Genomic DNA, 55,584 nt, shown 5'->3' on the forward strand with positions numbered 1-55,584 from the left:
GCTCACCGGAACCCCACGCGCCACCACACGAACCAGCCCGATCCGCCACCTCGCCCTAGCCCCAGCCGCCTGACCAGAGAAAACCAACAGCATCATTCAACGTCCTAATTCCTTCATGGACGTCGGCCTGCGCCATGACGAAGAGGTCTCCGACCAGCAAGATTTCGACTTTGCCGGGACCCTGACTCTCAAGGTAGGGAAGGAGGCCTTCACGGACTTCCTTGATCGGCCCCAGGGGCCACTCACGAGGCGAGCAGGGTCCGGGCCAGTGCGACGGTCGAGAGCCCGGCGACCTCGAGCGCCTCGGTGTTCCGCAGTGACCGGCTCAGCACGAACGCCCCTTCGAGGCTGTTCACCAGCGCGATCGTGAGCTGCCGCGCGGCCGCGGGTTCGAGGCCGTACTTGCCCAGCTTCCCGGTTCCCGCTTCGATCCACGCCGTGAAGACGTCGGCCGTCGCGACCCGCAGTTTTTCGTTGGTACTGGCGACCTCGAGCGCGACGGTCGCGATGGGGCAGGCGTCGGCGTAATCGGTCTCGCGGAGTGTTTCGGCGGCGCTGGCGAAGCACGCCTCGATCCCGTGGATCAGGTCCGGCTCGTCGGCGAAGAAGATGTCGAACAGCGCCAGGTACATCATCCCGGAGGTGCGGATGACCTCTTCGCCGAGTTGCTCCTTGCCGCCGGGGAAGAAGTGGTACAGCGAGCCGAAGGGCGCGTTCGCGGCCTCGACGATCTGCTTCACCCCGGTGCCGGTGTACCCGTTCCGCCGGAGCAGTTCGGCGCCGGCGTTGACGATACGTTCCCTGGTCCCTGTCACCCAGCCATGATAGAGCGTTCTATCAAGTGGCGTTCTCACCCCTGAAACGTGAAAGATACTCACTTCTATTGTGGACGGAGGTGTGATCTTGTCAGGATCGGCGGGGAATCCAACGACGGATCACGAGGTCGCCATGCGCCGTACCGCCCGTTTCGCCATCGCCGCCCTGCTGGCGGTCATCTCTTTAGTGAGTTTCGGGACCTCGGCGAGCGCCGCCGAGACGCCTTCCTTTCGCAAGTACGTCGCACTCGGCGACTCGTACACCGCGGGGCCGTTGATCCCGTGGCAGCAGGCGAGCTGGTGCTTTCGCTCGAACAACAACTACCCGGCGTGGCTCGCCACGAAGCTCGGCCTCTACTACAAGTCCGGCGCGTTCACCGACGTCAGCTGCTCGTCGGCGGACACGACGAACATGACCAGCCCGCAGACGGTGCCTTCGGCGAGTCTCGCGCTCGGATCCGCGCCGCCGCAGTTCGACGCGCTGACCCTGGACACCGATCTGGTGACCATCGGGATCGGCGGCAACGACTACGGCGTCTTCGGCAGCTTGATCTACACCTGCCCGGGCTTGCGCGACGACGATCCGACCGGCTCGCCCTGCAAGGACCACTTCACCATCGACGGCACCGACACGCTGCTCGCGGCGATCGCGAACACCCAGCGGAACCTCGAACGCGTCGTCAAGGGTGTCCGCGAACGTTCGCCCGCCGCCACCATCGTGCTGGTCGGTTATCCGCGCATCGTGCCGTCGTCGGGCTACTGCCCCAGCGTGGTGCCGTTCGCCGGCGGCGACTACGCCTGGGCGGACCAGGTCGAGCGCGCGCTCAACAAGGCGGTGTCGACCGCCGCCCGTAAGCAGGGCGCCCGCTACGTCGACACCTACGGGCCGAGCCGCGGCCATGACGCCTGCGCCGGTGACGCGGCCTGGGTCAGCGGCAAGGACACCAACCTCTTCCGCGCGGTCGCCTACCACCCGTACGCGGCGGGCATGAAGGCCGAGGCCGACCTGATCTTCAAGGCGCTGGGCGGAACCACCGCGGCGACCACGAAGGCTCCGGACGCGCGGAACGCCACGACTCCGGACGAACTCCAGCGCAAGGCCGCCGCGGCGGGGCTTGTCCCGCGGTCCTAGTCGCCCTCCTTCCTTGGTAGAGCATCCGGCGCGACCTGCGGCCGATGTCCGCGCGGTATGCCGCGTCCTAGCGTCGGGAGCCGTGGGGAATCCAAGGAAGAACGGGGAAAAGATGAAACGGCTCATGGCCGTCGGGATGCTCCCGGTGATCGTGAGCGGGCTGCTCGCCGGAGCCACACCGGCTTCGGCGAGCAGCCCGGCTCACTATGCCGACCAGAAGCTGGCGTGGCATGCCTGCGCGGAGGAGGAGCTGATCTCGTTGCCGCCGGGCACCGACATCGGCGGCCTCGAATGCGCGACCTATCGCACGCCTCGCGATTGGGATCGCCCGCACGAGCGGCAGGACCTGACCATCGCGATCAGCAGGCTGAAGTCGACCGGGCCGTCGACGGCCTCGTTGCTCACCAATCCCGGCGGACCGGGTGGCGCCGGCCGGTGGCAGCCGACGATGTTCCGCGGGCAGGCGAAGCTGCGCGAACATCAGGACATCATCGGCATTGACGTCCGGGGGACCGGCAAGAGCACCAACGTCACCTGCCGGGGAGCCGTCGCCGCCATCCGGCAGCTGGACCCGCGCGATCGCGATCCGCGCAACCTGGACCAGATCCTCGCCAACGCCGAGCACGCGGCCAAGAGCTGCCGGAACGCCAACGGCGAACTCGGTCCGCTGATCACCACGTATCAGACGATCAGGGACTTCGACCTGCTCCGGGCGCTGCTCGGCCGGGAGAAGATCAACTGGGTCGGCTACTCGGGCGGCACCTGGCTGGGGGCGCACTACGCGCAGCAGTTCCCTCAGCGGACGGGGCGGTTCGTGCTGGATTCCTCGACGGAGTTCACCACGGACTGGCAGAAGACGTTCGACCGGCAGCCGGTCGGCTTCGAACGACGCTGGCGGCAGGACTTCCTGCCGTGGATGGCACGATACGACGCCAAGTACCACTTCGGCACCAGTGGTGAAGAGGTCCGGCAGACCTACGAGCGAGTGCGTTATGCCTTGTCCCGCCACCCGATCGACGGGAAGGGGCAGATGGAACTCGATACCGCCATCATCTACATGCTCTACAAGAAGGCCGTGTTCCCGGCACTGGCCGACTTGCTGGTCAAGATCCGGGCTGCGGTGGTGAACGGGGCACCGGAACAGGCCAAGGCCGACGCCCGTGCCGCGGCGAAGAACGCGGGTGACTTCTCCGACGCGCAGGACGCCACCTTCTGGAACACAGTCTGTGGTGAAGGGCGCTTCATCGGCACCCGCGAGTCGCTGATCCGCGGGTCCCAGCGGAACCTCGACCGCGGCCTGCTCCTGGCGGGCGGTGGCACGTTGAACGCCTCGGTCTGCCTGTTCTGGGACAAGGAACCCCGCCCGCTGCCGAAGCTGGACGGCAAAGGTGTCCCGCCGGTGCTCATCGTCCATTCCGAGCACGACCCGGCCACGGCGATCGAGGGCGCCAGGCGGGCACACGCGAAGTTCGCGAACTCGCGGATGCTGACCGTGACCGGTGAAGGCGACCACGGGCTCTACGCGGACGGGAACCCCGCGGTGGACGAGATCGTGAACGCCTACCTGGTCGACGGGATCGTCCCCGCCGACCAGAGCGTCCCCGGGATGCCGCTGCCCGTGCCCTAGAAAGCGGCGAGGGTGTGCCAGGCCAGACCGGCGTCCTCCGCGTCGTCGCGAAGGACCACACCCTCGATCAGGCCGTACGGACGGTCGGCGGCGTAGAAGACCTCGTTGTCGTTCTTCAGTCCGAACGGCGACAGGTCCACCAGGAAGTGGTGCTTGTTCGGCAGGGAAAGCCGGACTTCGGCGACCTCTTCGCGCTCCTTGAGCACAGCCTCTCCCATCGCGTACAGCGTCTGCTGCAGGGAGAGGCTGTGCTTGTCCGCGAAGGTCTCCAGCAGGATCCGCCGGACCTCGGCGTGGCTCGCGGCCCAGTCGATCCCCTCGCCCTGGTAACGCCAGCGCGCGGTCACCGCGGTCGCGAGGATCCGGTCGTTCGTCTCGGCCAGTGTCGTGTACTTGTCGCGCGGGAAACCGTGGAACTCCGAGCCGGTCGACTTGAGTACCACGAGATCGTCCAAACCGGACACAACCCACGCCTGACCGTCCTGAATGGTCACCGCGGTGGTGCGCTTTTCGCTACCGGCCTGGGAGAACGCGTGATCGTGGCCGGAGATGCGGTTCCAGCCGTGCTCGTCGATCAGAATCCTGGCGCCCGAGATGTGTTCGAACGAGTCGACGAAATGCCGCCCGAGGCGCAGGGCGAAGTCCTCGATCTCGCCGACCGGGGCCTCCTTGGCGAAGGCGTAGACGGTGTTCTTCTGGGTGTCGGTCGCGACGACGTCGGCGTTGTCGCCGGTCAGATGGGTGGCCGCGAGGTCGCCGCGCAGCGACGTCGAAACGGTGAGGTCCTTGAGGTGGTGGACACTGCCCTCGCGCCGGACGGTGACGAGCCGGACTTCGGCCTTGCCGTACTGGTTGGGGCCCAGGGTGATGGCCACGGGCGATCAGCTCCCTCGATAGGTGGAATACGCGAACGGGCTCAGCAGCAACGGCACGTGGTGGTGCTCGGTCCCGTCGGCGACGCGGAAGGTCAGGGTGATTTCGGGGAAGAACGCGTCCGGGCCGAGGTGGGCGCCGGTGTCGAAGACCAGCCGGTACACCCCGGGTTCGAGGGTCTCCGGGCCGAGGTCGCGGATCCGGCCGTCGGCGTCGGTCCGCCCGTCGGCGACGGGTTCGCCCGCGCCGGTTTCGAGCCGGACCCCGACGCCCGCCGCCGGTCGTCCCGCGGCGGTGTCGAGGATGTGCGTGGTCACGAGGCTCATGCCGTCACCGCCTTCTCCAGCCGCAACGCGGCGATCTTGGCCAGCTCTTGTCCGGCCACTTCGAGTTCCTTCTCGGGGTCGTTCGACTGCCGCGACCGGAGGTTCTCCAGCAGTTCGGCGCCGCTCCGGCCGCTCGCGCACACCAGGAAGACGTGCCCGAACGTCGCTTCGTACTCGGCGTTGGCCGCGGCGAACTCGCGCGCCGCGTCACCGTCCACACCGGACTGCTCCGACCGCGACCAGCCTGCTTCGGTGCTCTTGCCGTCCGCTTTCTCCCCGATCCGGGGATGGGCGGCCATCGCCTGCCGGATCTCCTCCGGGCGCAATGGGGTGAGCGCCTCGGCCATGGCGAGCAGGGCGGTGAGGTCGGCGTAGGGGCGCCTGGCCAGCAGGGTTTCCACCCAACGCGGGACGTCGAGGCAGGCGGTCAGCACTGGCCGGACGTCCTGTGCGGGCGCCTGGTTGAACTCTCGGATGGTCAGCGGCACGGGAACCGACGGTACGGCGACGGATCCACCGTCGTCAACATTTTGTTGAAATCGCCCTTCAGTCTTGGTCGCGGTTGAGGTAGTTGTAGACCGTGAACCTCGTGACCCCCAGTGCCTCGGCGACGGTCGACACCGATTTGCGGAGGCCGAACGCGCCGCGTTCCTTGAGCAGCCGCACCGCACGCTGCTTGGCGGCGCGGTCGAGGGTGTCGAGCTTGCCGCCGAGTTCGCGTTCGACGTCGCCGATGAGGCGGGCCAGTGCACTGTGCAGCTCGACGGCGGGCTCACTCGTGTCGTCGCCGACCTGGCGGAGCTGCAGCGTCACGCGGGTCGCGCCGCCGTCCAGTGCCGCCCTGGCGATGGCGGGGAGCGCGTCGAGCAGGGTGTCGGCGTCACCGCGGACGAGGGTGCCGAGCGGACCGAAGTCGGTGGAGAGCCCCGCGTCCTCCGCCTTGTCGCGTGCTTTGACGGCATGCTCGGGTGGCGGGCCCTCGCCGTGGAACGGCTCGCTGGTGAACTCGGCTTCTAACTGCACCAAGCGAAGGTAGCGCCGCCCGGGCTCATTGACGAGCACAGTGGCCAGAGTTAATGTCGGAGTGTGAAACCTCGATTCCACTCAGTGGAAGTTGGAGGCTTTAATGGACTTGGTGATCAAGGCCGCCAGGGCGATCACCGTCGCCGGTGAGGTCCCCGCGACGGTCGGCGTCGAAGGCGGCCGCATCGTCGCGGTGGAACCCGCCGGAGCCGCGCTCGACGGCGATCGGGTGCTCGAACTCGGTGAGGACGTCGTCCTGCTGCCGGGTCTCGTGGACACCCACGTCCACGTCAACGATCCCGGCCGCACCGAATGGGAGGGCTTCGCTTCGGCGACGCGCGCGGCCGCGGCGGGCGGGGTCACCACGATCGTCGACATGCCGCTGAACAGCCTGCCGCCGACGGTCGACGTCGCGTCGCTGGAGGTGAAGCGCAAGACCGCCGAGGGCCGCGTGCACGTCGACGTCGGATTCTGGGGCGGCGCGATCCCGGGCAATCTCGCGGAGCTGCGCGGGCTGCACGAGGCCGGGGTGTTCGGCTTCAAGTCCTTCCTGCTGCATTCCGGCGTCGACGAGTTCCCGCCACTGGACGCGCGCGGGCTCGAAGAGGCGATGACCGAACTGCGGACCTTCGACGGCATGATCATCGTGCACGCGGAGGACTCCGAGGCGATCGATCACGCGCCCGACCCGCACGGCGAGAAATACGACGACTTCCTGCGGTCGCGTCCGCGTGGCGCGGAGAACGTGGCGATCGCCCAGGTCATCGAACTCGCCAGGAAAACCGGTGTACGCGCGCACATCCTGCATCTGTCCTCTTCGGACGCGCTGCCGATGGTCGAGAGCGCGCGGCGGGAAGGTGTCCGGCTGACCGCCGAGACCTGTCCGCACTACCTGAGTTTCACCGCGGAGGAGATCGGCGACGGCGCCACGCAGTTCAAGTGCTGCCCGCCGATCCGTGAGGCGGGCAACCGTGAACTGCTGTGGCGCGGGCTCGCGGACGGCGTCATCGACTGTGTGGTGACCGACCATTCGCCGTGCACACCCGAGCTGAAACGCTTCGACAGTGGTGATTTCGGGCTCGCCTGGGGTGGGATCGCCGGACTGCAGCTCGGGCTGCCCGCGGTCTGGACGCAGGCGCGGCAGCGTGGCTTCGGGCTCACCGACGTCGTCCGCTGGATGGCCGAACATTCGGCCAAGCAGGCGGGAATGCGCCGAAAGGGTCATCTCGCGCCCGGCTACGACGCCGACTTCAGCGTGTTCGCGCCCGACGAGGCGTTCGTCGTCGACGTCGCGAAACTGAAGCACCGCAATCCGGTCAGCGCCTATCACGGGCGTCCGCTCGCCGGTGTCGTCCGGAGCACGTGGTTGCGTGGCGAGGAGATCACCGGTGACGACCCGGCAGGCGTCCTGCTGACCCGGGGTGACTGCTGAGATGGGAGAGACCGTGAACGACCGTCCTGAGTGGACAGCACTGCCCGACCTGGCCTCGCGCAAGTTCGGCGGGACCGTGATGTGGGCGACGGACGAGTTGTTCGCCGAGAAGGAGAACCTGGTCAACCCCTGGACGCCCGCGCACCGGGCGGAGACCTTCGGGCCCAAGGGGCAGGTCTACGACGGCTGGGAGACCCGGCGGCATCGTGAGCCCGGTGACGACCAGGCCATCGTCCGGCTCGGGCTGGCGGGCGGGATCACCGGCGTCATCGTCGACACCGCTTTCTTCAAAGGGAACTACCCGCCCTTCGTCTCGGTCGAGGCGTGCGCGGCCGAGGGATACCCCAGCGCGGCCGAACTGTCCGAAATGGACTGGGACGTCCTGGTGAAACGCGGCGCGGCCGCGGGGCACACGGAGAACTTCTTCGAGATCGGCGGGAGCAAGCGCTACACCCACGTCCGGCTGACCATGCATCCCGACGGCGGGGTGGCCCGCCTGCGGGTGCACGGCACGCCGATCCCGGATCCGCGCCTGCTGGATCCGGGTGCGCTCGACCTCGCGGCGCTGGAGAACGGCGCGGTGGTCACCGGATGCAGCAACATGTTCTATTCCTCGCCGAACAACCTGTTCTCACCGGGGCTGGCGGCGCATCAGGCCGAGGGCTGGGAGACGGCGCGGCGCCGGGACGACGGGAACGACTGGGTCACCGTCCGGCTCGCCGGCGCGGGAATCGTCCGGTTCGCCGAGCTGGACAACAGCAACCTCAAGGGCAACGCGCCGGGCTGGGCGGCGTTGAGCGGGCGGGACGGCGACGGCGAGTGGGCCGAGCTGCTGCCGAAGACGCGCCTGCAGCCGGACACCCGGCACCGGTTCGCGCTCGCCGAGGGACCTGAGGTGACCGAGGTGCGGCTCGACATCTATCCCGATGGCGGCATGGCGCGCCTGCGCCTCTTCGGTGCCCTGACCGATCGAGGCCGTGCCGACGTCGCTTCGCGCTTCGAGGCCTCGCGCTCCTGATGCGAAACGCGGGGTCAGGGGCGCGCGCCCGGCCGGTTCAGGTACGCGGAGAACGCCGAGAGGACGATACCCACCGAGAAGATCGCGGTGAGCCACCACGCGCCGCCGATGGACAGGTTCCACACCAGGGCACCCGCCATGAGCAGTGCCATGACGATGTTCCTGAGCTGCAGCGGCGTCGGTTTGGCCATGGGGCCACCTTCTCACGCGGCCGGATTTTTTCGAGCGGCGGGCAACCCCGTGGGTGTGACATGCGTAAGCGACATGTCAACTTCACCCACTCCCTGGGGAGATCGAAGTGCAGACCCGAACCCGAAGAATCCTGTGGCGGGGCCTCGTGCTGTTCGCCGCGTGTCTGGCCGGGAGCGCCGTGTTCGCCGCTCCCGCGCAGGCGACGTCGCCCGAATCCGTGGCGCGCTCGCAGAACAAACCGGTGGAGATGCTCTCGGAACGCACCGAGAACTCGTCCACCTTCGCCAATCCCGACGGCTCCCGCACCACCCAGGTGCACGGCGGTCCGGTCCACGTCCGCCGCGGCGGTGACTGGGTCCCGGTCGACCTCACCCTGGCGAAGAGTGCCGACGGCCTGATCCGGTCGAAGGCGCATCCCCGTGATCTCGTGCTGACCGGTGCGACCGGCAAGAGCGGGGATCTCGCCTCTGTACAGAGCAGGGACGGGAAGGTCGCCCTGCAGTATCCGAGCGCGCTGCCCGAGCCGGTCCTGACCGGTGAGGTCGCCACCTATCCGGAGGTCCAGCCCGGCGTCGACCTGCAGGTCAAGGCCACCCGGACCGGCTTCGAGCAGTTCTTCGTCGTCAAGCGGCGGCCCGACCGCGCGCTGAAGTTCGCCCTGCCGCTGCGAGCCACCGGCCTCACCACACGCACCGACACCGACGGCAACACGCAACTGGTCACCGCGTCCGGCACGGTGGTCGGCAGCGTGCCGGCCGCCGAGATGTGGGACTCGCGAATCGACCAGCGCAGCGGCGACCCCGCCGCGAAGGTGAAGGTCGGGAAGGTGGTGGCCGCCAAGGAACGCGGCACCCTCGGCCTCGACGTGACACCGGACGCGGGATATTTCGAAGACCCGGCGCGGGCCTACCCGGTCATCGTCGACCCCGGTGTCTCGGTGTGGACGAACTTCGACACCTTCACGCAATCGAACATCGCGACCACCGACCAGTCGGGTGCCACCGAGCTCCGCATCGGCACCTTCGACGGCGGAGCCACGAAGGCCCGGTCGTATCTCCACTTCGACGTGTCGCGATTCCGCGGCGCCGAGATCGAATCGGCCACGTTGGCGTTGTGGGGCAACCATTCCTTCTCGTGCTCGCCGCGGAACTGGGAGATCTGGGACACCGCGCCGGTCGGCACGGGCACCCGCTGGGCGAACCAGCCGCAGCCCCTCACCCGGTGGGCGACGACGAACGCGACCCGCGGTTACAGCTCGGCCTGCGCGGCGGACTGGGTCCGGACCCCGATCGGGAACCTGGTCGGCGCCTGGGCGGGCGCGGGGACCGCGACCGGTTCGATGGTGCTGAAGGCGGAGGACGAGTCGGATTCGTTCGGCTGGAAGAAGTTCTCGTCCAGTGAGGGTGGTAAGTCGCCGTACATCGAGGTGACCTACCGGAACCAGCGGCCGAACCCGGCCGCCGGCCACGACATCTCGGACCGGGTCGACTCCGGCGGTGTCACCTACACGAAGTCCCTCACCCCGACGCTGCGTTTCACGCCGACGGACCCTGACGGTGGCAACGTCACCGCCGTCTTCTACATCTACGAAGGCGAAACGATGATCGCGGACTACTGGGCGTGGGACGTCCCCTCCGGTACCGCCGCGACCTGGACGGTGCCGCCGGGATTGTTGCAGGAGAACCACAGCTATCGGTTCCGCGCCACCACGTTCGATCCTGGCGGAGAGTTCGGCGACGACGCCTGGGTCTCGCTGCAAGCGGTGTCGAGCGGGCTCTACGCCGACGTCGCCGCGTGTGGCTGGAACAACGGGACCAAGGTGCAGCAGTGGCCGTCGAACGGCGCGGACTGCCAGAAGTTCTTCCCGTGGGGCACCGGTGACGGCTTCTACCAGTTCCGTGCCAAGCATTCCGGGCAGGTACTGGACAACACCGGCTGCAGTACGGCCAGCGGGAACCCGGTGACCACTTACGACCGCGTCGCGGGCGCTTGTCAGAAGTGGACGATCGAACCGCAGGGCGTCGGCACCGGGGTGTATCGGTACGCCGTCCAGAACGCGGGCAAGCTGCTGGACCAGGGCTGCACCGGGACCCAAGGGGCACCGCTGTTCATCTGGGACCGGATCCCCGGACGCGGCTGCCAGAACTGGCGGATGCCGGTTTCCCCGGCGAACGGCGTCACGGTGCAGTGGCTGCCGTTCACGGTGAACACAGCGGCCGAGTAGGGCGACGCTAGGGGGCGGACTGGCGTCGTGAGCTGATCACGCCGGTGTTGAAACCGGCGAGATGGAGCCCACCGGCGAACCGGGCGTGCTCGATCTTGACGCAGCGGTTCATCACGACGTCCAGTCCGGCCCCCTTGGCCTGATCGGCGACAGGTTCGTGCCACAGGCCCAGCTGCAGCCAGAGCGTGCGCGCCCCGGCCTTGACGACCTCCTCGGCGACGCCGGGGAGGTCGTCGTGTTTGCGGAACACGCTGACCAGGTCGACCCCGCCGGGTACGTCGGCCAGTGACGGGTACACCGGCTGTCCGAGAAGCTCGTCCAGCCGCGGGTTCACGAAGTTGACCTGGTACTTGCTGGACGAGAGCAGGTACGTCGCGACGAAGAAGCTCGGCCGGGCCGGATTGTTCGAGGCGCCGACGATGGTCACCGATTTCGTCCGCGAAAGGATGCGGCGGCGCTCGACCGCGCCGACGTCGTAACTCATCCCGCCACCGCCTTGCCGAGTGCCTGATCGAGATCCCACAGGATGTCGTCGACGTCTTCCAGCCCGATCGACAGGCGGATCAGGTCCGGGCCGACACCCGCCGCGCGCAGCTGCTCTTCCGAAAGCTGCTGATGGGTGGTGGACGCCGGATGGATGACCAGCGTCCGCGCGTCGCCGACGTTCGCCAGATGCGACAGCAGCTCCACGGAGTTCACGAACGTCTCGCCCGCCCCACGACCGCCGTCGACGCCGAACGAGAACACCGCGCCCGGCCCGGCGGGGAGGTACTTCTTCGCGCGGTCGTGATGCGGATGATCGGGCAGTCCCGCGTAGTTGACCCAGGCCACCCGCGGATCCGCCGCGAGGTACTCGGCGACGGCTCGCGCGTTGGCGACGTGGGCGTCCATCCGCTGCGGCAGGGTCTCGACCCCTTGCAGCAGCAGGAAGGCCGAATGCGGGGAGAGGACGGCGCCGATATCGCGCAACTGCTCGGCACGGAGCCGGGTGCAGAAGGCGTACTCGCCGAAGTTCTCCCAGTACTTGAGGCCGCCGTAGCTCTCGACGGTCTCGGTCATCCGCGGGAACTTTCCGTTACCCCAGTCGAATTTCCCGGATTCGACGACGACCCCGCCCAGCGTGGTCCCGTGCCCGCCGAGGAACTTCGTCGCCGAATGCAGCACGATGTCCGCGCCGTGTTCGATGGGGCGGCACAGGTACGGCGTCGCGAGGGTGGCGTCGACGACCAGCGGGATGTCGTGTGAGTGCGCGAGTTCCGCCAGCGCGGCGATGTCGGCGATCCCGCCGCCCGGATTGCCGATGATCTCGGTGAAGACCAGTTTCGTCCGGTCGGTGATCGCGGCCGCGTAGTCCTCGATGCGGTCTCCGCTGACGAAGGTGGTCTCGATGCCGAAGCGGCGCAGCGTCCCGGTGAGCTGCGTGACCGTCCCGCCGTAGAGCCCACCGGCGGAGACGATGTGGTCGCCCGCCTCGGCGAGCGCGGAGAAGGTCAAGAACTCCGCTGCCTGACCACTGCTGGTGGCGACACCGCCGATCGCGCCTTCGAGGCTGGCCAAGCGTTCCTCGAAGGCCGCGACCGTCGGGTTGCCGATGCGGCTGTAGATGTTGCCGTACTTCTGCAGCGCGAACAGGTTCGCCGCGTCGGCCGCGTCTTCGAACACGAAGCTCGTGGTCTGGTAGATGGGCACGGCGCGGGCGCCGGTCGCCGGATCGGGCGTCCCGCCCGCGTGCAGGGCGCGGGTGCGGAAGCCCCAGGTGCGTTCACTCATCGCACCCGACGCTACCTCGCGTCCCACCCCGTGACCATCGTTCCCAGCACGTGACACCTAGCCGCTACTTGCGGTCCAGGGTGATCACGCTGCCCGGCCGGTGCCCGTTCCGGCGCGGGGTCACCGGCCGCGGTTCGGCGCGGGACACCGCGACCCCGGCCGGCCGCTGCCTGTCGGCGGGCAGCACCTCACGCGAGTTCGTCCGGTCGGCCAGCCGCAGGGACTGCGCCGAGGTCAGCCATTCCTCGGCGGGCTCCGCTATTTCGAGCAGCAGCGCCTCGAACTCCGACCGGGTGGTCTCGAGGATGTGCGGTGCCGCCAGCCAGCGCAGCACCTGGCGCCCGGTGACGGCCATCCGCTGGCGCGGCGAGGACACCAGCCGCTGGTCGAAGTAGCGGATCAGCACCTCGTCCACGGTATCCCAGGCGTTGGCCGCGCCGAAGAGATCCAGCACGTCCTCGGAGCCGAGGATCTTGAACGCCTCCGTCAGCAGCTGCATGACCTCGACCCGCAGCACGTTCAGGTGACCGTACGAGGTGAACTTCAGGTTGTTCCGCAGGTCGAGCCCGCTTCGCCGGACCACCGCGACACTACCGAAGCTCGGGTCGTACGCGCGTTCCCGTACGACGTCGGAGATCCGCTTGTCCCGCCAGAACAACGCGACCTGGTTGCCGAACTGCGTGAACAGCTGGTGGAAATCGGTGTTCGGCCGCGAGTTCGCCGAGCCGAGTCCCTTGCCGTAGCCGAGCACGCGCCGGTACGCGCTGATGCGGTCCCGCCGGGTGTAGCGCAGCACGTCACGCCGGTCGAACCGGTACAGGCCGAACGCGCCGGGCCCGTCCGAAAGCCGGATGGCGCCGCCCTGGAACAGCTCCTGCAGCTTCTGCACCACGCGGAACACGCCGATCCGTTCGTGCTGGTACAGGTAGTACAGATCGCCGACCGCGATGACCCGTTCCGAGGCGACCGTCTCGTCGTAGGCGTCGACACCCGGCGGCATCGCCGTCGCCCCGAGGTCCGCGGCCGAACCGTCGCCGAGACCGACGAGCTGCGCGATCCCGCCGTCCGCGGGCCCCGGTTTGCCACGTTGTTCGGCCTCGACCGCGGTGAGCATGTCGTCCAGCTGTTTGAGGACCGCGTCGCCGAGTTTCGGATCGCTGCCCAGTTCGTTGGCGAGCTTCCCGGCGACTTGCCCGCGCAGGGCCGCGACCCGGTCGAAGAGTTCCCGGTATTCCTTTTCCGTGCCCATCGTCTTCCTCCCGTACGGGTCCGGCTACTGCCCGGTCCGCTTGCGCGTGGTCCGGGGTTTCGGCGGTTCCTCCGCCTCGGGTGGTGTCGGAGGCGTCGGCTCCGGCATGAGCTGCGGAGTGGGCGGCGCCGGTGGATTCGGATCGGACGGCGACGGCAAGCCGTCCCGTCCGATCGGCCCGGCGATCCGGACGACCTCCTGCAGGTGATCGTCGAGTTCGTCGATGGCCCGCTGGACGCGCGAGCTGAAGAAGCCCGGAGGCAGCGACGCGCGGAAGTTGCCCGGCACGTCCCCGTTCGGACCGCCGGTGTTCTGCCGGGGAAGGTTCGTCACGATCCGCTGCAGCCGCCTCGCGATCTGGATGAACGACGTGCCGACGCCTTCCTTGCCCGCCGACTCGATCAGCTTGCCGCCCTCGAAGGTGGCGAACTCCCGGACCCAGCGCAGCAGCCCGCCGAGCGACATGGTCCCGCCGTCCGGATCGGGGACGCGGAGTACTTCGAGGTCCTCCTGCTGGATGAACACCGACCGCAGCATCGCGACGACTTCGTCGACCTGGGACGCCGTCGCGGCCAGCAGCTGGGAGAGCGCGACCACCGCGGGGCCGAAGAACGGCTGACCGCCGGCAGGCTGCGAGAACGGGTCGATCTTGTCGCGTGCGTCCTGCCAGCCCCGGAACAACGAGACCACCCAATCCACCAGTGTGATGAAGGAGGTCTGGATCCGTTCCTCCTCGATCGTGTTGACCTTGCCCGAGACCAGGCCGAACTCGTCCCGCAGCCGGGCGAGGTGTCCTTCCGTCCGGTCTCCGCCGCCGACGGCGAGACCACCGTTCCCGAGCAACAGCAGGAAGAGCTGATCGACCCGCGCCACGCGGATCAGCCGGCTCTCCAGCTCCTGCCGGATCTGTTCGAGGTCGTGCCGGACCAGCGCCCGGAAGCTCTCGGCGTTCTCCGGATCCGCGTCCGTCCTCAGTGGACGGAGCGAGCCGAGCAGCGCCAGCGCGTCCTTGACCGCGCTCCGTGCCCTCGCCGCGAGGGAGGCCTGCCCGCCGGTGACGTCGCCGAGATCGGCTTGGATCGCGTAGCCGCGCGGCGTCCACTGGGCCTCGGTGTGCCCTTGGACCTCTTTCAGCTCGAAACTGCCGGTCAGCGCCGCCACGAACCCCTTCGTGTCACCCTCGCGCCACTTCCAGCCGAGCATGTCGCTGATCGTCTGTTCGGCGAGTGCGCCGGGTGCCGCCGCCTGAGGTGGGTACTGCCCGGTCGACAGCGGATACGCGCTGTCGATGTCCTGTGCGCGCGGCAAGGTCGCGCCGCGGTCGTCGTTGATCGTCATCGGGTCGCCCCACATCCCTTGAATTCGGCCAGTTCCACTGCTTCACGCCAGCACCGCACCATCACGTCCTCCGCCGAGGACAAGGCGGCGGCGCAGTGGTCCACCCCGGTGTGGAAGCTCTTCGCCCAGCCCCGCCATTCCTGTTCCCGTCCGTGCACCGCGCGCAGCAGCCCGGAAACCGCGTGATGCGAACGGCACTGCCCGTCCACCCGCCGCCGCAGCTTCAGCAGCGACGACGCCGTGGTGTGCAACGCCTCGGCGCTCACGGGCCCCCGCGTCGCGCGCGTCGCGGCTTCGACCTCGCCGGTGCCATCGAGGACGACTTCGGCGAGGTGATCCGCCGCGGCGAGCCCGACGCCGACGGGCCTGTCCTCGGCGACGCTGATCTCCAGCGCCCGCCAGCACGCCGCCACCAGGTTCACTTCCTTGCCCAGCTGGGAGAATTCGGTGCGGAGGGTCATCTCGACCTCCTGCCGAGCTCTTCCATGAAGAAGCCGAAAAGCCGCTTCGGCGGGGCCATCCGCTCTTCGAGCGCGAACCGGACCGCGCCGATCAGGAACCGTTCCGGCACCACACCCGGGGACACGCCGTCGGACAGTCTTTCCGCGGCTTCCTCGATCATCGCCTGTTCCTTGGCCTCGAACCGCAGCACCTTCGCCAGGGGACGATGACCCAACGAGGGGTACGAGGTGAAGCACATCGCGTCCACCACCACCGGGATCGCCTTGTCCGCGGTCTTCAGCAACGACGGCGGCGCGTTGACCAGCTTCGCCCTCGGGTACAGCTTCCGCCACATCGCCGCGTAGGTCTCCGCGTGCCGGGTGAAACCCATGCGGCGCAACAACTCCACCGATATCTTGGCGCGGAGGTACGGCACCGGGTGCACCGCGCGCGGTGAGAACCCCGTCGTTTCGAGTTCGGTACGCCCGATGACGTCGAACAGCGAACCGACCACCGCCGGGCCGCCCAGCAGCAGCGCGGACAGATCGGCGAAGGTCTCCCGGTTCCACCTGACCCAGATACCGGTCACCTCTCGCGGCACCCCCGCCTCGACGAGCCTCGCCGCCACCTGCAACGGGATCGCCCTGGCGAGGCCGAGGTCGTTCTGCAGGTTGTGGCTCACCTCGTGCAGGACCGCGCCGAGCGTCCACGGGTTCACCAGCCGGTGGTACGGAAGCTGGATCAGGGGGAACGGATTGAGCCGGTTTCCCAGGCGCCGCAACGGGATCCCGCGGCGCGAGGTGGCCGGCCCGGATCCGGTGCGCAGGTAGCAGAACGGCGGCGGGGTCGGGATCGACCGCCAGCGCCCGACGCCGAGGTAGGCGTACTGGTAGCAGTCGAGCGCCACCCTGTCGCAGGCCACCAGCCACGGGGCGAACGCGCCCTGCCGCTGGTTGAACAGGTCGAGGTAGAAGTCCCAGACCCCTTCGGTGGCCTTGACCCAGCGTTGTGCCCGTGACTTCGCCCGCAACAGCCGGGTGAGTTCGGTCTGTCCCGGTCGTGCGGCCGCCTCTTCGGCCGCCCGGCGAGCCGAGCGGGTGGCGGTGAACAACGGACCACGCAAGGTCGCCATCGTCCGGTTGACCGCCGTGAGGTGGGCCCGGCTCGGGCCGGTCGCCGGGTCGCCGAACTCCGACCAGCGGAACGGCCGCAGCGCGTCCAGATGCCGTTCCACGTTGGTGGCCTGGGAAAGGACCCAAGCCGTCAGCTCGCCGTCTCCGGATGGCCTCGCCCGCCGGGATCCGGTGGACGAGGCCGATTCACCGGAAGCCGCGGGCGGTGCCTCAACGGCGGCGCGCACGGCCGCGCGCCTTGCCACGCCTGGCGGCGCCCGCCCGGGACCGCGACTGTGTCCGGCGCCCGCCACGGGCGGCCGGACGGTGGCGGCGCTGCTGGGGACGACCGCGGCGGCGCTGCTGGTTCCGGCGGTTCGCGGGTGCGTTCTGCACACTGTTCACGGTGTGGCCGACCAGCCTGCGCGTGACGTAGCGGGCGTTGATCGGGCGACCGTCGGCGTACCGGCGGCCGACGTCGCGCGCGGTGCGCCCGATGATCTTCGGGATATGCCGGACGGCGCGCCGGGTCGCCGGGTTCCGCCACAGCTTGCGGCCGAGGTTGACCGCGCCCCGGATCAGCTGCGGACCGTGCTTGATGATCTTCGGAGCCGCCCACTTCGCCGCCTGGAACGCCAGCGGGGCGAGCGCGCCGAGAAAGGCCTCCGCCTCGTCCTCGGTCTCCGCGTTCTCGGCCTGGAAAGCCAGCTGCGCCATCATCTCGGCGTCGCTGTAGTGCCGCCGCGCAGGATGAGCGAAGTCCTCGTCTTCGGACTCCAGTTCGAACTCGTCCTCCAGCTCGCGCACGACGGCCTCGGACTCGAATTCGTCTTCGTCCTCGTACTCGCCGTAGACCTCGTCCTCCAGCTCGTCTTCGAGCTCCTGGGCCAGCCCGCCGAGCTCGTCTTCGAACTCGTCCTCGTCTTCGAAGTCGCCCGCCAGTTCGTCCTCGAGTTCGTTTTCGAACTCGGCTTCGAGTTCACGGCTCAGCTCGTCTTCCAGCTCGCCGTCCACTGCCGCATAGCCACGGCTCATAACCGTTCTCCTCTGCTCCGGTGAAAATCCGCGATCTCCGGCGCGGTGCGTCGGTGAGCACGGACACGACACTGCCCGCGCACCAGGGGGCACCGGTAGTCACACGTTCCTGTGTGACATGAATGAACTAGTTCGTCCTTGTCACACAAACCGACGATGCGCTTTTCCTGTCGGAGGGGTTTGCTAGAGAGGGAGGTAAACCAAGAGGGGGGAGGCCGGTCTATGTCCACGAGCCCGGCGGTGGGATTTCCTGCGGTACCGATACGCGATCTCGCCCGGCAGCGGATGAAGGTCGTTTCGGACGACGAAACCGTGCGAAGCCTGGCGAGATCACTCGTCCGGCGGGTCACGGAACTGTGTGACGGCGACGCCGCGATGCGGAGACCGTTGCTCGATCTCACCGAGCACGGCGTCAGATGCCTGCTCGTACCGGTGACACCGGAGGCGCACGACCTGCTCAGCCCGCGCGAGCACGAAGTGGCGCGCATGGTGAGCCGGGGTTACACGAACAAACAGATCGCCGGCGTACTGGAAATCAGCCTGAACACGGTTTCCGCGCATATGCGGCGGATCTTCACCAAATTGGGGGTCGGTTCCCGCGCGGCGATGGTGGCCGCGTTGACCAAGGAGAACCTCGCCGCCGTCTGAATGGGGTGGGTGGCGGGAGAAGCCGTTCTAGTGGCGGGTAAGGGCCGTTGTGGCCTGCGCCCTTTGGTCACGGTGAAGTACATGATGGCCCCCTTGCTTGCGCCTACGTACAGGAAGGGGTCCTTCACGCGCCGCGGGTGTGGCTGGTGGTGCCATTGATGCTTGTGGTGACGGTTCGGCGGGCCGTCGAGCGTGTCTATGAAGGAATTGGGGCGGTGAGTGTCCCAATTCCTTCATAGACACAAGGGGATCACTCTTGGCCCTGACCCGAATCGCCACTCACGCCTTCACACGCGAAATGCGACCGCTCAGCCGAGCGCCGCGCGAAGGCGTCGCTCCCGCTCGTCCGGAGTCTGCCGGGGGCAGCTGGTGCACCTCGGGTTCCCCGCCTCGTAGATCAGGCAGCAGGAAGCACGGCGCACCACGGTGTTCCGTCCGACCAGGGAGAAGCGCGGCTCCGGCATCCCTAACCCGATCGCGGCCACGAGCGGCGCCGCCAGCTCGACCGCCCGTGCGGTGTCGCCGGTCCACAGCAGGCGGTTGCCGATCGAATCCGTCGCGATCGCGCCCAGCGCGCGCGGATTCGCCCCCGTGACCGTCGAGATGGTGCCGATCGCCGTGCCCAGCGTTCCGGCGAACGCCTCGCCGAGTTCGGCCAGACCGCCGGAAAGGACCCGTGACGAACGGGCACCGGTGAACCGGCCGTCCGGGACGAGGTCGATGGTCACGGCGTCGAGCGAAGGATCCAGCGGCTCGCCGCGCACGAGAGACTCGACGGAAGGAGCGACGAGAACCGAAGACAGCGAGTACCACCAGATCGTGCCGAGGACCTCGGGCCGCGTGCAGCCGTAGAGCTTCGCGGCGCCGCCGATGCGGGCGCTGACCCAGGCGGTGTCGGTGAGCAGGGTCGCTGGTGCTTCCATCAGCGCACCGGCCGGTACAACGTGACGCTGAACGACGTCGTGACGTCCACCGGATCGGTGATCGCGTCGAGCCGTTCGCGGCGGCCGTCGCGGTGGAGATGGTGCGCGCTCGGCCCCATCTCGACGACCTGGCGGAGCTGGGCGGGCGACAACGTCACCCGCTGGGTGACTTCGCGTCGGTCCACCCTGCCGAAACGGTCACCGAGCGTTTCTTCCAGCCGCGCGTCCTTGCCGCCGTCGACGGAGATCACCAGGTCGCCCAGCTCCCGCAGGTGCCCGGGGTTCGGCGTGGCGACGACCAACAGCCCCTCCGAGGTCAAGACGCGGTGGAACTGCTCCGCGTTGCGGGGCGCGAAGACGTTGAGGATCAGTGACGCGCTCGAGGCGGCCACCGGCCACGGCTCCCACAGATTCCACACGGCGGCGCCCGCGCGCGCGTGTGCGCGAGCGGCCCGGCGCAGCGCGACGGCGGAGACGTCCAGCGCCAGTCCGTACGCGGCGGGGACGGCGTCGAGCACGTGCGCGAGGTAGTAGCCCGTGCCCGCCCCGGCGTCGATGATCAGCCCGCTCTCGACGTGCTCCGCGGCGACCTTCTCGAGGGCCTCGGCGAGGGGGAGATAGGCGCCCGAAGAGAGGAGGTCGACGCGGGCCGCGACCATCGGCGCCGTATCCGCCGTGCCTGCCGGGACGCGCGCGTGCAGAAGGTTGACGTAACCCTGCTTCGCTACGTCGAACGAGTGACCGCGCCCACAACGCACCGTGCGATCGGTTACCCCGACCGGGTCACCGCAGACCGAGCACAGCAGTGACCGGACGATCTCTGGTGGCAGTGGGTCATTGCCGGGGTCACGGGTGCTCATGGGGATATTCGACCACGACGTTTCGTAACCGGACAGAACGCACCAGGTCTCCGGAAACCTGGACGTAACAACGCCGCACCGACAGTTCACGCGGGTGAAACCTGAATCGCCGCCCGAGGAAACACCGCGGACCAAAAATTCCTGCGCAGTACACCCCAGGCACGGGAGGAAGATTGTGCTGAACGCAGGAGATACGGCATGGGTATTGATCAGCGCCGCGCTGGTCATGCTCATGACACCAGGACTCGCGTTCTTCTATGGCGGTATGGTCCGCGCGAAGAGCGTCCTGAACATGCTGATGATGAACTTCATCGCGCTGGCCGTCGTCGGTGTCCTCTGGACGCTGTACGGCTTCACGATGGCGTTCGGCAACGACGTGGGCGGCGGTCTGCTCGGTAACTTCGATTTCGCCGGGCTCTCGACCATCTCCGGCAAGCTCGCCGGGTTCGCCACGGCCGCGACCGGCACCACGCCCGAAGTGGCCTGGCCCGGTGCCGACGCGCTGCCGTTGTTCGCCTTCGTGATGTTCCAGCTGATGTTCGCGATCATCACGCCCGCGCTGATCTCCGGCGCCATCGCCGACCGCGCCAAGTTCTGGGGCTGGACGCTGTTCGTCGCGGTGTGGGTCACCATCGTGTACTTCCCGGTCGCGCACTGGGTGTTCTCGTTCAACGGCTTCATCAGCGCCGACTCGGTCGGCGGCTGGATCGCCAACCAGCTCAAGGCACTGGACTTCGCGGGCGGTACCGCGGTCCACATCAACGCCGGTGCGGCGGGCCTCGCGCTCGCGCTCGTCCTCGGCAAGCGCCGCGGCTGGCCGAAGAACACCGGCCGCCCGCACAACGTTCCGTTCGTGCTGCTGGGTGCCGCCCTGCTGTGGTTCGGCTGGTACGGCTTCAACGCCGGTTCGGCGCTGGCCGCCAACGACCTCGCCGCCGTCGCGTTCACCAACACCACCGTCGCGACCGCGGCCGCGGTGCTCGGCTGGCTGATCATCGAGCAGATCAAGGTCGGCAAGCCGACCACTCTCGGCGCCGCGTCCGGTGCCGTCGCGGGTCTCGTCGCGATCACCCCGGCGGCCGGGTTCGTCAGCCCGCTGGGCGCCATCGCGATCGGCGTCATCGCCGGTGCCCTGTGCGCCCTCGCGATCAGCCTCAAGTTCCGCTTCGGTTTCGACGACTCCCTCGACGTCGTCGGCGTCCACCTCGTCGGTGGTCTCGTCGGTACGCTGCTCATCGGTTTCTTCGGCACCACCAGCGTCAACTCGCTCGGCGTCGACGGCCTCTTCTACGGCGGCGGGCTCGGCCAGCTGGGCAAGCAGGCCGCGGCGGCCGGAGCGGTCCTCGTGTACTCGTTCGTGCTCACCTTCATCATCGGCTGGGTGATCAAGAAGCTCGGCGGGTTCCGCGTCAGCGCGGAGGACGAGGTCAGTGGTATCGATGAGGCGCAGCACGCGGAAAGCGCGTACGACTTCACCGGTTCGGGCGGCGGCCTCGGCCAGCAGAGCTCCATCCCGGTCAAGTCGTCCACCGGCACCGCGGCCACGAAACTCGAGGAGAGCAAGGCATGAAGCTGATCACCGCGATCGTCAAGCCGTTCACGCTCGACGACGTCCGTTCCGCGCTGGAGCAGCTGGGTGTGCTCGGCATGACGGTCAGCGAGGTCCAGGGCTACGGCAGGCAGAAGGGCCACACCGAGGTCTACCGGGGCGCGGAGTACTCCGTGGACTTCGTGGCGAAGCTGAAAGTGGAGGTCGTCACCGACGACGCAGGTGTGGAGAAGGTCCTCGACGCGATCACCACCGCCGCCCACACCGGCAAGATCGGCGACGGCAAGATCTGGGTGACGCCGGTCGAGACGGTCATCCGGGTACGGACGGGTGAACGCGGCTCGGACGCGCTATAGGCGTCACGGATGGCCGACGGGGGTGAACTGGTCAAGGCCACCGAGCGATTGCTCGAGGGCAGGCACGGGAGGCTAGGGGCGGCCGCGTTGCGGGCGGCCCTGGTCGACCTCTACGAATTCTGGTTGGGCAAGGGCGCCGCGGCGGCCGGCGTCGACACCGCTGATCCCGGTGTCGCGCTGGCCGCTGTCGGCGGCCTCGGGCGCAGTGAGCTGGTGCCCTTCTCCGACCTCGACCTCCTGTTGCTGCACAACGGCAACGGTGCGGTCGGCAAGATCGCCGACGCGATCTGGTACCCGTTGTGGGACGCCAAGATCGGCCTCGACCACTCGGTCCGCACCCCGGGTGAGGCGCTGAAGGTGGCGTCCGAGGACCTGCGGACCGCGATGGGACTGCTCGACATCCGGCATATCGCCGGGGACGCCGAGATCACCGCCAGGCTGGCGGTCGCGGCAAGGGATCAGTGGCGGCGGACGGCGAGGAAACGGGTCGGCGAACTGTCGGACTCGGTGCATCAGCGCTGGGCCCGCAGTGGCGAGATCGCGCAGTCCGCCGAACCCGATCTCAAGCACGGCCGAGGCGGGCTTCGCGACTTCGCCGTCCTGGAGGCGATGGCCGCGGCGCAGCTGACCGCGAGGCCTGGCGAGGAACTGCTCGCGGCCAAGGGGCTGCTGCTCGACGTCCGGACGGAGTTACGCCGGGAACTGCGCCGGGAGCGGGACATCCTCAGCGCGCCGGAAGCCGAGACGGTGGCGGGCGAACTCGGGTTCGGTGACCGGTTCACCTTGGCGCGCAAGCTTTCCGGCGTGGGGCGGACGATCGCCTACGCGGTCGACGTGGCGCTTCGGTCCACTGTGGAACCGCCGAAGGCGCGGTTCGGGCGGCGACCGTCGCGGACACCGCTCGACGAAGGCGTGGTCCTGCACGGAAACGAGGTCGCGCTGGCGCGGGACGCGGTGCCCGCCAAGGATCCGGCGCTGCTGCTGCGGGTCGCCGCGGCGTCGGCCCGGATCCGCAAACCCATCGCGCACGGCACCCTGCGCGCGCTCGCCGAGACGGCGCCGGAACTGCGCGCGCCGTGGCCCGCCGACGCTCTCAAGGCGCTGGTGGAGATGCTCGGCGCGGGCGAAGGCCTGATCGACGCCGTCGAGGCGCTCGACCGGACGGGACTGTGGGCGCGGCTGATCCCCGAATGGGGTTCGGTGCGGGATCTCCCGCCGAGGTCGCCGGTGCACGCGTGGACCGTCGACCGGCATCTCGTGCGGGCCGCGGTGGAGGCGTCGAAACTGACGACCACCGTTTCGCGACCGGACCTGCTGCTGATCGGCGCGCTGCTGCACGACATCGGCAAGGGCCGCGACGCGGACCACTCCGAACTCGGCGCGAAGATCAGCGCACAGGTGGCGGCCCGGCTCGGGCTCTCGGATGCGGATGCCGCGCTGGTCTCGGCGATGGTGCGGCATCACCTGCTGCTGCCGCATACCGCGACGCGGCGGGACATCAGCGATCCGGCCACGATCCAGCGGGTGACGAAGACGCTCGACGAAAATCTCGTCCTGCTGGAGTTGCTGCACGCGTTGACGACGGCCGATTCGCTGGCCACCGGACCGGGCGTGTGGACCGACTGGAAGGCCCGGTTGCTCGCCGAACTCGTGTCCGGTTGCGAAGAGGCGTTGCACGGCAAGGGTTTCGTGCCGCCGGAGCCGATGGGCGCCGAACAGCGGGAACTCGTCGCCGAGGCCGTCGCTTCCGGCCGCGGCGAGGTGCGGATCACCGCCGCGGGCAAGGTCGTGACCGTGGTGCTCGCGGTCCCGGCCCGTGCGGAACTGCTGGCCCCCGCCGCCGGAGTGCTCGCGCTGAACTCCCTGGAGGTGCACGCGGCGGTGCTGCGCGGGCACGACGGGGGACGCGCGGGCGTGTTCACGGCGTCGCCGAAGTTCGGCTCGCTGCCCGACGTCACGTTGCTGCGTGAGCAGTTCGCGCGGGCGGTGGCCGGGACGCTGCCGCTCACCCAGCGGCTCGCGGCGAAGGAACGGGACTACGGCGGTGGTGAGACGCCGTCGGCCGGAGCGAAGGTGATCTGGTTCGACGACGAGACCAGCGGGCAGGACACGGTCGTGGTCGAACTACGGGCCGCGAACCGGATCGGGCTGCTGTACCGGGTCGCGGGCGCGCTGCGGCGGTGCGAGGCCGAGGTGCGCTGGGCGAAGGTGGCCACGCTCGGTGGCGCGGTCGTCGACTCGTTCGCCGTCGCACCGCGGACCGGCCGGGTCGAGCAGGCCTGGCGGTCGAAGATCGAGGCGGCGTTGGTGTCGGCCGCTTCCTGACCCAGAAGCGCGTGAAGGCCCCCTTCCCTCGGTTCAACCGAGGGAAGGGGGCCTTCACGCGCACTGCTCGTTTTGGGGCGGCGAGCATCGCCCCCGGGGTGTCGCGGGGATGGCGGACGGTAGCGGTGGCAGGATGTTCGCGGTCGGGACCCGAAGGATCCGGAGGGGCGGTGAGCGCGTGCTGGGGCACGAGCAGAACGCACCCGGACCACAGCGGCTTACGCTGCCGCCGACGGTCGTCGCCTCTCATCTCCGTGGCTGCGCGGACGACCTGGCCGCTTCCTTGACCGCGTCGGGCCCCGCCGCGACCGTGCCCGAACTGCTCCAGGTGGTCGAGCACCTCGTCGCCGGGCAGCAGGCCTTGGCCGTCGCGCTCGAAGGCATGGCGGTCCGGGTCGAAGGAGGCGGAGAGGGCGCGTTGGCCGCCGCTCCCCTGGTGGACGTCGAGGTGGTCGCGGAAGTACTCCGAGCGGCCGCCACCGCTGTCGGCTGTTCGGCCGACGCGCTCGCCGAATCACGTCCGTCATTCGAATGTGTGAGCGAATCAGTCGCCCCTGACACCCGTTTGTAGCTGTCCCGCCGCTTCGGCGCGTGGATACGCTGACCAGGCGGAGGTGGACCATGCGGGCGGTGTGGAAAGGCACGATCGGCTTCGGGACCTACGCCATTCCGGTGAAGGCGTACAGCGCGACCGAAGAGCACAACATCCCGCTCCACCAGGTGCACGAGCCGGACGGCGGCCGGGTGCGGGTGAAGTGGGTCTGCGAGGTCGACGGCGCCGAGGTCCCGCCGGCCGAAATCGTCAAAGGCCATCCCGTCCCCGGTGGTGACGTGGTTCTGCTGACCGGCGGCGACTTCGCCTCGCTGATCGCGCCGACCACCCAGTCGATGGACGTCGTCGGGTTCACGCCCGCCGAGCAGGTCGACCCGACGTACTTCGCGCGCAGCTACTACCTCGAACCGGAGCCGGCGGGTACCAAGCCGTACGTGCTGCTGAGCGAGGCGTTGCAGCAGTCCGGCCGGATCGCGATCGTGAAGGTGACCCTGCGGCAGCGCGAGACGCTGGGCGCGCTGCGCGTGCGGGACCAGGTGATCGTGCTCGAGACGATGCTGTGGCCGGACGAGGTCCGGCGGCCCGACTTCCCGTTCCTGCACGAGGACGTCGACCTGCGGCGCGGGGAACTGCGGAACGCGGTCTCGCTCATCGAGGACCTCACGCAGGACTTCGAGCCCGGCCGGTACACCGACCGCTACCGGGAGGCGCTGGAAGCGCTCATCCAAGCCAAACTCGACGGCGACGACGTGCTCCAGCCGACCGCCGCCGAGCAGGCGGAAGGCGTGACGCGGCTGCTGGCGGCGCTGCAGCGAAGCGCGGTCGAAGCCGACCGTGATCCGGTCGGGAAAGCCAAGGAAGCGTCGGGCAAGGCGCATGAAGCGCGGACGCGCGCGAAGAAGGCTTCGGCCAAGACCAAATCCCGCGCCAAGACCAGTTGAGTAGTTCTACCCAGAAACAGTTGGGGGTCTTCACGCTGCCGTGACCCCATGGTGACCGGGCATGGTTATGCCATCGCGCGGCGAGAGCGCGGGGATGCGAATCGCCTGGTACTGGGGGTCCGGCGAGCCGATTTCCCGCGAACCTCGCCAAGTGTGCTTACGGTCGGCTCGCGGGGAGGCGAGCCTTCCGTAGGGGCTCCGATACCGGCTTGCGAGGGGCGGCCGGTCTCGGAGCCCTTCTCCTTGCCGGACGCCTGCTTCAGAGTCGTTTGGCGGCGCGGAACGCCTTGGCGTACGTGCCTTCGCCGTCGATCAGTGACACACCACCGGCGTCACCGAACGTCGGCCCGTTGGCGACCTTGCGGCTGGACAGCACCCGCCGTCTCCCGTCGCCGTCGATGCCGAGGTAGATCCCGGTGTGCGAGACCTGCGGCCCGAGGTTCGGCTCCAGATTGAAGAAGAGGATGTCGCCGGGCTGCAGCGCCGAGTAGTCCGTGGCCTGTTTCTTGGTGTCCGCGATCACTTGCGTCCCGGGACCGAGTTCGGACATGGCCCAGGCGCGTCGCGGTAGTCCCGGCCCCTTCGTGTTGCTGCCGAGCATCGGGTAGCCCCCGCGGTAGCCGTAGACCATCCGCACGAAACCGGAGCAGTCGAGCGAACCGAACCGTGCCGGTTCCGCTTTCTCGTGCTTGTCGGGGAAATCCCAGTCGACGCCGAGGTAGTCGTAGAAGTCCGACTTCTCAAGCCGTCCTTCGGCGCTGTCGGGGCCGAAGCTGGCGTCGCCCCCTATCCGGAGCTTCTTGGCCGTCTGAGGCGCCGAGCCGTCGGTGTACTGGAGCGCGATGGAGAGGAGGTCCGGAGAGGTGTCGCCGACGGCCTTGGGCAGCCAGTCGCGGAACCACGGTTCCTTCTCCGCTCCCTCTTTCCAGGCCTGTGGCGCGAACCGGATCCAGGCCGACGAGGTGACCGTGACCGTGGTGAACCTCGGCTCGGTGAAGGTCCGGCTCCGGCCGGTCAGCATGACCGTGCGCGAACCGTCGGTGAACGACGCCAGCTGGGTGCCGGCGGAATCGCGGACGATGGTCCGGCCGGGGGCGGCGAGCCGCTCGTACGAATACTCGCCGGTCGCCGCGGCACCCGGTGTGACCAAGGACGCCGACATGGCGGTGATGTCCTGCTTTTCTTGCGTCGCGACGTAGACCGCGGCTGTTCCGGACACGCCGATCACCGCGGCCAGTACGCCGGTCCGGATCGTCTTGCGCATCGTCGGCCTCACAGCTCGGGGACCAGCCCGACCAGCACTCCGCTGATCAGGATCGCGTAACAGCCCAGGCTCACGCCTCCGGTGGCGAGGACGGTCGCCGCCGGCGGTTGCCGGACCAGCTGGTAGGCCACCAGGCCGGGCACCACGAAACCCAGGGTCTGGTGCACGAACAACAGCGGGAAATCGGCTTGGAGGAAGAGCAGCAAGGTCGTCTGCAGCACGACCCCGAGCAGGACGACCGCGGCGAACAACCTCTTGCCGTACAGGATCACGATGCGCTGCAACACTTTCGTGCCCGCGTAGGTCAGCGCGGTCATCAGCACGATGATCGCCGCCCGCCGGAAGTCCTCGACGATGGTCAAGGCGATCCAGCCGGGGGTGATCATGCCGCCGGGTGACAGGTTCGTGGTCAGGTAGCAGACCAGTGACAACAGCAACCCGATGGCGAGACCGATGGTGGCGACCTCGGGGGAGAGGGACGTGGTGAGCATCAGGAGGCGACCGCTTCCAGTTTGGCGAGTTCGTCGATGAGGAGTTCGCCCTGTCCGTGGATGTTGCCGATGGCGACCAGCGACGCCTGCCGGTCGATACCGCCGACGATCTTGCGCAGCAGCTCCTCGGGTGGCCGTGAGCCACCGAGGTCGAGGACGCGGTCCTGCCACTCGCTCGGGATCGCGTTCCGCGCGCTGCGTGTCGGGTCGCCGATCAGCACCACCCGTTCCGGGGCGATCCGCGGGATCAACGCGCCCATCTGGCCGTTGCGCTCGACCCGGTCGGGACGGCAGTTGATGATCACGTGCAGCGGATCGGCGATCGCGCCCTGCGCGCGGAGCTGGTCGATGTTCATCAGCGTCGATTCGGGGTCGTTCGCGGCGAAGACGTTCGCGAAGCGGAGCCTTCGCCGTCCCGCGCGGTAGTGGTGGACCTGGAGGACGCCGGGGTCGGGCGGTGCGGCCCACATGCCTTCGAGCGCGAGCCGCCGGTTGACCTTGAGCAGGTCGGCGACGGCCAGCGCGATGGCGACGTTCTCCTTGAACGTGATCCAGCTGAACCCGCGCATCTCCTCGTCGGTGACCGTTTCGGGGTCGACGGCGATCAGACGGCAGTCCCGCTTGTCCGCCTCTTCCTGGAGGATCGCGAGCCGGTCCTTCTCCGCGGTGAGGCAGATTCCGCCGATCGGCATCGAGCGGCTCAGCGAGCGAGCCACGTCGTCGAGCGTCGGGCCCATCTCGGCGAGGTGGTCCTCGCGGACGTTGCAGAGCACGCCGATGGTGGACTGGATCAGCTTGCTCTGGTTGATCTCCTGGAGGTCCGGCATCACGGCCATGCACTCGATCACCAGCGCGTCCGGCCGGTACGCGGCGGCCCGGCGCACGATGCCGATCTGCTCGACGACGTTGGCGATGCCGAACTTGCGGTAGACCGGCTCTTCGCTGCCGTCGGGGTGGATGAACCGGGCCGCGGTGCCGGTGGTCTTCGCGGTCGTCACCAGCCCGCCGCCGCGGAGCGCGCCCGCGCAGAGACGGGTGATCGACGACTTCCCGCGGATGCCGTTGACCAGCACCCGCGTCGGGATGCTGTGCAGGTTCCGGTAGTGGTTGCGTTGCTCGGCGATCCCGGCGGCCAGCATCGCCGCCGACGCGGTGAGCAACACGAGGTAGAGAAACGTCACTTCGGGCTCCGGCCCCGTTCGGCCAGGTGTGGTTGCCGGTTTTCGCCCGGCCCCCGCTGCCGCCGTGGCGCCCGTGGCTGTTCCGGCCGGGGTTCGTCGCGGGCGACCCGGGGGAGGTCGCGGCGCGGTCGCGCCGGACGACGGGGCGCGACCCGGGGTTCCGGCCGCCGTTCGGCCTTGGGCACGTCCTTCACTCGCTGGAGCAACGCGGTCTCGTCGGTCGCCGCGCCCGCCGGACGGCGGACCTCGCCAAGGCGTGCCTTGCCCTCGGTCAGCGCCTGGCGGCAGATCTCGACGCACGAAGCGATACTGCCGATCTCGTCCTGGCGTTGCGGGTAGACCACGGCCCCCATCCCGACGCCCTTGGCGATCGGCACGGCGGATTCCGCCACGCGGCGCAGCGGCCGGATGACGACCAGCAGATGCCAGGCGAACAACATCAGCGCGACGACGGCGGTGAGGAGCGCGGCCACACGGGCACCCGCTCGCACGGTGTTGTCCGCGACGCCGAGCGAACCGATCGGCTGCTCGGCGACGACGACCCACTTCAGCTCGGCCGCGCTGCCCTCGTCGGCGAGGCGCTCCGCCGCGACCAGGGTCGTCGCCGTGGTTTCACGGGCGTCTTCACCGGTTTGCGCGGTGGTGACGTTTTTGACCAGGACAGGGTCGGTGAGCTCGGCGAAGGCGAAGTAGCCCTCGGTGTCGGCGATGGTGCGCTTGCCCTCGTCGACCACGCGGACCCGGCCGCCCGCCGAGCTGAGCATCGAAGCCATCCGCGGCACGTCGTATTCGCCGACCAGTACTTGTGCCGAGTCCGGCAGATGTGTGAAGGCGTAGACCACGGGCACGCGGCCGCTGGTGTTGTGCTGGCGCAGGCCCGCGCCGTCGGGCAGCTTGCCCGGATCGCGCAGTGGCTCGCGCCCGGCCAGCTGGAGCACCCCGCCGTCGGCGTCGGTGAGATAGACGCTGCGGAACCGGCTTTCGTTCACGGCGAGCTGGTCGAGCATGCCGTTCAGCTGGTCCGGTTGTTTGCCCTCGCTGAGCCTCGCGACGGCCCGCAGGTCGCCGAGGCCCTGGGAGAGGCTTCGGCGCAGAGTGTCGGCCGAGTGCGTGACGCGGCCGTTGTACTCGCTCAGCACGGTGGGTGAGACGGCGGCGTTCTGGCGACCGAGGGTCGCGGCGACGGTGACCGACCAGCCGAGCAGTGCCAAGGAAACGAGCGCTACGACGGCCTGTGCGGAGATGAACGGCTTGACCTTGGCGCCGATCTTGCGCCGCCGGAGCTTCGACCGGAATCGCTCGACGGCACGGGTCAGCCGGTTCACCTCGTGGACGCGGGATTGGCGGACCGGCCGGTCGAGCACCCCCGCCGCGACGGCGAGCGCGTCGGCGCGCAGGCGCAGGATCGGCGCGACGACCGTGCGCCGCAGCAGCACGAAACCGCCGATGGCGAGAACCAGCAGCGCGGCCGCCGGGATCAGGCCCGGCCAGCGCGCGGGTACCGGTTCGACCGGGTAGCGGCTGATGGTGACGGCGGTCAGCCCGAGACTGCCCTCGGCGCCGTCGGAGGTGACAGGGGCGAAGGACACGACCGGCGCGATCCGCCGGTCCGGTTTGGCGGCCTCGGCCGTGGCGTCACCGGTGAACGCGCCCGACTCACCGGCCGCCCCGGCGGCGGTGGCGCGGGTGAGGAGCTCCTGTGCCGTCCGGTCGTTCTCGGGTACTTCGGCGCCGTAGGAATAAAGCAGCGCGCCGTCCGGGGTGACCAGCCGGATCTGCTGTTCGGCGTCCTTGTCGAGCTCCGGCTGGACTCCGCGCAGCGCGGTCGAGACGACGAGGAGTTCGCCGGCGCGGGCACCGGTGAGCGGGAGCGCCGTGAGGACTAGCGGGGAGTCGCCGGGCCGGGCGATCGGGCGGACCGTGAGATTCGAGACGGCGACGTCGCGGAGGTTCTCGACGGCCACCGGTTCGCCGTGCGTTGCCAGGACCTTCCGGGCGGCGGGGTCGAAGACGACGATGCCGCGCCAGTCCGGGTAGGTCTCACCGAGGCGGTTGAGGACGGCGTCGTCGTCGGCGTTGTCGAACAGCCCGGAGCCGGTGCTGACCTGCAGATCGCCGGCGGCGGCGGTGGCGGAGGTGGCCAGCGCCTGCGCGAGGGCGACGGTCGCGCGCCGCTGGCCGTCGGTGACCTCGTCCGGGACGAGATCACCGGATTCCCCGCCGATCGCCGAAAGCGGACCGGAAGTGGACAGATAAAGGGCGGTGAAGGCGGTGATCAGCAACAGCAGGACGAAACCCGTCGCGGACGCCACTCCCACGCCACGCGGAAAGCCCGCCTCGGGGATCTGATCGCGAAGACGCGCCACCGGGTCGAGCTGGTTCTTCTGCCGATTCACGTGGCCCCCAGGCCTTTCAGTTCGACGATCGGGGGTGATCGCGGCCCGGGTCGGCCACTAGCGGAACCCGCACCCAATCGGGTTACACGCGGATATCAAATTTGCCCCCAGTGACGTTACAACTCACCTCAAAGGGGCCAAAACGCGGATAAGGCTACCTATTCGGGTGAGCCAGTAGGCTTCAGGTGGTGATCAGCCGAAAACGGATGTTGCTGAGTGTGACCGGTATCGCCGTCGCACTGGCCTTGGTGTTGACCTTCGTGCTGATCCTCGGCGAGAACGAGTCACCCAAGCCCGTTCCGGCGCCGGACGGGAGTCTGCGTTCCGTGATCGCCGGGTTCACCTCGGCGCTCTCCGCCGAGCAGGATTACCGTTCGCCGAAAGCCGACGAACGTCGGGAAGCGGCCGCCGGTTTCACCACCCTGCTGGACGCCGGGCGCACGACGCCGTCCGATCTCGAGAAGCTCGGGTTTTCGGTGCGGGACGGGGTGGACGCGGACACCGGGCGGCCGTACACGATCGCGACGAACGAGCCCGGCACCGAGCGGGCATGGGGGATGTACCTGATCGATCGGTCCGCGCCGCCGTCACTGGTCATCGAGGTTCCGCATCCGGCGTCGGACCTGAAGACGGAGTTGTTCGGCCTCGACTACTTCCAGCGGGTGCCGGGCGCGGTCCTGCTGATCGCGGGCGCGCACCGGAAGGCCGACGACGGCCACGCCGACGTCGCGCATGAAGTGGACTCGGTGTTCCACGTCGTGGCCGCGACCCTCGCCGGACGCGGGATGACGCAGGTACAGCTGCACGGCTTCGACGACCAGAACATGCCGGACGACGACATCGTGCTGTCGCCGGGCATGTCGGCGGCCGGGGATCCCATCCGGCGCGCCGCGGACCGGCTCGCCGGCGGCGGGTTCACCGTTTGCCGGGCGTGGACGTCCTCGTGCGGCGCGTTGGAAGGGATGAAGAACGTCCAGGGCAAGGCCGCGGCCGAGGAGGGTACGGCCTTCTTGCACGTGGAGATGAGCCGTACCGTCCGCGAGTCCGGCACCGCTCGTGCCGACGTGATCCGGGCCCTCACCGAAGCCGATCTCCGCAAGCCCTGAGCCGCGGGCGGCCGCAACCGCGTCAAACGCCGACCCCGGACACCGACTACCCTGGAAAGCCGCCGGTCCGTACCGGCTCGCCACAACGACCCAGCTGGAGCGTGCACACCCGTGTTCGACACCCTCTCCGATCGGCTCACGTCCGCCCTGCAGACCCTGTCGCGCAAGGGCAGGCTCTCCGACGCCGACATCGACGCCACCGCGCGTGAGATCCGGATCGCGCTGCTCGAAGCGGATGTCGCGCTGTCGGTGGTCAAGGACTTCATCGCCCGCATCAAGGACCGCGCCAAGGGCGCCGAGGTGCACAGCGCGCTGAACCCGGCGCAGCAGGTCATCAAGGTCGTCAACGAGGAACTCGTCACCATCCTCGGCGGCGAGACCAGGCGCCTTTCGTTCGCGAAGAACCCGCCGACGGTCATCATGCTCGCGGGTCTGCAGGGTGCCGGTAAGACCACCCTCGCCGGCAAGCTCGCGCTGTGGCTCAAGAAGCAGGGACACGCGCCACTGCTGGTGGCCTGTGACCTCCAGCGCCCCAACGCGGTCACGCAGCTGCAGGTCGTCGGCGAGCGGGCCGGGGTCACCACGTTCGCGCCCGAGCCCGGCAACGGGGTCGGCGACCCGGTCGACGTCGCCCGCCGCGCCATCGAAGAGGCCAAGCGCGCCCAGCACGACGTCGTCGTTGTCGACACCGCCGGTCGTCTCGGTGTCGACGAAGAGCTGATGAAGCAGGCCGCGGACATCCGCGACGCCGTGTCGCCGGACGAGACGCTGTTCGTCGTCGACGCGATGATCGGTCAGGACGCGGTCACCACGGCCGAAGCGTTCCGCGACGGCGTCGGGTTCAGCGGCGTCGTGCTCACCAAACTCGACGGTGACGCCCGCGGTGGTGCCGCGCTGTCGGTCCGCCAGGTCACCGGTCAGCCGATCCTGTTCGCCTCGAACGGTGAGAAGCTCGAGGACTTCGACCTCTTCCACCCGGACCGGATGGCCAGCCGGATCCTCGGCATGGGCGACGTGCTCAGTCTCATCGAGCAGGCCGAGCAGCACTTCGACCAGGAGAAGGCCGAGCAGACCGCGGCCAAGCTCGGCAGCGGCCAGCTCACCCTGGAGGACTTCCTCGAGCAGATGCTCGCGGTCCGCAAGATGGGCCCGATCGGCAACCTGCTCGGCATGCTGCCCGGTGCGGGGCAGATGAAGGACCAGCTCGCGCAGGTCGACGACAAGCACCTCGACAAACTGCAGGCGATCATCCGCGGCATGACCCCCGCCGAACGAGACGACCCGAAGATGATCAACGCTTCGCGCCGTCTCCGGATCGCGAAGGGCTCCGGCGTCGCCGTCCGCGACGTCAACGAACTGGTCAACCGGTTCTTCGAGGCGCGCAAGATGATGGCGCAGATGGCGGGCCGCTTCGGCTTCGGCGGCGGAGGCGGCAGCAAGAACCGCAAGGGCAAGAAGGGGAAGAAGGGCAAGGGGCGCGGTCCGACGCAGCCCAAGGTCCGCGGTGGCTTCCCCGGTGGCATGCCGATGCTGCCCCCGGGTGGCATGCCCGGCGGCCCCGGTGGCGGGATGCCCGACCTTTCCCAGCTCGGCGGGATGAACGACGTACCGGGCTTCGACCCCAAGAAGTTCAAGTTCCCGAAGGACAAATAGGCGTGGAGGCGCTGCACCTGGCGGGCGTCGTCCTGCCGGACGGCGACCACCGCGAGCTGTGGATCACCGGCGGCCGGCTCACGAGTGAACCGGTCGCCGGAGCGGAAACCGTTGTCCGGGAAGGCTTTCTCGTGCCCGGGCTGGTCGACGCGCATTGCCATCCCGGTATCGGGGTCGGCGGCGCGACCACCCTCGAAGAGGCCACCGAGCAGGCGATAACCGATCGCGACGCCGGAACCCTGCTGATCCGCGACTGTGGCCTGCCGATCGACGTCCGGCCGTTGCAGGAACGCGCGGACCTGCCGCGGATCATCCGCGCCGGACGGCATCTGGCCCTGCGCAAGCGCTACATCCCCGGTCTCGGCATCGAACTCGAAGACCCTTCCGAACTGCCGAATGCGGTCGCCGAGCAGGCCCGCGACGGCGATGGCTGGGTCAAGCTCGTCGGCGACTGGATCGACCGCGGTGTCGGCGATCTCGCCCCGCTCTGGCCCGACGACGTCCTCGCCGAGGCCATCGCCGTCGCGCACGCCGAGGGCGCCAAGGTGACGGCGCACGTATTCGGCCAGGCCGCGTTGCCCGGCTTGATCGACGCGGGCATCGACTGTCTGGAGCACGGCACCGAGCTTTCGGCGGACCAGCTGGATGTCCTCGCCGAACGCGGTATCGCGCTCGTGCCGACGCTGATCAACATCGAGAACTTCCCCGGAATCGCCGACATGGCGGGCAAATACCCGGTGTACGCCGACCACATGCGGGCACTGCACGCCGGCGTCGGACAGATGGTCTCGACGGCGATCGAGGCCGGAGTCCCGGTGTACGCGGGAAGCGACGCGGGCGGCATGGTCGAACACGGCAGGCTCGTCGACGAGATCGAGGCACTCCACAAGGCGGGCATGTCCGCCGGACAGGCGCTGGCTTCGGCTTCGTGGGCGGCCCGCGAATGGCTTGGCGTGCCAGGGATCGTCGACGGCGCTTCGGCCGATCTGCTGGTCTATCCGTCCGATCCGCGTGAGGATCTCGCGGTACTGCGGCATCCGAGCCACATCGTCCTGCGTGGCAAGATCTACGCGTAGCTGAAGGGGACTTTCCCCGCATCTCACGAGGTGAAGGACGCTCTACCCCCATCGAATGCGGGGAAAGCGTCCTTCAGCTCCCTGACCCGACTCCACCCGTGACCGGAGCGGCACTTAGCGTGGAGGCGTGGTGGACGACGACGGTCAGGCTCGCGAGCGTCTGGTACTCGGAGCGCACTGGGGATTCGTAGCGTTCTTCGCGGGCATCGCCGGATACCACCTCGTCACCCTCGTCATGAGCTTCCTGATGTCGGGCCGCTTCGGCGGCTACGACCCGCTCGAACTCCGCGACGTCGGCCCGCTGCTGATCCTCGCGTTCCTGCCCACCCTCGTGCTCGGTATCGGCCCCGTGGTCGGTTCCCGGCTCTGGGGACAGGGACTCCGCGCGGACTTCGGACTCAAACCCACTTGGCGTGACGTCCGGATCGGGCTCGCCTGCGGAGCGGCCGCGCTCGCCGCCGGCTACCTCCTCAACTTGCTCCTGCTCGCCGTCTACGGGACCGACAGCACCGACAGGACCATTTCCGACGTCTCACCCAGCCCGATCACCGAACTGTCCGGCACCACCGGAGGCGACACCGTCTGGCTGGTGGTGGCCGCGGCCATCGTCGTCTTCGCCGCCCCGGTCACCGAAGAGCTGCTCTTCCGCGGCACGCTGTGGAACGCGATGGGCTTCCACCGGTTGCCCTCATGGGTGATCCTGTTGGTCACCGCTCTGGTGTTCGCCCAGTTGCACGGGGAGGCCGCCCGCACGATCGCGCTGTTCGGCCAGGGCATCGCCATCGGCCTCGCCCGCTATCTTTCGGGCCGGGTGAGCGCGGCCGTCATCGCGCACGCGGCCAACAACCTCCCGCCGGCGGTATTGCTCTTCAGCGGAGGAGTGATCGCCCCTCCGGGCGGCTAGAGTCTGTGAGTAACCGAACGATCACCGGAGGATCGGCGTGACCGTATCTCAGCCAAGGGAGCCGATCCCCGAGGCCGCGCCGCCGGACGAGCTCCCAGAAGAAGTCACTGCCGGAGGTGAGGTGGCCGCGCCCGACACGCCACCGCCGCATCGTTGGGGGTTCGGGGCCTTTCTCCTGGTGGAGGCCGTCCTGCTCGCTTCGGCGGCGTTCATCAGCGTCCTGCTCGGCGACGTCCAGCCCGGCCAGCCGCTGCCGATGCGCATGGTGCTGCTGGGCACCATGCTGCCGACGATGATCGCCGCCGGGGTCGCGCTGCTGATCACCCGCCTCCGCGGCAACGGCCCGTTCATCGATCTGCGGATCGGCTGGAGCTGGGCCGACGTCAAGATCGGGCTCAAACTCGGCGTACTCGGGCTCGGGTTCACCTCGCTCGCCGCCTACGTCTGGACGCAGGTCGTCGGCGACGCGAACGCGACCTCGGCGATCAGCGCGCTCGTCGAAGACCGGCGGATGTCGGTGTCGGCGGCCGTCGTCATGTTCATCTACCTGTGGCTGGTCGGGCCGATCTGCGAGGAGATCATCTACCGCGGTCTGCTCTGGGGCGCCGTCGAACGACTGCAGTGGCGTACCGAGCGCTGGGGGAGGATCGCGGCGTTCCTGGTCTCGACGGCCGTATTCGCGGCGAGCCATCTCGAACCGCTGCGCACCACGTTGCTGCTGGTGATCGCGATCCCGATCGGGCTGGCGAGGGTGTTCACCGGACGGCTGCTCGGCAGCGTGGTCGCCCACCAGGTCAACAACTTCCTCCCGGCCGTGACGATCCTGCTCGCCTCACTCGGGATAGCCGCGTTCTGACCGCCGGTCGGCGTCTGGCAGAATGTACGCTTGCCTGCTTTGGCCGGACCCTCTCACCGCGCCCGAGCTTCGGACCTTCGGGTGCGCGCGGCCGTTCCCCACTCGGCTGACGTGCGCCTTCCACCTGCATCAGAGAGAACTGAGGAGTACCCACACCCGTGGCCGTCAAGATCAAGCTGCAGCGTCTCGGCAAGATCCGTGCGCCGTACTACCGCATCATCGTCGCCGACGCGCGCACTCGCCGTGATGGCAAGGCCATCGAGACGATCGGCAAGTACCACCCGAAGGAAGAGCCGAGCTTCATCGAGGTGGACACCGAGCGTGCCCAGCACTGGCTGTCCGTCGGCGCCCAGCCGACCGAGCCGGTCCAGCGCATCCTCGAGATCACCGGTGACTGGCAGAAGTTCAAGGGCCTCCCGGGCGCCGAAGGCACCCTGAAGGTCGCCGAGCCGAAGCCGTCGAAGCAGGACCTCTTCAACGCCGCGCTCGCCGCCGCCGGTGACGCTCCCTCCACCGAGGCCACCACGCCGAAGAAGAAGTCCGCCCCGAAGAAGGCCGAAGCCGACAAGGCGGAGGCCGCCGAGGGTGACAAGGCCGAGGCGTGAGCTTCCTCGCTGACTCCCTCGAACACCTGGTGCGCGGGATCGTCGACAACCCGGACGAGGTCCGGGTCGAGCTGCTGACCACGCGTCGTGGCCGCACGCTCGAGGTGCATGTGCACCCCGACGATCTCGGCAAGGTGATCGGCCGGGGCGGTCGCACGGCGACCGCCTTGCGCACCGTCATGGGCGGCATCGGTGGCCGCGGCGTCCGCGTGGACGTCGTCGACACCGATCGCTGACCGGGGAACCAACGGGATGGACGTCGTAGTCGGCCGGATCGCCAAGGCGCACGGAATCCGCGGTGAACTCGCGGTGGACGTGCGCACGGACTCGCCGGAACAGCGGTTCGCGGTCGGTTCGGTCGTCACGACGAAGCTGCGTGACGGCAGCAGCAGAGACCTCACCATCGCAGCCGCCCGCGAACACAGCGGGCGGCTGCTGGTGCGTTTCGAAGAGGTGCTGACCAGGGATGTCGCGGAGACCCTCCGCGGCGCCCTGCTGATCGCCGACACCTCGACGCTGCCGCCGACCGAAGACCCCGACGAGTTCTACGACCACGAACTCGAAGGCCTGCGGGCCGAACTCATCGACGGCACGGTCATCGGCAAGGTGCTCGAAGTCGTGCACTCGCCGGCCGGGGAACTGCTGTCGCTCGAACACGACGGACGTGAGGTGCTCGTGCCGTTCGTGAAGGCGATCGTCCCGGCGGTCGACGTCGCGGGCGGCCGTGTGGTCCTCGACCCGCCGGAAGGCCTGCTGGACGCCTGATGCGCCTCGACGTCGTCACGATCTTCCCCGAATACCTCGATCCGCTCCGCGCCGCGCTGCTCGGGCGCGCGATCGACCGCGGCCTCATCGAGGTCGGCGTCCACGACCTGCGGGACTGGACGCACGACGTCCACCGCGCTGTCGACGACGCGCCGTACGGCGGCGGGCCCGGCATGGTGATGAAACCGCAGATCTGGGGCCCCGCCCTGGACGACGTCTGTGGCGAGAACACCCGCCTCGTGGTCCCCACCCCCGCCGGACGGCCGTTCACCCAGGCCATGGCGCATCAGTACGCCGCGGAAGAACACCTGGTGTTCGCGTGCGGCCGTTACGAGGGCATCGACCAGCGGGTGATCGACGACGCCGCACGGCGGATGCCCGTCGACGAGGTCTCGATCGGCGACTACGTACTGGTCGGCGGCGAGGCCGCGGTACTGGTGATGGTCGAGGCCGTCGTCAGGCTGCTGCCCGGAGTGCTCGGGAACGCCCGCTCCGCCGAGGAGGACTCGTTCTCCGACGGCCTCCTCGAAGGCCCCAGCTACACGCGGCCGGAGGTCTGGCGGGACCTCGCCGTACCGGACGTCCTGCGCTCGGGCAACCACGCGCTGATCGACCGCTGGCGCCGCGACCAGGCATTGGAACGCACCGTCCGCCGCAGGCCCGAACTGATCGGCCTCCTGCCGGAAGGTAGTCTCGACAAGCACGATCTCGGGGTCCTCGAACGGTTGGACGAGGACACCGGCCAGGCCGGGTCAACCACCTGAGACCTGGTCTGCAATACTTGACAGGTTGGCGTGAGCAGACGCGCGAATTTGTACGACGGCCAGTGTCCGTTGTAAAAGACGCGAGGTCGGCCGGAACGCCATCAGCCCCCGGGTAGGTCGCAGTGCCCGACACTGCGCGCCCAAGCTGCACGTAAGCCATACGAAGACGAGGACGGACCACCGATGAACACCCTGGACGCGCTGGACGCGCAGTCACTGCGTTCCGACATCCCGGACTTCCGACCGGGCGACACGCTCAAGGTTCACGTCCGCGTCATCGAGGGCAACCGCGAGCGTAACCAGATCTTCCAGGGCGTCGTGCTGCGTCGCCAGGGCGGCGGCATCCGCGAGACCTTCACGGTCCGCAAGGTGTCGTTCGGTATCGGCGTGGAGCGCACCTTCCCGGTGCACTCGCCGAACATCGCCGAGGTCGAGGTCTTCAAGCGCGGCGACGTCCGCCGGGCGAAGCTCTACTACCTCCGCGAGCTGCGCGGCAAGGCCGCCAAGATCAAGGAACGCCGCGAAAACCGCGAGACGACCTCCGCCAAGTAGGTAGCCGCACGGTTACCGGTAGCCTGGCGTCGTGGTCGAACCCGTGTCCCAGAACACCTCCGAAGACGAGCCCGATCGCCCCGAAGAGGAGCGCCCCACCCGGGCCTCCCGCCGGGGCCGATCCGGGGCCAAGAAATTCGGCAAGGTCAACAAGAAGCGGTCGTTCTGGAAAGAACTGCCGATCCTGATCGTCGTCGCACTCGTGCTGACGATCTTGATCCAGCAGTTCCTCGCCAAGGTCTACATGATCCCGTCGGGATCCATGGAGACCACCCTGCACGGCTGCTCGGGATGCACGGGCGACCGGATCCTGGTCGACCGGATCACCTACGACTTCACCGATCCCGGCCCGGGTGACGTGGTGGTCTTCAAGGGACCGCCGGCGTGGGCGGGCGAGATCGAGACGCCGGAGTCCAGCAACATCTTCGTCAGCGGTTTCCGCGCGCTGGGATCCCTGATCGGCTTCGCACCGCCGGACGAACGTGACTTCGTCAAGCGGATCATCGCGGTCGGCGGTCAGACGGTGCAGTGCTGCGACAACAACCGCGTCGTCGTGGACGGCAAGGCGTTGGACGAGCCGTACATCCACTGGGAAGAGGGCATGCCCCCCACCCAGAAGACGTTCGACCCGGTCAAGGTGCCCGCCGGCTACGTCTGGGTGATGGGCGACAACCGCAACAACTCGAGCGACTCCCGGTTCCAGGGCGGCGGTGGCGTGAACGGCGCCGTCCCGGTCGACAACATCATCGGCAAGGCGCGCGTCATCGTGCTCCCGCCCGGCCGCTGGGGTGGCGTTTCGGACCACAACCCGCAGGCGACCGCTCAGCCGGTGGCACTCGGTGCGCCGGCGTGGCAGCAGGGGCTTCCCCTGGGTGTCGGTATCGCCGCGGCGTGGCCCGTCGTCTTCCTCGGCAGGCGGATGTCGTCCGGAGTGCGCAAGGCGGTCGACCGGAGGCGGTAAGGCCTTGAGAGTTCCTGTACCGCTCACACCGGCCGAGCCGCTTCGGCCGCCGAGAGCAGTGGTGCGTGGCGACCTCTTCTGGGGGTTGCAGAGTGCGCTGGACCGGCGCGGGCTCGGACCCGTCGCCGGAGTCGACGAGGCAGGGCGCGGTGCTTGCGCCGGCCCGCTCGTCGTGGCCGCGTGCGTCCTGCGTTCCGGAGACGCCGCCCGGCTGCCCGAGCTCACCGATTCGAAGGTGCTCACGGCCAAGGCCCGCGACCGGGTCTATGACAGGGTCGTCCAGCGCGCGCTCGACTATTCGGTCATCGTCATCCCGGCGGCCGAGGTCGACCTCTTCGGCATCCACGTCATGAACCTCGAAGGCATGCGGCGCGCCGTTTCGGCGTTGCGAAGCACGCCGGGCTACGTCTTGACCGACGGATTCCGCGTCTCCGGGCTTCCCGCCCCGAGCGTGCCCGTGATCAAGGGCGACAAGGCCGTCGCGTGCGTGGCGGCGGCCTCCGTACTGGCCAAGGTCACGCGGGACCGGATCATGGGCGATCTGCACGACGTCCACCCGCACTACGGCTTCGACGTGCACAAGGGCTACAGCACCACGGAGCACAGCGCGGCGCTGAACACGCACGGCCCGAGCCCGGTCCATCGCTGGTCGTACGCCAATGTGGCCACCGCGGCCGCCGCGCACCGGGTGCGGCCGCCTCACCCGGTCGTGCTGACCGTCGCGGCGCTGGAAAACCCAAGCGTGCCGATACGTGCCCTCAGCCCCTACGTGGGTAACAATGAACGCTCCGCCGCTGGAGTAGCAGCAGAATCGCGAGGAGGGGCGCGGATTTCATGAGCGCAGAGGATCTCGAGAAGTACGAGACCGAGATGGAGCTCTCGCTTTACCGCGAGTATCGCGACATCGTCGGCCAGTTCTCGTACGTGGTGGAGACCGAGCGGCGGTTCTATCTGGCCAACGCCGTCGACGTGCAGGTGCGCGACGGTGGCGGTGAGGTGTACTTCGAGGTCCGCATGTCCGACGCGTGGGTCTGGGACATGTACCGGCCCGCCAGATTCGTCAAGCACGTCCGGGTCATCACGTTCAAGGACGTCAACGTCGAAGAACTCGACAAGCCGGATCTCCGCCTGCCGGAGGACGGTCCGTTCTCCGGCTGAGCCGCCGGAAGTCTTCTCCCTACTACGTGAAGGCCCCCTTCACTGCGCTGAACGCAGTGAAGGGGGCCTTCACGTAGTTCGAGCACGGTCGAGGCGAGGCCCCTAGCACGAGGTTCCGACGGTTTGTGGTCGCCGGAGCCCGGTCGCGGTCGAATCATCCACAACACCCCGGTTATCCACAGGCGGGCGAATCGAGCCTGGTCGGCGCCCGATCACCCTGGCAGCGTTGATCGCACACGCACCGTGACGATCGCTGAGGGGGATCGAGATGATGGGCACGACCGAAAAGCCGTCCACCGGCGCACCGCATATCGAGCTGGGACGGTGGGGAGAAGACCTCGCGGTCCAACATCTGGAGAAGGCGGGCTATGTCGTCCTGAGCCGCAACTGGCGCTGTCGCGACGGGGAGCTGGACGTCGTCGCGACCGACAAGAAGCGGCTCGTCTTCTGCGAGGTGAAGACCCGGACCGGTCTCGGCTTCGGCACGCCGGCCGAGGCGGTGACCCCGCACAAGGCGGATCGCATCCGTCGTCTCGCGCATCAGTGGCAGCGCGCGTTCATGCTCCGCTGGTGCCCGGTCCGCTACGACATCATCGCGATCGTCGCCCGGCCCGGAGCCCGGCCGCAGGTGCGGCATATCAAGGCGGCGTTCTGAGTGGCACTGGCGAAAGCGTGGTCCGTCGCGCTGCTCGGCGTCGACGGCAAGATGATCGAGATCGAGGCCGATATCGGCGGTGGCTCGCCGAAGGTGACGATGGTCGGTCTGCCCGACACGGGATTGAAGGAGGCCAAGGACAGGGTCCGTTCGGCCGTCCGCAATTCGCGGCAGACCTGGCCCGACGAGCGCGTGATCCTCGGTCTCTCGCCGGCGAACCTGCCGAAGGTGGGCTCCGGCTACGACCTGGGCATCGCGGCGGCGGTCCTGGCCGCGACGGGGTCGGTTCCGGCCACGAAGCTGCTCCACACCGTGCTGCTCGGCGAACTGGCCCTCGACGGCCGGGTACGGGCCGTCCGAGGGGTGCTGCCGGGATTGCTGGCGGCACGCAACGCCGGATACCGGCGGGCTGTCGTGCCCGCGGAGTCGTTGTTCGAAGCCGCTCTCGTGGACGGTCTCGAGGTCGGCGGGGTGGCCCAGCTGAGCGACCTCGTGGACTGGCTCAAGGGTGAAGGCGAACTCGCCCGGCCGGAGCCGTCCGTGGTCCAGGAGGAGGCGAACGTCCCTGACCTCGCCGACGTCGTGGGACAGCCGGAAGCCCGGTGGGCGCTGGAGGTGGCCGCGGCGGGCGGGCATCACCTGCTCATGACCGGACCTCCCGGGGTGGGCAAGACGATGCTCGCGAAACGGCTCCCCGGCCTCCTCCCGCGCCTGACCGCGGAAGAGTCGTTGCAGGTCACCGCGATCCATTCGATCGACGGTTCACTGTCCCGGTCCGCGCCGCTGGTGACCGTGCCGCCGTTCGTCGCTCCACATCATTCGATCAGCGTGCCCGCCCTGATCGGCGGCGGCAGCGGCCTGGCCGTGCCCGGCGCCATCAGCCGGGCGCACCGGGGCATTTTGTTCCTCGACGAAGTCTGTGAATTCGGACCGGAACGGCTGGAGTCGCTGCGCACGGTGCTCGAAGAGGGCGAAGTGCGGATCGCGAGGGTCAAAGGCGCGGTCTGTTACCCGGCCCGCTTCCAACTGATTCTCGCGACGAACCCTTGTCCTTGCGCCCCAACGAAAGACGCCGATTGCACGTGTTCGGCGGCCGCGCGAAGACGGTACCTGGGCCGCTTGTCCGGACCGTTACTCGATCGGGTGGATCTGCGGGTCCGGCTGCGGCCGCTTTCCGCGCTCAGCGCCCACTTGAGCGAGCTGCCCGAAGCGTCGGCGGCCGTCCGGGAACGGGTGCTGGAGGCTCGTGAACGAGCCGTGAAACGCTGGGCGGAGCACGGCTGGCCGACGAACGCGGAGGTGCCCGGTCCGGCTTTGCGGCGCGAATTCGCACTGCCCGCGCAGGTCACGGCGTTGCTGGACCGGGCGCTGGAGCGAGGCGCGATCACCGCGCGCGGCGCGGATCGATGCCTTCGTATCGCATGGACGCTTGCCGATCTGAAGGGTGCCGAAAGACCAGAGAGCGACGAGATCGCGGCGGCCCTGAACTTCCGGGAGAGGTCATCCTGATGGGTGAATTCGAGGCTGAACGGATCGCCCGGTCGTATCTGTTGCGCGTGGCCGAGCCGCCAGCGCCCGCTTTGACCGACTTCGTCGGCGAACACGGGCCGGTCGTCGCCGCGGAACGGGTGCGCCGAGCCGATTGCCCGCCGAAGGTGCGCGACGAGACGGCCGCGCGGCGGGCGCATGACTACGCCGAGCGGGATCTGGAGCGTGCGGCGGAAAGCGAGACCCGGCTCGTCATCCCGGAAGACGGTGAATGGCCTGCTTGGCCGTTGCTTTCGCTGGCCGTCGCCCGAGGCAGGGGTGTCTCCGGAGCGGCATCTCCGCTGGCGCTGTGGGTACGCGGGCCTGCCAGGCTCGACGAGGCGGTGGACCAGGCGATCGCGATCGTCGGCGCCCGCGCTGCGACCGAGTACGGCGAGCACAACGCGGCCGAGGTGGGCTATCACCTCGCGAGCCGGGGGATCCCGGTGTTCTCGGGTGCGGCGTACGGCATCGACGGCGCGGCCCACCGGGGTGCGCTGAGCGCGTCGGGCACCACGGTCGCCCTGCTCGGCTGCGGGATCGACGCCGGGTACCCGGCCCAGCACGCGACCTTGTTGCGCACCATCGGGAAGACCGGCGCGGTGGTCAGCGAGTATCCGCCCGGAACTCCGCCCGCGAGGCATCGCTTCCTCGTCCGGAACAGGCTCATCGCGGCGCTCACCGAAGGGACCGTCGTGATCGAGGCGGGCAGGCGCAGCGGTGCGCGGAACACCGCGGGCACGGCCGGAGCGCTGGGCAAGGTCGTGATGGCGATGCCGGGACCGGTTTCATCGGGGATGTCCGCCGGCTGCCACGCGCTGATCCGCGAAGGCGAGGCCACGCTGGTGACCTCGGTGGACGAGATCCTCGAGACCGCCGGACGGCTCGGCCAGCAGGGCGAGGAGCCGCGGAAACCGAGCCGCCGCACCGACCGGCTCGGCCCGGAGGCACTGCGCGTGCACGACGCGCTGTCCGAACGATCGGCGAAACCGGAGGAACGGATCGCGGCCGAGACCGGCATTCCGGTGGAGCGGATCCGCGCGTTGCTGCCCGAGCTGGAACTCGACGGCTTCGCGGAAAGAGGTGACTCAGGGTGGCGAAGACGGACAGCCAAGACCTGACTGGCCTACACCTGAGACGCCATCCCGGCACGATCCGACCACGGACACCGCAACAGGGTGCGGCGATACTTGACCATCCGCCGTACATCGCGCAGCGTGATCGGCATGCCGTCGACCGAAGGTCCCCACGGCACGGGAAAACGCGCCCGCAGGCCCGATCTGCGCGCCGCCCGTGCCGCGCTGCCGGAACCTGTCCGGAAGCTGATCGACGACTACGAGCGGCACCTTTCCCTGGAACGCGGGCTGTCCGCGCATACGGTGCGCGCCTATGTCGGCGACGTGGTGTCGCTGATGGGCTTCGTGGCCGGGACCGGCGGCCGGTTCTCCGACCTCGACATCGCGACGCTGCGCGGCTGGCTCGCCCGGCAACGCGAGGAAGGGGCCAGCCGGACGACGCTGGCCAGGCGAGCGGCGGCGGCCCGCACCTTCACCGCGTGGGCGCACCGCGGCGGGGCGCTCGCGACCGATCCCGGCGGGCGGCTCGTGGCGCCTCGCGCGCATCGCAAGCTACCCGGGGTCCTCCGGGCGGAGCAGGCGAGTGAGGTCATGCGGGCCTCAGCCGCCGGTGCCGAACAGCGGGACCCGGTGGCATTGCGGGACAGTGCCATCGTGGAACTGCTCTACGCGACCGGTGTGCGGGTCTCCGAACTGTGTGGGCTGGACTTGGGCGATGTCGATTTCTCGCGCCGGGTCGTGCTCGTACTGGGCAAAGGCGGCAAGGAACGCGTCGTGCCGTTCGGCGTCCCGGCCGAAGCCGCGTTGCGTACGTGGCTGGACGAGGGCAGGGGAAAACTCGCCGTCGAAGCGAAGGGCCGGGTGGAAGCCGCGCTCTTCCTGGGAGCGCGAGGCGGCAGGCTCGATCCTCGGGCGGCCCGCCGGGTGGTCCACGACGCCGTCGGCTCGGTGCCGGGCGCGAGCGACATGGGACCGCACGGCCTGAGGCATTCGGCGGCCACCCATCTGCTCGAAGGCGGCGCCGATCTTCGGAGCGTTCAGGAACTGCTTGGTCACGCTACGCTGGCTACGACGCAGCTCTACACTCATGTGACCGTCGATCGGCTGAAGGCGATCCACGACCGCGCGCACCCCCGGGCCCGATGATGCCGGGGAAGACTCGGCAGGTGACCCGACGGCCCGAACCGACGGCGCACGCGCATCCGCACGAGCACGGAGACCATCCTGAGTCGCATGCTGAGAACGGCGGTCCGATGACCGCCGACCCACATGTCACCGAAGCCGCCGGGAAACACCGCCCCGGCGGGGACGGTCCTGCCGTCGCGCCCGAAGCGCGGACGAGTTACGAGGTGGACGCCGGGATCCAGGCGTTGTGGCGTGAGTTCACCGAGTCCCCGGACCAGGTCGTGCGCGACAGGCTCGTCCTGCACTACGCCCCGCTCGTCAAGTACGTCGCAGGCCGCGTCGGCACGGGCCTGCCGACCCACGTCGACGTCGGCGACCTGATCCAGTCCGGGATCTTCGGCCTCGTCGACGCCATCGAGAAGTTCGAACCCGCCAGGGGCCTGCGCTTCGAGACCTACGCGATGCAGCGCATCCGCGGCGCGATCCTCGACGACCTCCGCTCCCAGGACTGGGTCCCGAGGGCGGTGCGCAGCAAGGCACGTGAGGCCGAACGCGCGCTGGAACGCCTCGGCGCCCGGCTCAACCGCACGCCGACCGACGCCGAACTGGCGGCCGAGCTCGAAATCAGCGTCGACGACCTGCGCGAGTTCTACGGCCAGCTGCAGCTCACCAGCGTCATCGCGCTGGAGGACCTCGTCGCCGCGGGCAAGGACAGCGGTTCGCTGGTCGACACCCTGCCCGACGACGGCGCCGTCGACCCGGTGGCCGTCCTGGTCGACCAGGACAACCGCCGCCAGCTGGCACAGGCGATCGCCCAGCTCACCGAACGCGACCGGATCGTGGTCGGCCTCTACTACTTCGAGAGCCTGACGCTCGCCGAGATCGGCAAGGTCCTCGGCGTCACCGAGTCGCGGGTCAGCCAGTTGCACACCCGCGCCGTCATGCGGCTGCGCGCGAAGCTGGTCGAGCAGGCCTGAAAAGCTAGCCTCCCTCCCACGGTTTGAGGCGGATCTCGGACGGTTCACCGATCAGCGCGAGCGGATCGACGTATACGTCCCCTTTTCGGACACCGAAGTGCAGGCATGCCGTGTCCGGGCAGCCCGGATGCCCGGGCGCGAGCGTCCCGAGTACCTGACCCCGGTACACCTGGTCACCCGCGGTGACCACCGGCGCGAGGGGTTGGTAGGTGGTGTGCAGACCGCCTTCGTGATCGATCGAAACCACCCCGCGGCCGGCCACCTGCCCGGCGAACATCACCACTCCTTCGGCGGCGGCGAGCACGTTCGTTCCCGGTGCGGCGACGAGGTCGACACCGCGGTGCCCGGGGCCGTACGGCGTCGCCGGTGGCTCGAAGTACCTGGTGACGCTGGGTGTCGGCGAGAGCGGCCAAGAAAGGCGTCCCTGCGGGAAAAAGGCGGCCCGCGCCGTTCCCGGCACGGCGAACGAGGACACGAGCGCGAGCATGGTCGCGAGGATCGCGACGCGGGGCAGGCGCCTCGGCCGTCCGGGACGGCGATGCCTGCCGCCGGTGCGGTCGATCGCGAAGGAATGCCTGGTGACAGGGCGGGAACAGCTTGTCATGGTCATGCGTTCCAGCCTGGGCGCCCGGCGTGGCGCGTGGGGCGCGCCGGTGGAATCTGTGGATAACCGAGGCGGTTGTGGACAACCGCTCTCATCAGGGGCTGCCGGTGCGGTAGGCGGCGGCGACAGGGAGTAGACTCTTTTGCGCGGTCCGCGGCAGCGGACTGACTTCGCGTGCACGTGCGCGCTCCCGATGGCCGATCTCCTCACGGAGGGTCAGGACAACCGGGGGCACACGGTCCGGCGGTCCCTGGGGTCACTTCGCCTCCGGGTCCGGACCCGAGCATCTGCACCAGGGCGATCGGCCACCCGGCCGAGAGCGACGAACCGAGCAAGCGCGTTCCGGCGGAGCCGGGCGCGCACGACACAGAAGAGGTTGATTCCGGCAATGGCCGTCGTCACCATGAAGCAGCTGCTCGACAGCGGCGTGCACTTCGGGCACCAGACCCGTCGGTGGAACCCGAAGATGAAGCGCTACATCTTCACCGAGCGCAATGGCATCTACATCATCGACCTGCAGCAGACGCTGACCTACATCGACCGTGCGTTCGAGTTCATCAAGGAAACCGTCGCGCACGGCGGCACCATCATGTTCGTCGGCACGAAGAAGCAGGCTCAGGAAGCCATCGCCTCCGAGGCCGCGCGCGTGGGGATGCCCTACGTGAACCAGCGTTGGCTCGGCGGCATGCTGACCAACTTCCAGACGGTGCACAAGCGTCTTCTCCGCCTGAAGGAGCTCGAGTCGCAGGAGCAGACCGGTGGTTTCGCCGGGCTGACCAAGCGCGAAATCCTCACGCTCACCCGTGAGAAGGACAAGCTCGAGAAGACCCTCGGCGGTATCCGCGACATGGCCAAGGTGCCGAGCATCGTGTGGATCGTCGACACGAAGAAGGAGCACATCGCCGTCGGCGAGGCTCGCAAGCTGAACATCCCGGTCGTCGCGATCCTGGACACCAACTGCGACCCGGACGAGGTCGACTACCCGATCCCGGGTAACGACGACGCGATCCGTTCGGCCGCGCTGCTGACCAAGGTCGTGGCCGAGGCCGCCGCCGCCGGTCTGATGGCCCGCTCCAGCCGCAACGGTTCCTCCGCCGACGCCAAGCCCGACGCGGGCGTCGCCACGGACGAGCCGCTGGCCGAGTGGGAGAAGGAGCTGCTCGCCGGCTCCGAGACCGCCGCCGCGGACGCCAAGGAAGCCGCCGCCGCGACCGAGAGCGCCACCGAGGCGCCCGCCGAGGCCCCGGCCGAGCAGGCCACCGCCTCCTCCTGATCCACCTCGCTCGTGGGGCCGCCTCCGGGTGGCCCCACGGGTACCTCTCCCGAAGACTTTCTCGTACCTGAAATGGACGGACAACGCACGATGGCGAATTACACCGCCGCAGATGTGAAGCGCCTCCGCGAACTGACCGGCGCCGGCATGATGAACTGCAAGAAGGCGCTGGAGGAGACCGACGGCGACTTCGACAAGGCCGTCGAGTTCCTGCGCATCAAGGGCGCCAAGGACGTCGGCAAGCGCGCTGAGCGCGCCACCGCCGAGGGCCTTGTCGCCGGCGACGGCGGCGTGCTGATCGAGCTCGACTCCGAGACCGACTTCGTCGCGAAGAACGAGGACTTCCAGGCCCTCGCCGCGAAGATCGTCGAGGTCGCGAAGGCCGAGAAGACCAGCGACGTCGAGAAGCTGAAGGCCGCCTCGCTCGACGGCAAGACCGTCGACGAGACCGTCCAGGAGATGGCCGCCCGCATCGGCGAGAAGCTCGAGCTGCGCCGCGTCGCCGCCTTCGAGGGCACCACCACCACCTACCTGCACCGTCGCGGTGCGGACCTCCCGCCCGCCGTCGGCGTGCTCATCGAGTACACCGGTGAGGGCGAGGCCGCCGCCGAGGCCGCTCGTGGCGCCGCCATGCAGGTCGCCGCGCTCAAGGCCAAGTACCTCACCCGCGAAGAGGTTCCGGCCGAGATCATCGACAACGAGCGCCGCGTCGCCGAGGCGACCGCCCGCGAAGAGGGCAAGCCGGAGCAGGCCATGCCCAAGATCATCGAGGGCAAGGTCAACGCGTACTACAAGGACAACGTCCTGCTCGAGCAGCCGTCGGTCAAGGACAACAAGAAGACCGTCAAGGCCCTGCTCGACGAGGCCGGCGTGACCGTGAGCCGGTTCGCCCGGTTCGAGGTCGGCCAGGCCTGATCCAGGCACGGAACACAAGAGTCACCACTGTGCCCCGTCTCCGTCCATCGGGGACGGGGCACAGTCGGGTCCAGAGCATTAGGGAGGGCGACATGGGTGTCCGGGTCGAAGGCGGATACCGGCGGGTGCTGCTGAAGCTGGGCGGCGAGATGTTCGGCGGCGGTTCCATCGGGGTTGATCCGGATGTGGTGCACTCGGTCGCTCAGCAGATCGCCGACGTCGCCAGGACAGGCGTGCAGATCGCCGTCGTGATCGGCGGTGGCAACTACTTCCGCGGCGCGGAACTGTCGCAACGCGGCATGGACCGCGACCGCGCGGACTACATGGCGATGCTCGGCACCGTCATGAACTGCCTGGCACTGCAGGACTTCCTGGAGAAGGAGGGCCTGCCGACGCGGGTGCAGACCGCCATCACCATGGGCCAGGTCGCCGAGCCGTACATCCCGCGCCGCGCCGAGCGTCACCTGGAGAAGGGGCGCGTCGTCATCTTCGGTGCCGGGGTCGGCATGCCGTACTTCTCCACCGACACCGCCGCGGCGCAGCGCGCGCTCGAACTCGGCTGCGAAGCCGTCTTGATGGCGAAGGCCGTCGACGGCGTCTACACCGCGGACCCGAAGAGCGACCCGACCGCGGAGATGTTCCACGAGATCAGCCACCGCGAGGTGCTGGAACGGGACCTCAAGGTCGCCGACGCCACCGCGTTCAGCCTGTGCATGGACAACAACATGCCGATCATCGTGTTCAATCTGCTCACCGAGGGGAACATCGCTCGTGCGGTCAGTGGTGAGAGGATCGGCACACTGGTCGACACCCCCGCCGACGGGGTGCCCGCGTAGTCCTGCTCTGCTCTTCGCAACCGGTACGAATACACAACAACGGGAGTTGCCGTGATCGACGAGACCCTCCTCGACGCCGAGGAGAAGATGGAAAAAGCGGTGTCCGTCGCCAAGGAGGACCTGTCGTCGGTGCGCACCGGCCGGGCCCACCCTGGGATGTTCTCGCGCGTTGTCGTCGACTATTACGGCGCGCCGACCCCGCTGAACCAGTTGGCGGGCGTCAACATCCCTGAGGCCCGGATGGCGTTGATCAAGCCTTACGACCAGACCTCGCTCAACGCCATCGAGAAGGCGATCCGCGAGTCGGACCTCGGCGTCAACCCGAGCAACGACGGCAACGTGATCCGCATCGTCATCCCGCAGCTCACCGAAGAGCGCCGCAAGGAGATGGTGAAGGTCGCCAAGGCCAAGGGTGAGGACGCCCGCGTCTCGATCCGCAGCGTCCGCCGCAAGGCCAAGGAAGAGCTCGACCGGATCAAGAAGGACGGCGAGGCGGGCGAGGACGAGGTCGTCCACGCCGAGAAGGAACTCCAGAACCTCACCGACACATACACGCACAAGGTCGACGAGCTGGTGAAACACAAGGAAGCCGAGCTACTCGAGGTCTGATGAGCCAGGTGAGCGAGGAACGCGAGGACCGGGTGGAGAACCCGGAACCGGTTCCGGCCACGGTGCCGGATTCGGAAACCGTGCCGGAACCGGCGCGGAAGGCTTCCCGCGCCGGCCGCAACCTGCCCGCCGCGATCGGGGTCGGGCTGCTGCTGGGGGCGGCGATCATCACGTCCCTGCTCACCGTCCGATTTCTTTTCATCGGCATCATCGCGATCGCCATCGCGGTCGGCACGATCGAGCTGGCCGGGGCGCTGAAGCGCGCGGCCGACATCCGGATCGCGCTGGTCCCGGTGCTCGTCGGCGGTCAGGCGATGATCTGGCTGGCGTGGCCGTTCGGTCGTGAGGGCGCGCTGACGGCGTTCGTGCTGACGGTGCTGGCGTGTCTGCTGTGGCGGTTGCCCGGCGGGGCGGAAGGGTATCTGCGCGACATCAGCGCCTCGGTCTTCGCCGCCGCGTACATCCCGCTCTTCGGTGCCTTCGCCGCGATGCTGGTGCCGCCCGAAGACGGGGTCGGCCGCGTCCTCGCCTTCATGATCGGGGTCGTCGCCTCGGACACCGGCGGCTACATCGCCGGTGTGCTGGGCGGCAAGCACCCGATGGCGCCCAGCATCAGCCCGAAGAAGACTTGGGAAGGCTTCGCCGGTTCGCTCGTGGCGGGTGTGGTCGCCGGAGCCCTGACGCTGAGCCTTCTGCTCGACGGCCATGCCTGGCAGGGTGTGCTGTTCGGTGCGGCGATCGTCTTGACCGCGACGCTGGGCGATCTCGTCGAGTCGCTGATCAAGCGCGATCTCGGTGTCAAGGACATGGGGAACATGCTGCCGGGACATGGTGGCCTGATGGACCGGCTCGACTCGTTGCTCCCGTCGGCCGTCGTCTCCTGGCTGCTGCTCTCCGCTTTCGTCCCCGTTTAGACAGCAGCGAAAGCCATGTGACAAGCCTTCGCCGTTGGGCCAAGGTCGGAGTATGCGAACTCAAAGGATGAGTAAGCGGCTTCTGACCCTGGCACTGAGCGTTCTGACGCTCGGCGCTCTGACGACATCCGTGGCGGAGGCGGGCGAAGGCCCGGTCGTCCGCACTGATTCCGGCCCCGTTCGCGGGGTGATCACCAGCGAATACCGGAGTTTCCAAGGTATCCCGTTCGCCGCGCCACCGGTCGGCGCGCTGCGCTGGGCACCACCACAGAGACCCGAACCGTGGACCGCCGTGCGGGACGCGAGCAAACCCGGGCCGCGGTGCGCTCAGGGGGAGGGCATCGGCTCCGCCCCGAGCGTCGCCGAGGATTGCCTGTATCTCAACGTGATCAGCCCGGCCAAGCCGACGCCCAAGCCGCGTCCGGTGATGGTCTGGGTCCATGGCGGCGGCTTCACTTCCGGCGCCGGCAGCGACTACGACTTCAAGCGTCTCGCTCTCGGCGGGGATGTCGTCGTGATGACCGTGAATTACCGGCTGGGTGTGTTCGGCTTCTTCGGTCATCCCGAACTCGGGCGGGACTCCGGCGTCTTCGGCCTCCAGGACCAGCAAGCCGCCCTTCGCTGGGTCCAGCGCAACGCCCGCGCCTTCGGGGGAGACCCGAGGAACGTCACGTTGTTCGGTGAGTCCGCGGGCGCGATGAGCACCTGCGCCCAGCTGACCTCGCCCGCGGTCGCGGGCCTGGTCACCCGCGCGATCATCCAGAGCGGGCCCTGCACGATCGACTGGCCCGCCAATGGGGTCTTCCCCGGTACTTCCGAGGGAAAGCTCTTCCAACGCCGCTCGGACGTCGAGGCGTTCGGCAGCGCCGAGGGGAAGAAGCTGGGCTGTGCCGACGTGGAGTGCCTGCGCCGCTTGCCTGCCGACGCGTTGCTGCCCTTGCCGTTCAACGGCCCGGCCTTCGACACCGGCCTCTTGCCGACCGATCCGGCGGAGGCGTTCCGGGTGGGCCGGTTCGCGAAGGTGCCGGTGATGACCGGGACCACGCGTGACGAGGGCAGGTTGTTCGCGGCGCTCTTCCCGGACCAGCCGATCACCGAAGCGCGCTATCAGCAGCTGCTGCGTGAGGCCTTCGGAGACAAGGCATCCACCGTCGCGGCGAAGTATCCCTCCGCCGCACATGGCAGTCCGGGCAACGCTTTCGCCGACGTCATGACGGATCGGGTGTGGGCCTGTTCGGAGGTCGAGGTTCAGCGGTATCTCGCCGCGAGGACACGGACCTTCGCCTACGAATTCGCCGATCGCGGCGCTCCGGCGCTGTTCCCCTTCCCGCCTGGGATCGACCCGGGGGCTTCGCACGGTTCGGAATTGGCGTACTTGTCTGATTTGGCCGGCTCTCCGGCGAAGTTGACGCCCGCGCAGAAGAAACTCGCGGCGCAGATGATCCAGTACTGGACCCGGTTCGCCAGGACCGGCGATCCGAACGGCGAAGCGCTGCCGAAGTGGCGTCCGGCGCCGAAGGTGCAGTCGCTGGCCCCGGACAGGATCGGTCCGGTCGACTACGCCGCCGAGCACAACTGCGGTTTCTGGGCGGGTCTCTGACGAAAGGGCCGGGGTGACGGATTTCCTCACCCCGGCTCAGTCGTCGTAAGGATCGTCGACTTCGGCGGTACCCCAGCCTTCGGCGACCCGGGAGTGGTCGATCACGGCGAACACCGAACCATCGGGGTCGGCGAGGATCGCCACGCGCCCGTACGGGGTGTCGTAGGGCTGGACCACGACGGCGCCACCGAGCATCAACGCCTGTCCCGCGGCGGCGTCCGCGCCGCGGGCGGGATCCAGTGCGAGATAGACCATCCAGTGCGGGGGAGTGTCCGGCCGGTATTCCGTGCCCATCACGTACCGGTACAGCACGGGTTCGTGTTCGATGAGCCATTCGGCGTAGTCGAGCGAGGTGCCGTCACCGATCTGATGGCTGGTGTAGTTGAAGAGGCGGCAGTAGAAGTGGTCCGCCGCCGCTCCGTCGTGGGTGTTGAGGTCCGCGCCGCTGAAGGTGTTGGGGATACCGGTCGCGAACTCCCAAGTGACCGGCGGTTCCCAGAAGACGACGTGCGCCCCGCAAGCGTCGACGGCGTGGATGATGGTGCCGCGCTGGGGAATCGCCACCGGCCCGAGGGTGACCCGGCCACCGAGACTGTCGACCCATTCGGCCGCCGCGGCGGCCGAATGGGTCGACAGGTGGACGCTCCATCCACTCGGCCCGCCGGTGCCCGAGCGGTACAGACCACCGACCGGGGCACCGTTCAAGGTCGCGATCGAGTACCGCCCGGTCGGCGTCGCGGGATCACGTTGGACAGTGAACTCCCAGTCGAAAAGCCCGCTGTAGAAGGCTTGTGCGGCCGCTTCGTCTCTGCAGGCGAGTTCGATCCAGCACGGGATTCCTGAAGGGATGACGGAAGTGTGAGCGGCCGAGCCAAGCGACATGCGGTTCTCCCTTACCGGTGGGGGTAAAGTCTAGTCGCTTTCCGCATTGTTTCCGTTAAAGATTTGGACCCGGTGATCAGGAACCCGGCCCGGTGTCCCGTCGTTGGAGTTTCCGTGCGCTGGTTTCCCCGATCCGTCTCCTCCTTCCGCCGCGGTGGCGAGGAAGTGCTGCCGAGCCCGAACATTTGGTACTACCAAAAGGCCTACGAGATCGAGAACCGCGCGCAAGACGTCGACGACGAGATCTGGCGGGTCCTCGCCGGGTATCGCGACTGGTCCGGGGCGGACGTGCTCGACATCGGCTGCGGCGACGGTTACCACTTGCCCCGCTTCGCCGCGACGGCGCGGTCGGTGCTCGGGGTCGAACCCCACGAGCCGCTTGTCCGTGACGCTCGGCATCGCGTCGGGGAGCTGGAGAACGTCGAGGTGCGGCAAGGCCGTGCACAGCGGCTTCCGGTGCCGGACGCGGCTTTCGACGTCGTCCACGCGCGGACGGCCTACTTTTTCGGCCCTGGCTGCGAACCCGGCCTTCGTGAGGCGGAGCGGGTGCTGCGGCCCGGCGGGATGTTGATGATCGTGGATCTCGATGTGACGAGTGAGCCCTACGGACGCTGGATGCGACAGGATCTGCCGCACTACGACCCGCCCGGCGTCGAGAAGTTCTTCGCCCGTCAGGGATTCGGCTGTCGCAAGGTGATGACGCGGTGGCTGTTCGAGGACGCCGCCGCGATGGAAGCGGTGCTGAAGATCGAGTTCAGCGCCCCGGTCGCGGCGAAGGCGATCGCGGAGGTCCGGCGCCTCAACGAGGTTTCGTCAGGAGCCGGGCAGAAGCGGATGACGTTGCCGGTGGGCTATCGCGTGCATACGCGCACCAAGCCCACCGGCCTCGTCGTGCCAGGTCACTCCGCGTCCTCGCGGGATGCCTCGTCCGGAGCGGTGTCGTCGTCGGCCTCGCCGAGGATGCCGTAGATCGTCCGGCGTGCCTCGTTGAGCACGTCGACGGCGCGGGACTGCTGTGCCTCGCTGCCGGCGTGCATGACCTGCATGACCGCGGCGGCCAGGGTCGCCCCCGCCTTGCGCAGGTTCACCTCGGCCGG

At 68.8% G+C, this 55,584-nt stretch carries 58 protein-coding genes (1 of these 58 only partly in view); 36 read left to right on the top strand and 22 right to left on the bottom strand.

Translation table 11 applies throughout. From position 1 onward, the window contains the following. Nucleotides 1–242: 242 nt before the first annotated feature. Nucleotides 243–815: a TetR/AcrR family transcriptional regulator gene (locus ACZ7KI_RS34305; RefSeq protein WP_470277183.1), complete on the bottom strand. Its 573-nt coding sequence runs from the start codon at nt 813–815 to the stop codon at nt 243–245. 133 nt (nt 816–948) lie between these two features. Here ACZ7KI_RS34305 and ACZ7KI_RS34310 point away from each other — a divergent pair, with 133 nt between their 5' ends. Together ACZ7KI_RS34310 and ACZ7KI_RS34315 are read left to right on the top strand one after the other, a co-directional pair. After that, nucleotides 949–1,947 carry an SGNH/GDSL hydrolase family protein gene (locus tag ACZ7KI_RS34310; protein ID WP_470277184.1) on the top strand — a complete coding sequence of 333 codons (999 nt, stop codon included), beginning with the start codon at nt 949–951 and terminating at the stop codon, nt 1,945–1,947. A 112-nt stretch (nt 1,948–2,059) separates the two neighbouring features. Then, entirely contained in the window at nt 2,060–3,574 is a 1,515-nt protein-coding gene (locus tag ACZ7KI_RS34315) for an alpha/beta hydrolase (RefSeq protein ID WP_470277185.1), read from the top strand. Here ACZ7KI_RS34315 and pucL read toward each other — a convergent pair. The 4 genes from pucL to ACZ7KI_RS34335 are packed head-to-tail and all read right to left on the bottom strand — an operon-like array spanning nt 3,571 to nt 5,796. After that, nucleotides 3,571–4,449: a factor-independent urate hydroxylase gene (pucL, locus tag ACZ7KI_RS34320; RefSeq protein ID WP_470277186.1), complete on the bottom strand. Its 879-nt coding sequence runs from the start codon at nt 4,447–4,449 to the stop codon at nt 3,571–3,573. The two genes, ACZ7KI_RS34315 and pucL, sit on opposite strands and share 4 nt — an antisense overlap. 6 nt (nt 4,450–4,455) lie before the next feature. After that, on the bottom strand, nt 4,456–4,773 hold the full coding sequence (gene uraH, locus ACZ7KI_RS34325; protein ID WP_470277187.1) for a hydroxyisourate hydrolase: 318 nt from the start codon (nt 4,771–4,773) through the stop codon (nt 4,456–4,458). Next, nucleotides 4,770–5,261, bottom strand: a complete 492-nt coding sequence (gene uraD / locus ACZ7KI_RS34330; protein WP_470277188.1) for a 2-oxo-4-hydroxy-4-carboxy-5-ureidoimidazoline decarboxylase — start codon at nt 5,259–5,261, stop codon at nt 4,770–4,772. Before uraD ends, uraH begins: the two co-directional genes overlap by 4 nt. A gap of 58 nt (nt 5,262–5,319) precedes the next feature. Then, a complete protein-coding gene (locus tag ACZ7KI_RS34335) occupies nt 5,320–5,796 on the bottom strand; it encodes a helix-turn-helix domain-containing protein (RefSeq protein WP_470277189.1) in 477 nt (158 codons plus the stop codon). Between the two features lie 103 nt (nt 5,797–5,899). Here ACZ7KI_RS34335 and allB point away from each other — a divergent pair, with 103 nt between their 5' ends. Both allB and alc read left to right on the top strand, forming a co-directional pair. Further along, nucleotides 5,900–7,228, top strand: coding sequence for an allantoinase AllB (gene allB, locus ACZ7KI_RS34340; protein ID WP_470277190.1), 1,329 nt, complete (start codon nt 5,900–5,902; stop codon nt 7,226–7,228). A 1-nt stretch (nt 7,229) separates the two neighbouring features. After that, the gene (alc, locus tag ACZ7KI_RS34345) at nt 7,230–8,246 is read left to right on the top strand and encodes an allantoicase (RefSeq protein WP_470277191.1); all 1,017 of its coding nucleotides are present in this window, start codon (nt 7,230–7,232) and stop codon (nt 8,244–8,246) included. Nucleotides 8,247–8,260: 14 nt separating this feature from the next. On the opposite strand, the gene ACZ7KI_RS34350 is transcribed toward alc, so the two are convergent. Beyond that, nucleotides 8,261–8,437: a hypothetical protein gene (locus tag ACZ7KI_RS34350; protein ID WP_470277192.1), complete on the bottom strand. Its 177-nt coding sequence runs from the start codon at nt 8,435–8,437 to the stop codon at nt 8,261–8,263. Between the two features lie 107 nt (nt 8,438–8,544). Between ACZ7KI_RS34350 and ACZ7KI_RS34355 the strand changes: the two genes are divergently transcribed. Then, nucleotides 8,545–10,662 (top strand): DNRLRE domain-containing protein, encoded by a 2,118-nt coding sequence (locus ACZ7KI_RS34355; RefSeq protein WP_470277193.1) that lies wholly within the window; start codon nt 8,545–8,547, stop codon nt 10,660–10,662. A 7-nt stretch (nt 10,663–10,669) separates the two neighbouring features. On the opposite strand, the gene ACZ7KI_RS34360 is transcribed toward ACZ7KI_RS34355, so the two are convergent. The 7 genes from ACZ7KI_RS34360 to ACZ7KI_RS34390 all read right to left on the bottom strand — a co-directional run bounded on the left by ACZ7KI_RS34360 (nt 10,670) and on the right by ACZ7KI_RS34390 (nt 17,607). Then, complete coding sequence (locus ACZ7KI_RS34360; protein ID WP_470277194.1) at nt 10,670–11,146, bottom strand: CoA-binding protein; 477 nt, start codon at nt 11,144–11,146, stop codon at nt 10,670–10,672. Then, a complete protein-coding gene (locus ACZ7KI_RS34365; protein ID WP_470277195.1) occupies nt 11,143–12,432 on the bottom strand; it encodes an O-acetylhomoserine aminocarboxypropyltransferase/cysteine synthase family protein in 1,290 nt (429 codons plus the stop codon). Before ACZ7KI_RS34365 ends, ACZ7KI_RS34360 begins: the two co-directional genes overlap by 4 nt. Nucleotides 12,433–12,496: 64 nt before the next feature. Next, nucleotides 12,497–13,681: a hypothetical protein gene (locus tag ACZ7KI_RS34370; protein WP_470277196.1), complete on the bottom strand. Its 1,185-nt coding sequence runs from the start codon at nt 13,679–13,681 to the stop codon at nt 12,497–12,499. Nucleotides 13,682–13,705: 24 nt separating this feature from the next. Beyond that, nucleotides 13,706–15,019, bottom strand: coding sequence for a hypothetical protein (locus ACZ7KI_RS34375; protein WP_470277197.1), 1,314 nt, complete (start codon nt 15,017–15,019; stop codon nt 13,706–13,708). Then, nucleotides 15,016–15,480 carry a hypothetical protein gene (locus tag ACZ7KI_RS34380; RefSeq protein ID WP_470277198.1) on the bottom strand — a complete coding sequence of 155 codons (465 nt, stop codon included), beginning with the start codon at nt 15,478–15,480 and terminating at the stop codon, nt 15,016–15,018. The genes ACZ7KI_RS34375 and ACZ7KI_RS34380 overlap by 4 nt, the downstream gene beginning before the upstream one ends. After that, nucleotides 15,477–16,820, bottom strand: coding sequence for a hypothetical protein (locus tag ACZ7KI_RS34385; protein WP_470277199.1), 1,344 nt, complete (start codon nt 16,818–16,820; stop codon nt 15,477–15,479). The genes ACZ7KI_RS34380 and ACZ7KI_RS34385 overlap by 4 nt, the downstream gene beginning before the upstream one ends. Next, complete coding sequence (locus ACZ7KI_RS34390; RefSeq protein ID WP_470277200.1) at nt 16,804–17,607, bottom strand: hypothetical protein; 804 nt, start codon at nt 17,605–17,607, stop codon at nt 16,804–16,806. The genes ACZ7KI_RS34385 and ACZ7KI_RS34390 overlap by 17 nt, the downstream gene beginning before the upstream one ends. Nucleotides 17,608–17,829: 222 nt before the next feature. Between ACZ7KI_RS34390 and ACZ7KI_RS34395 the strand changes: the two genes are divergently transcribed. Next, a complete protein-coding gene (locus ACZ7KI_RS34395; RefSeq protein ID WP_465504586.1) occupies nt 17,830–18,255 on the top strand; it encodes a response regulator transcription factor in 426 nt (141 codons plus the stop codon). Nucleotides 18,256–18,563: 308 nt separating this feature from the next. Here the strand turns inward: ACZ7KI_RS34395 and ACZ7KI_RS34400 are convergent, their stop codons facing one another. Both ACZ7KI_RS34400 and ACZ7KI_RS34405 read right to left on the bottom strand, forming a co-directional pair. After that, complete coding sequence (locus ACZ7KI_RS34400; RefSeq protein WP_470277201.1) at nt 18,564–19,178, bottom strand: (2Fe-2S)-binding protein; 615 nt, start codon at nt 19,176–19,178, stop codon at nt 18,564–18,566. Next, nucleotides 19,178–20,038, bottom strand: coding sequence for a putative RNA methyltransferase (locus ACZ7KI_RS34405; protein WP_470277202.1), 861 nt, complete (start codon nt 20,036–20,038; stop codon nt 19,178–19,180). Before ACZ7KI_RS34405 ends, ACZ7KI_RS34400 begins: the two co-directional genes overlap by 1 nt. A 175-nt stretch (nt 20,039–20,213) precedes the next feature. Here ACZ7KI_RS34405 and ACZ7KI_RS34410 point away from each other — a divergent pair, with 175 nt between their 5' ends. The 5 genes from ACZ7KI_RS34410 (at nt 20,214) to ku (ending at nt 25,762) form a co-directional block, all read left to right on the top strand. Continuing rightward, nucleotides 20,214–21,608, top strand: a complete 1,395-nt coding sequence (locus tag ACZ7KI_RS34410; RefSeq protein ID WP_470277203.1) for an ammonium transporter — start codon at nt 20,214–20,216, stop codon at nt 21,606–21,608. Continuing rightward, nucleotides 21,605–21,943, top strand: coding sequence for a P-II family nitrogen regulator (locus ACZ7KI_RS34415; protein ID WP_076155332.1), 339 nt, complete (start codon nt 21,605–21,607; stop codon nt 21,941–21,943). Before ACZ7KI_RS34410 ends, ACZ7KI_RS34415 begins: the two co-directional genes overlap by 4 nt. Before the next feature lie 9 nt (nt 21,944–21,952). Beyond that, entirely contained in the window at nt 21,953–24,268 is a 2,316-nt protein-coding gene (locus ACZ7KI_RS34420) for a [protein-PII] uridylyltransferase (protein WP_470277204.1), read from the top strand. A 109-nt stretch (nt 24,269–24,377) separates the two neighbouring features. Continuing rightward, nucleotides 24,378–24,839: a hypothetical protein gene (locus ACZ7KI_RS34425; protein WP_470277205.1), complete on the top strand. Its 462-nt coding sequence runs from the start codon at nt 24,378–24,380 to the stop codon at nt 24,837–24,839. A gap of 50 nt (nt 24,840–24,889) precedes the next feature. Continuing rightward, nucleotides 24,890–25,762 carry a non-homologous end joining protein Ku gene (gene ku / locus ACZ7KI_RS34430; RefSeq protein WP_470277206.1) on the top strand — a complete coding sequence of 291 codons (873 nt, stop codon included), beginning with the start codon at nt 24,890–24,892 and terminating at the stop codon, nt 25,760–25,762. 259 nt (nt 25,763–26,021) lie between these two features. Here the strand turns inward: ku and ACZ7KI_RS34435 are convergent, their stop codons facing one another. Genes ACZ7KI_RS34435 through ACZ7KI_RS34450 form a run of 4 tightly spaced genes read right to left on the bottom strand, consistent with a single transcriptional unit; the run spans nt 26,022 to nt 31,094 of the window. Next, nucleotides 26,022–27,026: an NlpC/P60 family protein gene (locus ACZ7KI_RS34435; protein ID WP_470277207.1), complete on the bottom strand. Its 1,005-nt coding sequence runs from the start codon at nt 27,024–27,026 to the stop codon at nt 26,022–26,024. Nucleotides 27,027–27,034: 8 nt separating this feature from the next. Continuing rightward, nucleotides 27,035–27,517: a poly-gamma-glutamate biosynthesis protein PgsC/CapC gene (locus tag ACZ7KI_RS34440; protein WP_470277208.1), complete on the bottom strand. Its 483-nt coding sequence runs from the start codon at nt 27,515–27,517 to the stop codon at nt 27,035–27,037. Then, nucleotides 27,517–28,698 (bottom strand): poly-gamma-glutamate synthase PgsB, encoded by a 1,182-nt coding sequence (gene pgsB / locus ACZ7KI_RS34445; RefSeq protein WP_470277209.1) that lies wholly within the window; start codon nt 28,696–28,698, stop codon nt 27,517–27,519. The genes ACZ7KI_RS34440 and pgsB overlap by 1 nt, the downstream gene beginning before the upstream one ends. Further along, a complete protein-coding gene (locus ACZ7KI_RS34450; protein ID WP_470277210.1) occupies nt 28,695–31,094 on the bottom strand; it encodes a HAMP domain-containing protein in 2,400 nt (799 codons plus the stop codon). The genes pgsB and ACZ7KI_RS34450 overlap by 4 nt, the downstream gene beginning before the upstream one ends. 188 nt (nt 31,095–31,282) lie before the next feature. Between ACZ7KI_RS34450 and ACZ7KI_RS34455 the strand changes: the two genes are divergently transcribed. From ACZ7KI_RS34455 to ACZ7KI_RS34540, 18 genes are all read left to right on the top strand, one after another. Then, the gene (locus ACZ7KI_RS34455) at nt 31,283–32,200 is read left to right on the top strand and encodes a hypothetical protein (protein ID WP_470277211.1); all 918 of its coding nucleotides are present in this window, start codon (nt 31,283–31,285) and stop codon (nt 32,198–32,200) included. Nucleotides 32,201–32,311: 111 nt separating this feature from the next. Further along, a complete protein-coding gene (ffh, locus tag ACZ7KI_RS34460) occupies nt 32,312–33,853 on the top strand; it encodes a signal recognition particle protein (RefSeq protein WP_470277212.1) in 1,542 nt (513 codons plus the stop codon). A gap of 2 nt (nt 33,854–33,855) precedes the next feature. After that, entirely contained in the window at nt 33,856–34,929 is a 1,074-nt protein-coding gene (locus ACZ7KI_RS34465) for an amidohydrolase family protein (protein WP_470277213.1), read from the top strand. Between the two features lie 127 nt (nt 34,930–35,056). After that, on the top strand, nt 35,057–35,833 hold the full coding sequence (locus ACZ7KI_RS34470; protein ID WP_470277214.1) for a lysostaphin resistance A-like protein: 777 nt from the start codon (nt 35,057–35,059) through the stop codon (nt 35,831–35,833). A 37-nt stretch (nt 35,834–35,870) separates the two neighbouring features. Then, a complete protein-coding gene (locus tag ACZ7KI_RS34475) occupies nt 35,871–36,689 on the top strand; it encodes a lysostaphin resistance A-like protein (RefSeq protein WP_470277215.1) in 819 nt (272 codons plus the stop codon). A 158-nt stretch (nt 36,690–36,847) separates the two neighbouring features. Beyond that, entirely contained in the window at nt 36,848–37,294 is a 447-nt protein-coding gene (gene rpsP / locus ACZ7KI_RS34480) for a 30S ribosomal protein S16 (protein WP_061984478.1), read from the top strand. Continuing rightward, nucleotides 37,291–37,530, top strand: coding sequence for an RNA-binding protein (locus ACZ7KI_RS34485; protein WP_003103110.1), 240 nt, complete (start codon nt 37,291–37,293; stop codon nt 37,528–37,530). Before rpsP ends, ACZ7KI_RS34485 begins: the two co-directional genes overlap by 4 nt. Nucleotides 37,531–37,546: 16 nt before the next feature. Beyond that, nucleotides 37,547–38,059 carry a ribosome maturation factor RimM gene (gene rimM / locus ACZ7KI_RS34490; protein WP_470277216.1) on the top strand — a complete coding sequence of 171 codons (513 nt, stop codon included), beginning with the start codon at nt 37,547–37,549 and terminating at the stop codon, nt 38,057–38,059. Next, on the top strand, nt 38,059–38,823 hold the full coding sequence (gene trmD / locus ACZ7KI_RS34495) for a tRNA (guanosine(37)-N1)-methyltransferase TrmD (protein ID WP_470277217.1): 765 nt from the start codon (nt 38,059–38,061) through the stop codon (nt 38,821–38,823). The genes rimM and trmD overlap by 1 nt, the downstream gene beginning before the upstream one ends. A 183-nt stretch (nt 38,824–39,006) precedes the next feature. Then, a complete protein-coding gene (rplS, locus tag ACZ7KI_RS34500; protein WP_005154717.1) occupies nt 39,007–39,375 on the top strand; it encodes a 50S ribosomal protein L19 in 369 nt (122 codons plus the stop codon). Nucleotides 39,376–39,406: 31 nt separating this feature from the next. After that, nucleotides 39,407–40,336: a signal peptidase I gene (gene lepB / locus ACZ7KI_RS34505; protein WP_470277218.1), complete on the top strand. Its 930-nt coding sequence runs from the start codon at nt 39,407–39,409 to the stop codon at nt 40,334–40,336. 58 nt (nt 40,337–40,394) lie between these two features. Beyond that, entirely contained in the window at nt 40,395–41,174 is a 780-nt protein-coding gene (locus ACZ7KI_RS34510) for a ribonuclease HII (protein ID WP_470277260.1), read from the top strand. Further along, nucleotides 41,171–41,494, top strand: coding sequence for a DUF2469 domain-containing protein (locus ACZ7KI_RS34515; protein ID WP_003096226.1), 324 nt, complete (start codon nt 41,171–41,173; stop codon nt 41,492–41,494). Before ACZ7KI_RS34510 ends, ACZ7KI_RS34515 begins: the two co-directional genes overlap by 4 nt. A gap of 268 nt (nt 41,495–41,762) precedes the next feature. Continuing rightward, nucleotides 41,763–42,149, top strand: coding sequence for a YraN family protein (locus tag ACZ7KI_RS34520; protein WP_470277219.1), 387 nt, complete (start codon nt 41,763–41,765; stop codon nt 42,147–42,149). Further along, on the top strand, nt 42,150–43,658 hold the full coding sequence (locus ACZ7KI_RS34525; protein ID WP_470277220.1) for a YifB family Mg chelatase-like AAA ATPase: 1,509 nt from the start codon (nt 42,150–42,152) through the stop codon (nt 43,656–43,658). After that, on the top strand, nt 43,658–44,797 hold the full coding sequence (gene dprA / locus ACZ7KI_RS34530) for a DNA-processing protein DprA (protein ID WP_470277221.1): 1,140 nt from the start codon (nt 43,658–43,660) through the stop codon (nt 44,795–44,797). Before ACZ7KI_RS34525 ends, dprA begins: the two co-directional genes overlap by 1 nt. A gap of 105 nt (nt 44,798–44,902) precedes the next feature. Further along, nucleotides 44,903–45,898 (top strand): tyrosine recombinase XerC, encoded by a 996-nt coding sequence (locus ACZ7KI_RS34535; RefSeq protein WP_470277222.1) that lies wholly within the window; start codon nt 44,903–44,905, stop codon nt 45,896–45,898. Between the two features lie 107 nt (nt 45,899–46,005). Continuing rightward, nucleotides 46,006–46,854 (top strand): FliA/WhiG family RNA polymerase sigma factor, encoded by an 849-nt coding sequence (locus ACZ7KI_RS34540; RefSeq protein WP_470277223.1) that lies wholly within the window; start codon nt 46,006–46,008, stop codon nt 46,852–46,854. Nucleotides 46,855–46,858: 4 nt separating this feature from the next. Here the strand turns inward: ACZ7KI_RS34540 and ACZ7KI_RS34545 are convergent, their stop codons facing one another. After that, on the bottom strand, nt 46,859–47,464 hold the full coding sequence (locus ACZ7KI_RS34545) for a M23 family metallopeptidase (protein ID WP_470277224.1): 606 nt from the start codon (nt 47,462–47,464) through the stop codon (nt 46,859–46,861). A gap of 382 nt (nt 47,465–47,846) precedes the next feature. Here ACZ7KI_RS34545 and rpsB point away from each other — a divergent pair, with 382 nt between their 5' ends. The 6 genes from rpsB (at nt 47,847) to ACZ7KI_RS34575 (ending at nt 53,605) form a co-directional block, all read left to right on the top strand. Beyond that, nucleotides 47,847–48,731, top strand: coding sequence for a 30S ribosomal protein S2 (gene rpsB / locus ACZ7KI_RS34550; RefSeq protein WP_470277225.1), 885 nt, complete (start codon nt 47,847–47,849; stop codon nt 48,729–48,731). Between the two features lie 90 nt (nt 48,732–48,821). Further along, nucleotides 48,822–49,646, top strand: coding sequence for a translation elongation factor Ts (gene tsf, locus ACZ7KI_RS34555; protein WP_470277261.1), 825 nt, complete (start codon nt 48,822–48,824; stop codon nt 49,644–49,646). Between the two features lie 92 nt (nt 49,647–49,738). Beyond that, nucleotides 49,739–50,482 carry a UMP kinase gene (gene pyrH, locus ACZ7KI_RS34560; protein WP_005154669.1) on the top strand — a complete coding sequence of 248 codons (744 nt, stop codon included), beginning with the start codon at nt 49,739–49,741 and terminating at the stop codon, nt 50,480–50,482. A 51-nt stretch (nt 50,483–50,533) separates the two neighbouring features. Next, nucleotides 50,534–51,091, top strand: coding sequence for a ribosome recycling factor (gene frr / locus ACZ7KI_RS34565; RefSeq protein ID WP_061984457.1), 558 nt, complete (start codon nt 50,534–50,536; stop codon nt 51,089–51,091). Beyond that, nucleotides 51,091–52,005 (top strand): phosphatidate cytidylyltransferase, encoded by a 915-nt coding sequence (locus ACZ7KI_RS34570; RefSeq protein ID WP_470277226.1) that lies wholly within the window; start codon nt 51,091–51,093, stop codon nt 52,003–52,005. The genes frr and ACZ7KI_RS34570 overlap by 1 nt, the downstream gene beginning before the upstream one ends. 67 nt (nt 52,006–52,072) lie before the next feature. Then, nucleotides 52,073–53,605 (top strand): carboxylesterase/lipase family protein, encoded by a 1,533-nt coding sequence (locus tag ACZ7KI_RS34575; protein WP_470277227.1) that lies wholly within the window; start codon nt 52,073–52,075, stop codon nt 53,603–53,605. Between the two features lie 36 nt (nt 53,606–53,641). On the opposite strand, the gene ACZ7KI_RS34580 is transcribed toward ACZ7KI_RS34575, so the two are convergent. Continuing rightward, nucleotides 53,642–54,487, bottom strand: coding sequence for a VOC family protein (locus ACZ7KI_RS34580; protein WP_470277228.1), 846 nt, complete (start codon nt 54,485–54,487; stop codon nt 53,642–53,644). Nucleotides 54,488–54,601: 114 nt separating this feature from the next. On the opposite strand from ACZ7KI_RS34580, the gene ACZ7KI_RS34585 reads away from it, so the two are divergent. Then, nucleotides 54,602–55,456 (top strand): class I SAM-dependent methyltransferase, encoded by an 855-nt coding sequence (locus tag ACZ7KI_RS34585; RefSeq protein ID WP_470277229.1) that lies wholly within the window; start codon nt 54,602–54,604, stop codon nt 55,454–55,456. Here ACZ7KI_RS34585 and ACZ7KI_RS34590 read toward each other — a convergent pair. After that, nucleotides 55,387–55,584, bottom strand: the 3' end of a protein-coding gene (locus ACZ7KI_RS34590; protein WP_470277230.1) for a PadR family transcriptional regulator. 441 nt of this gene lie beyond the right edge of the window; only the last 198 of its 639 coding nucleotides appear in the window; its start codon lies beyond the right edge, outside the window — the gene reads right to left on this strand; the stop codon is at nt 55,387–55,389. The genes ACZ7KI_RS34585 and ACZ7KI_RS34590 overlap by 70 nt on opposite strands.

The sequence above is a fragment of the Amycolatopsis sp. NPDC039088 genome, from assembly GCF_055598845.1.

Bases quoted from the DNA above. Each gene is read 5' to 3' on its own strand.
- ACZ7KI_RS34580 (WP_470277228.1), bottom strand. From the start codon at position 54,487: ATGTCGCTTGGCTCGGCCGCTCACACTTCCGTCATCCCTTCAGGAATC.
- ACZ7KI_RS34535 (WP_470277222.1), top strand. From the start codon at position 44,903: ATGCCGTCGACCGAAGGTCCCCACGGCACGGGAAAACGCGCCCGCAGG.
- ACZ7KI_RS34545 (WP_470277224.1), bottom strand. From the start codon at position 47,464: ATGACCATGACAAGCTGTTCCCGCCCTGTCACCAGGCATTCCTTCGCG.
- ACZ7KI_RS34405 (WP_470277202.1), bottom strand. From the start codon at position 20,038: ATGAGCACCCGTGACCCCGGCAATGACCCACTGCCACCAGAGATCGTC.
- ACZ7KI_RS34425 (WP_470277205.1), top strand. From the start codon at position 24,378: ATGGCGGACGGTAGCGGTGGCAGGATGTTCGCGGTCGGGACCCGAAGG.
- ACZ7KI_RS34570 (WP_470277226.1), top strand. From the start codon at position 51,091: ATGAGCCAGGTGAGCGAGGAACGCGAGGACCGGGTGGAGAACCCGGAA.
- trmD (WP_470277217.1), top strand. From the start codon at position 38,059: ATGCGCCTCGACGTCGTCACGATCTTCCCCGAATACCTCGATCCGCTC.
- ACZ7KI_RS34420 (WP_470277204.1), top strand. From the start codon at position 21,953: ATGGCCGACGGGGGTGAACTGGTCAAGGCCACCGAGCGATTGCTCGAG.
- ACZ7KI_RS34315 (WP_470277185.1), top strand. From the start codon at position 2,060: ATGAAACGGCTCATGGCCGTCGGGATGCTCCCGGTGATCGTGAGCGGG.
- ACZ7KI_RS34440 (WP_470277208.1), bottom strand. From the start codon at position 27,517: ATGCTCACCACGTCCCTCTCCCCCGAGGTCGCCACCATCGGTCTCGCC.
- tsf (WP_470277261.1), top strand. From the start codon at position 48,822: ATGGCGAATTACACCGCCGCAGATGTGAAGCGCCTCCGCGAACTGACC.
- ku (WP_470277206.1), top strand. From the start codon at position 24,890: ATGCGGGCGGTGTGGAAAGGCACGATCGGCTTCGGGACCTACGCCATT.
- uraH (WP_470277187.1), bottom strand. From the start codon at position 4,773: ATGAGCCTCGTGACCACGCACATCCTCGACACCGCCGCGGGACGACCG.
- ACZ7KI_RS34400 (WP_470277201.1), bottom strand. From the start codon at position 19,178: ATGGAAGCACCAGCGACCCTGCTCACCGACACCGCCTGGGTCAGCGCC.
- ACZ7KI_RS34375 (WP_470277197.1), bottom strand. From the start codon at position 15,019: ATGACGATCAACGACGACCGCGGCGCGACCTTGCCGCGCGCACAGGAC.
- ACZ7KI_RS34310 (WP_470277184.1), top strand. From the start codon at position 949: ATGCGCCGTACCGCCCGTTTCGCCATCGCCGCCCTGCTGGCGGTCATC.
- ACZ7KI_RS34520 (WP_470277219.1), top strand. From the start codon at position 41,763: ATGATGGGCACGACCGAAAAGCCGTCCACCGGCGCACCGCATATCGAG.
- ACZ7KI_RS34390 (WP_470277200.1), bottom strand. From the start codon at position 17,607: ATGAGCCGTGGCTATGCGGCAGTGGACGGCGAGCTGGAAGACGAGCTG.
- ACZ7KI_RS34435 (WP_470277207.1), bottom strand. From the start codon at position 27,026: ATGCGCAAGACGATCCGGACCGGCGTACTGGCCGCGGTGATCGGCGTG.
- ACZ7KI_RS34395 (WP_465504586.1), top strand. From the start codon at position 17,830: ATGTCCACGAGCCCGGCGGTGGGATTTCCTGCGGTACCGATACGCGAT.
- pyrH (WP_005154669.1), top strand. From the start codon at position 49,739: ATGGGTGTCCGGGTCGAAGGCGGATACCGGCGGGTGCTGCTGAAGCTG.
- ACZ7KI_RS34380 (WP_470277198.1), bottom strand. From the start codon at position 15,480: ATGACCCTCCGCACCGAATTCTCCCAGCTGGGCAAGGAAGTGAACCTG.
- ACZ7KI_RS34575 (WP_470277227.1), top strand. From the start codon at position 52,073: ATGAGTAAGCGGCTTCTGACCCTGGCACTGAGCGTTCTGACGCTCGGC.
- ACZ7KI_RS34540 (WP_470277223.1), top strand. From the start codon at position 46,006: ATGACCGCCGACCCACATGTCACCGAAGCCGCCGGGAAACACCGCCCC.
- ACZ7KI_RS34370 (WP_470277196.1), bottom strand. From the start codon at position 13,681: ATGGGCACGGAAAAGGAATACCGGGAACTCTTCGACCGGGTCGCGGCC.
- rpsB (WP_470277225.1), top strand. From the start codon at position 47,847: ATGGCCGTCGTCACCATGAAGCAGCTGCTCGACAGCGGCGTGCACTTC.
- ACZ7KI_RS34350 (WP_470277192.1), bottom strand. From the start codon at position 8,437: ATGGCCAAACCGACGCCGCTGCAGCTCAGGAACATCGTCATGGCACTG.
- ACZ7KI_RS34360 (WP_470277194.1), bottom strand. From the start codon at position 11,146: ATGAGTTACGACGTCGGCGCGGTCGAGCGCCGCCGCATCCTTTCGCGG.
- ACZ7KI_RS34415 (WP_076155332.1), top strand. From the start codon at position 21,605: ATGAAGCTGATCACCGCGATCGTCAAGCCGTTCACGCTCGACGACGTC.
- rplS (WP_005154717.1), top strand. From the start codon at position 39,007: ATGAACACCCTGGACGCGCTGGACGCGCAGTCACTGCGTTCCGACATC.
- ACZ7KI_RS34515 (WP_003096226.1), top strand. From the start codon at position 41,171: ATGAGCGCAGAGGATCTCGAGAAGTACGAGACCGAGATGGAGCTCTCG.
- allB (WP_470277190.1), top strand. From the start codon at position 5,900: ATGGACTTGGTGATCAAGGCCGCCAGGGCGATCACCGTCGCCGGTGAG.
- dprA (WP_470277221.1), top strand. From the start codon at position 43,658: ATGGGTGAATTCGAGGCTGAACGGATCGCCCGGTCGTATCTGTTGCGC.
- alc (WP_470277191.1), top strand. From the start codon at position 7,230: ATGGGAGAGACCGTGAACGACCGTCCTGAGTGGACAGCACTGCCCGAC.
- ACZ7KI_RS34365 (WP_470277195.1), bottom strand. From the start codon at position 12,432: ATGAGTGAACGCACCTGGGGCTTCCGCACCCGCGCCCTGCACGCGGGC.
- rimM (WP_470277216.1), top strand. From the start codon at position 37,547: ATGGACGTCGTAGTCGGCCGGATCGCCAAGGCGCACGGAATCCGCGGT.